The organism is Roseovarius arcticus (genome assembly GCF_006125015.1).
GTDB lineage: Bacteria > Pseudomonadota > Alphaproteobacteria > Rhodobacterales > Rhodobacteraceae > Roseovarius > Roseovarius arcticus.
Genome location: NZ_SZZN01000001.1, coordinates 2846033 through 2903161 on the forward strand (window position 1 = coordinate 2846033; position 57129 = coordinate 2903161).

51 protein-coding genes, 2 tRNA genes and 4 pseudogenes are annotated in these 57129 nt (G+C 59.1%); 29 read left to right on the top strand and 28 right to left on the bottom strand.

Translation table 11 applies throughout. The features are described 5' to 3' along the window. Positions 1–21 precede the first annotated feature (21 nt). Together ribD and nrdR are read right to left on the bottom strand one after the other, a co-directional pair. Positions 22–1119: a bifunctional diaminohydroxyphosphoribosylaminopyrimidine deaminase/5-amino-6-(5-phosphoribosylamino)uracil reductase RibD gene (gene ribD, locus MK6180000_RS13635; RefSeq protein WP_342777723.1), complete on the bottom strand. Its 1098-nt coding sequence runs from the start codon at positions 1117–1119 to the stop codon at positions 22–24. Continuing rightward, positions 1116–1598, bottom strand: a complete 483-nt coding sequence (gene nrdR, locus MK6180000_RS13640) for a transcriptional regulator NrdR (protein WP_138935228.1) — start codon at positions 1596–1598, stop codon at positions 1116–1118. Before nrdR ends, ribD begins: the two co-directional genes overlap by 4 nt. 186 nt (positions 1599–1784) lie before the next feature. Here nrdR and MK6180000_RS13645 point away from each other — a divergent pair, with 186 nt between their 5' ends. Beyond that, complete coding sequence (locus MK6180000_RS13645; protein ID WP_138935229.1) at positions 1785–2459, top strand: SDR family oxidoreductase; 675 nt, start codon at positions 1785–1787, stop codon at positions 2457–2459. A gap of 198 nt (positions 2460–2657) precedes the next feature. Here the strand turns inward: MK6180000_RS13645 and MK6180000_RS13650 are convergent, their stop codons facing one another. The 5 genes from MK6180000_RS13650 to MK6180000_RS13670 all read right to left on the bottom strand — a co-directional run bounded on the left by MK6180000_RS13650 (position 2658) and on the right by MK6180000_RS13670 (position 9065). Next, positions 2658–2906 (bottom strand): hypothetical protein, encoded by a 249-nt coding sequence (locus tag MK6180000_RS13650; protein ID WP_138935230.1) that lies wholly within the window; start codon positions 2904–2906, stop codon positions 2658–2660. A 115-nt stretch (positions 2907–3021) separates the two neighbouring features. After that, positions 3022–5004 carry an RNA polymerase sigma factor RpoD gene (rpoD, locus tag MK6180000_RS13655; protein WP_138935231.1) on the bottom strand — a complete coding sequence of 661 codons (1983 nt, stop codon included), beginning with the start codon at positions 5002–5004 and terminating at the stop codon, positions 3022–3024. Positions 5005–5129: 125 nt separating this feature from the next. Next, entirely contained in the window at positions 5130–7097 is a 1968-nt protein-coding gene (dnaG, locus tag MK6180000_RS13660) for a DNA primase (protein ID WP_138935232.1), read from the bottom strand. A gap of 101 nt (positions 7098–7198) precedes the next feature. Continuing rightward, positions 7199–7498 (bottom strand): hypothetical protein, encoded by a 300-nt coding sequence (locus tag MK6180000_RS13665; protein ID WP_138935233.1) that lies wholly within the window; start codon positions 7496–7498, stop codon positions 7199–7201. 136 nt (positions 7499–7634) lie between these two features. Then, complete coding sequence (locus MK6180000_RS13670) at positions 7635–9065, bottom strand: Glu/Leu/Phe/Val family dehydrogenase (RefSeq protein WP_138935234.1); 1431 nt, start codon at positions 9063–9065, stop codon at positions 7635–7637. 323 nt (positions 9066–9388) lie between these two features. Here MK6180000_RS13670 and MK6180000_RS13675 point away from each other — a divergent pair, with 323 nt between their 5' ends. The 3 genes from MK6180000_RS13675 to MK6180000_RS13685 are packed head-to-tail and all read left to right on the top strand — an operon-like array spanning position 9389 to position 12244. Then, positions 9389–11137, top strand: a complete 1749-nt coding sequence (locus tag MK6180000_RS13675; protein WP_246040525.1) for a TadE/TadG family type IV pilus assembly protein — start codon at positions 9389–9391, stop codon at positions 11135–11137. Beyond that, the gene (locus tag MK6180000_RS13680) at positions 11134–11679 is read left to right on the top strand and encodes a TadE/TadG family type IV pilus assembly protein (RefSeq protein WP_246040526.1); all 546 of its coding nucleotides are present in this window, start codon (positions 11134–11136) and stop codon (positions 11677–11679) included. The genes MK6180000_RS13675 and MK6180000_RS13680 overlap by 4 nt, the downstream gene beginning before the upstream one ends. 1 nt (position 11680) lies before the next feature. Then, entirely contained in the window at positions 11681–12244 is a 564-nt protein-coding gene (locus MK6180000_RS13685) for a TadE/TadG family type IV pilus assembly protein (RefSeq protein WP_138935235.1), read from the top strand. A gap of 83 nt (positions 12245–12327) precedes the next feature. Here the strand turns inward: MK6180000_RS13685 and MK6180000_RS13690 are convergent, their stop codons facing one another. After that, the gene (locus MK6180000_RS13690) at positions 12328–13272 is read right to left on the bottom strand and encodes an NAD(P)-dependent oxidoreductase (RefSeq protein WP_138935236.1); all 945 of its coding nucleotides are present in this window, start codon (positions 13270–13272) and stop codon (positions 12328–12330) included. Between the two features lie 175 nt (positions 13273–13447). Between MK6180000_RS13690 and MK6180000_RS13695 the strand changes: the two genes are divergently transcribed. The 6 genes from MK6180000_RS13695 (at position 13448) to MK6180000_RS13720 (ending at position 19615) form a co-directional block, all read left to right on the top strand. Next, the gene (locus MK6180000_RS13695) at positions 13448–13744 is read left to right on the top strand and encodes a hypothetical protein (RefSeq protein WP_138935237.1); all 297 of its coding nucleotides are present in this window, start codon (positions 13448–13450) and stop codon (positions 13742–13744) included. Positions 13745–13835: 91 nt separating this feature from the next. After that, the gene (locus tag MK6180000_RS13700) at positions 13836–15122 is read left to right on the top strand and encodes a homoserine dehydrogenase (RefSeq protein ID WP_138935238.1); all 1287 of its coding nucleotides are present in this window, start codon (positions 13836–13838) and stop codon (positions 15120–15122) included. A 79-nt stretch (positions 15123–15201) separates the two neighbouring features. Next, complete coding sequence (glpX, locus tag MK6180000_RS13705; RefSeq protein WP_138935239.1) at positions 15202–16167, top strand: class II fructose-bisphosphatase; 966 nt, start codon at positions 15202–15204, stop codon at positions 16165–16167. Positions 16168–16311: 144 nt separating this feature from the next. Continuing rightward, positions 16312–17586, top strand: coding sequence for a flavin-containing monooxygenase (locus MK6180000_RS13710; protein ID WP_138935240.1), 1275 nt, complete (start codon positions 16312–16314; stop codon positions 17584–17586). Positions 17587–17681: 95 nt separating this feature from the next. Further along, complete coding sequence (gene recJ, locus MK6180000_RS13715) at positions 17682–19424, top strand: single-stranded-DNA-specific exonuclease RecJ (RefSeq protein WP_246040527.1); 1743 nt, start codon at positions 17682–17684, stop codon at positions 19422–19424. Positions 19425–19540: 116 nt separating this feature from the next. After that, positions 19541–19615, top strand: a tRNA-Glu gene (locus tag MK6180000_RS13720). A gap of 613 nt (positions 19616–20228) precedes the next feature. On the opposite strand, the gene MK6180000_RS13725 is transcribed toward MK6180000_RS13720, so the two are convergent. After that, entirely contained in the window at positions 20229–20708 is a 480-nt protein-coding gene (locus MK6180000_RS13725) for a universal stress protein (RefSeq protein WP_138935241.1), read from the bottom strand. A gap of 782 nt (positions 20709–21490) precedes the next feature. Between MK6180000_RS13725 and MK6180000_RS13730 the strand changes: the two genes are divergently transcribed. After that, positions 21491–22672 (top strand): NAD(P)/FAD-dependent oxidoreductase, encoded by a 1182-nt coding sequence (locus tag MK6180000_RS13730; protein ID WP_246040528.1) that lies wholly within the window; start codon positions 21491–21493, stop codon positions 22670–22672. Between the two features lie 110 nt (positions 22673–22782). Here the strand turns inward: MK6180000_RS13730 and MK6180000_RS13735 are convergent, their stop codons facing one another. Next, positions 22783–23583 carry an IclR family transcriptional regulator gene (locus MK6180000_RS13735; protein ID WP_138935243.1) on the bottom strand — a complete coding sequence of 267 codons (801 nt, stop codon included), beginning with the start codon at positions 23581–23583 and terminating at the stop codon, positions 22783–22785. Between the two features lie 87 nt (positions 23584–23670). On the opposite strand from MK6180000_RS13735, the gene MK6180000_RS13740 reads away from it, so the two are divergent. After that, a complete protein-coding gene (locus tag MK6180000_RS13740) occupies positions 23671–25806 on the top strand; it encodes a malate synthase G (RefSeq protein WP_138936514.1) in 2136 nt (711 codons plus the stop codon). A 48-nt stretch (positions 25807–25854) separates the two neighbouring features. Further along, a complete protein-coding gene (locus MK6180000_RS13745; RefSeq protein WP_138935244.1) occupies positions 25855–26277 on the top strand; it encodes a GlcG/HbpS family heme-binding protein in 423 nt (140 codons plus the stop codon). Positions 26278–27095: 818 nt separating this feature from the next. Here MK6180000_RS13745 and MK6180000_RS13750 read toward each other — a convergent pair. Further along, positions 27096–27848 (bottom strand): annotated as a pseudogene (locus tag MK6180000_RS13750) (IS110 family RNA-guided transposase); the annotation flags it as partial. 64 nt (positions 27849–27912) lie between these two features. On the opposite strand from MK6180000_RS13750, the pseudogene MK6180000_RS13755 reads away from it, so the two are divergent. The 3 pseudogenes from MK6180000_RS13755 to MK6180000_RS21105 all read left to right on the top strand — a co-directional run. Next, positions 27913–28845, top strand: a pseudogene (locus MK6180000_RS13755) (IS5 family transposase). 53 nt (positions 28846–28898) lie between these two features. Continuing rightward, positions 28899–29258: pseudogene (locus MK6180000_RS13760) on the top strand (integrase core domain-containing protein); the annotation flags it as partial. A 168-nt stretch (positions 29259–29426) separates the two neighbouring features. Beyond that, positions 29427–29618, top strand: a pseudogene (locus tag MK6180000_RS21105) (IS3 family transposase); the annotation flags it as partial. A 73-nt stretch (positions 29619–29691) separates the two neighbouring features. On the opposite strand, the gene MK6180000_RS13770 reads toward MK6180000_RS21105, so the two are convergent. After that, positions 29692–29776 (bottom strand) — tRNA-Leu (locus MK6180000_RS13770). Positions 29777–29954: 178 nt separating this feature from the next. Between MK6180000_RS13770 and MK6180000_RS13775 the strand changes: the two genes are divergently transcribed. Further along, positions 29955–30452: a Hint domain-containing protein gene (locus tag MK6180000_RS13775; RefSeq protein WP_138935246.1), complete on the top strand. Its 498-nt coding sequence runs from the start codon at positions 29955–29957 to the stop codon at positions 30450–30452. A 29-nt stretch (positions 30453–30481) separates the two neighbouring features. On the opposite strand, the gene MK6180000_RS13780 is transcribed toward MK6180000_RS13775, so the two are convergent. Further along, the gene (locus MK6180000_RS13780) at positions 30482–31354 is read right to left on the bottom strand and encodes an NAD(P)H-hydrate dehydratase (RefSeq protein ID WP_342777726.1); all 873 of its coding nucleotides are present in this window, start codon (positions 31352–31354) and stop codon (positions 30482–30484) included. Between the two features lie 238 nt (positions 31355–31592). Between MK6180000_RS13780 and MK6180000_RS13785 the strand changes: the two genes are divergently transcribed. The 4 genes from MK6180000_RS13785 to dddP all read left to right on the top strand — a co-directional run bounded on the left by MK6180000_RS13785 (position 31593) and on the right by dddP (position 35708). Next, a complete protein-coding gene (locus MK6180000_RS13785; protein ID WP_138935248.1) occupies positions 31593–31931 on the top strand; it encodes a P-II family nitrogen regulator in 339 nt (112 codons plus the stop codon). Positions 31932–31969: 38 nt separating this feature from the next. After that, positions 31970–33376 carry a type I glutamate--ammonia ligase gene (gene glnA / locus MK6180000_RS13790; RefSeq protein WP_138935249.1) on the top strand — a complete coding sequence of 469 codons (1407 nt, stop codon included), beginning with the start codon at positions 31970–31972 and terminating at the stop codon, positions 33374–33376. A 286-nt stretch (positions 33377–33662) separates the two neighbouring features. After that, positions 33663–34271, top strand: coding sequence for a hypothetical protein (locus MK6180000_RS13795; protein WP_138935250.1), 609 nt, complete (start codon positions 33663–33665; stop codon positions 34269–34271). Between the two features lie 96 nt (positions 34272–34367). Further along, a complete protein-coding gene (gene dddP / locus MK6180000_RS13800; protein WP_138935251.1) occupies positions 34368–35708 on the top strand; it encodes a dimethylsulfonioproprionate lyase DddP in 1341 nt (446 codons plus the stop codon). 38 nt (positions 35709–35746) lie between these two features. On the opposite strand, the gene MK6180000_RS13805 is transcribed toward dddP, so the two are convergent. Then, on the bottom strand, positions 35747–35965 hold the full coding sequence (locus MK6180000_RS13805) for a hypothetical protein (protein WP_138935252.1): 219 nt from the start codon (positions 35963–35965) through the stop codon (positions 35747–35749). Positions 35966–36200: 235 nt separating this feature from the next. On the opposite strand from MK6180000_RS13805, the gene MK6180000_RS13810 reads away from it, so the two are divergent. The 6 genes from MK6180000_RS13810 to MK6180000_RS13830 all read left to right on the top strand — a co-directional run bounded on the left by MK6180000_RS13810 (position 36201) and on the right by MK6180000_RS13830 (position 41923). Then, positions 36201–37412, top strand: a complete 1212-nt coding sequence (locus MK6180000_RS13810) for a bifunctional alpha/beta hydrolase/OsmC family protein (protein WP_138935253.1) — start codon at positions 36201–36203, stop codon at positions 37410–37412. Between the two features lie 74 nt (positions 37413–37486). Continuing rightward, on the top strand, positions 37487–38791 hold the full coding sequence (gene purB, locus MK6180000_RS13815) for an adenylosuccinate lyase (protein WP_138935254.1): 1305 nt from the start codon (positions 37487–37489) through the stop codon (positions 38789–38791). 75 nt (positions 38792–38866) lie between these two features. Continuing rightward, positions 38867–39022 carry a hypothetical protein gene (locus tag MK6180000_RS20370; RefSeq protein ID WP_171054630.1) on the top strand — a complete coding sequence of 52 codons (156 nt, stop codon included), beginning with the start codon at positions 38867–38869 and terminating at the stop codon, positions 39020–39022. Between the two features lie 76 nt (positions 39023–39098). Continuing rightward, entirely contained in the window at positions 39099–39632 is a 534-nt protein-coding gene (locus tag MK6180000_RS13820; protein ID WP_138935255.1) for a hypothetical protein, read from the top strand. 137 nt (positions 39633–39769) lie between these two features. Next, positions 39770–40846, top strand: a complete 1077-nt coding sequence (locus MK6180000_RS13825) for a flagellar motor switch protein FliG (RefSeq protein ID WP_138935256.1) — start codon at positions 39770–39772, stop codon at positions 40844–40846. A gap of 111 nt (positions 40847–40957) precedes the next feature. Beyond that, positions 40958–41923 (top strand): lysophospholipid acyltransferase family protein, encoded by a 966-nt coding sequence (locus tag MK6180000_RS13830; protein ID WP_138935257.1) that lies wholly within the window; start codon positions 40958–40960, stop codon positions 41921–41923. On the opposite strand, the gene MK6180000_RS13835 is transcribed toward MK6180000_RS13830, so the two are convergent. After that, the gene (locus MK6180000_RS13835; protein ID WP_138935258.1) at positions 41912–42613 is read right to left on the bottom strand and encodes a DUF1223 domain-containing protein; all 702 of its coding nucleotides are present in this window, start codon (positions 42611–42613) and stop codon (positions 41912–41914) included. The genes MK6180000_RS13830 and MK6180000_RS13835 overlap by 12 nt on opposite strands. 374 nt (positions 42614–42987) lie before the next feature. Here MK6180000_RS13835 and acnA point away from each other — a divergent pair, with 374 nt between their 5' ends. Next, positions 42988–45759 carry an aconitate hydratase AcnA gene (gene acnA, locus MK6180000_RS13840; RefSeq protein ID WP_138935259.1) on the top strand — a complete coding sequence of 924 codons (2772 nt, stop codon included), beginning with the start codon at positions 42988–42990 and terminating at the stop codon, positions 45757–45759. Positions 45760–45815: 56 nt separating this feature from the next. Here the strand turns inward: acnA and MK6180000_RS13845 are convergent, their stop codons facing one another. The 11 genes from MK6180000_RS13845 to MK6180000_RS13895 all read right to left on the bottom strand — a co-directional run bounded on the left by MK6180000_RS13845 (position 45816) and on the right by MK6180000_RS13895 (position 54237). Next, entirely contained in the window at positions 45816–46367 is a 552-nt protein-coding gene (locus MK6180000_RS13845) for a DsbE family thiol:disulfide interchange protein (RefSeq protein ID WP_138935260.1), read from the bottom strand. Then, positions 46360–46515 carry a heme exporter protein CcmD gene (gene ccmD, locus MK6180000_RS13850; RefSeq protein ID WP_138935261.1) on the bottom strand — a complete coding sequence of 52 codons (156 nt, stop codon included), beginning with the start codon at positions 46513–46515 and terminating at the stop codon, positions 46360–46362. Before ccmD ends, MK6180000_RS13845 begins: the two co-directional genes overlap by 8 nt. Further along, positions 46515–47246, bottom strand: coding sequence for a heme ABC transporter permease (locus tag MK6180000_RS13855; RefSeq protein ID WP_138935262.1), 732 nt, complete (start codon positions 47244–47246; stop codon positions 46515–46517). Before MK6180000_RS13855 ends, ccmD begins: the two co-directional genes overlap by 1 nt. Before the next feature lie 20 nt (positions 47247–47266). Continuing rightward, positions 47267–47923 (bottom strand): heme exporter protein CcmB, encoded by a 657-nt coding sequence (gene ccmB, locus MK6180000_RS13860; RefSeq protein ID WP_138935263.1) that lies wholly within the window; start codon positions 47921–47923, stop codon positions 47267–47269. Further along, positions 47920–48537: a heme ABC exporter ATP-binding protein CcmA gene (gene ccmA, locus MK6180000_RS13865; protein WP_138935264.1), complete on the bottom strand. Its 618-nt coding sequence runs from the start codon at positions 48535–48537 to the stop codon at positions 47920–47922. The genes ccmB and ccmA overlap by 4 nt, the downstream gene beginning before the upstream one ends. A 37-nt stretch (positions 48538–48574) precedes the next feature. Next, positions 48575–48928, bottom strand: a complete 354-nt coding sequence (locus MK6180000_RS13870) for an Mth938-like domain-containing protein (RefSeq protein WP_138935265.1) — start codon at positions 48926–48928, stop codon at positions 48575–48577. An 11-nt stretch (positions 48929–48939) separates the two neighbouring features. Continuing rightward, positions 48940–49692: a sulfite exporter TauE/SafE family protein gene (locus tag MK6180000_RS13875; protein ID WP_138935266.1), complete on the bottom strand. Its 753-nt coding sequence runs from the start codon at positions 49690–49692 to the stop codon at positions 48940–48942. Further along, positions 49685–52318 (bottom strand): protein translocase subunit SecD, encoded by a 2634-nt coding sequence (secD, locus tag MK6180000_RS13880; RefSeq protein WP_138935267.1) that lies wholly within the window; start codon positions 52316–52318, stop codon positions 49685–49687. The genes MK6180000_RS13875 and secD overlap by 8 nt, the downstream gene beginning before the upstream one ends. A 65-nt stretch (positions 52319–52383) precedes the next feature. Further along, positions 52384–52683, bottom strand: a complete 300-nt coding sequence (yajC, locus tag MK6180000_RS13885; RefSeq protein ID WP_138935268.1) for a preprotein translocase subunit YajC — start codon at positions 52681–52683, stop codon at positions 52384–52386. Between the two features lie 121 nt (positions 52684–52804). After that, positions 52805–53164 (bottom strand): cupin domain-containing protein, encoded by a 360-nt coding sequence (locus MK6180000_RS13890; protein WP_138935269.1) that lies wholly within the window; start codon positions 53162–53164, stop codon positions 52805–52807. Between the two features lie 32 nt (positions 53165–53196). Then, positions 53197–54237, bottom strand: a complete 1041-nt coding sequence (locus tag MK6180000_RS13895) for an alcohol dehydrogenase catalytic domain-containing protein (RefSeq protein WP_171054631.1) — start codon at positions 54235–54237, stop codon at positions 53197–53199. A 210-nt stretch (positions 54238–54447) separates the two neighbouring features. On the opposite strand from MK6180000_RS13895, the gene speB reads away from it, so the two are divergent. Beyond that, the gene (gene speB, locus MK6180000_RS13900) at positions 54448–55401 is read left to right on the top strand and encodes an agmatinase (RefSeq protein WP_138935271.1); all 954 of its coding nucleotides are present in this window, start codon (positions 54448–54450) and stop codon (positions 55399–55401) included. A 278-nt stretch (positions 55402–55679) separates the two neighbouring features. On the opposite strand, the gene MK6180000_RS13905 is transcribed toward speB, so the two are convergent. Together MK6180000_RS13905 and MK6180000_RS13910 are read right to left on the bottom strand one after the other, a co-directional pair. Continuing rightward, the gene (locus tag MK6180000_RS13905) at positions 55680–56201 is read right to left on the bottom strand and encodes a DUF305 domain-containing protein (RefSeq protein WP_138935272.1); all 522 of its coding nucleotides are present in this window, start codon (positions 56199–56201) and stop codon (positions 55680–55682) included. A 199-nt stretch (positions 56202–56400) separates the two neighbouring features. Next, positions 56401–56910: a cupredoxin domain-containing protein gene (locus MK6180000_RS13910; protein ID WP_138935273.1), complete on the bottom strand. Its 510-nt coding sequence runs from the start codon at positions 56908–56910 to the stop codon at positions 56401–56403. Positions 56911–57129: the final 219 nt, after the last annotated feature.

Here is a 57129-nt window from a genome sequence, read left to right on the forward strand (position 1 = left end):
TTTGATGCAGTGCGGCTTTGCTTAGGCGCGGCGCCAAAGCGACAGCACGTCGCCGCCGACTGGGCGCACTTCGTCCAAGGCAAAGCGCGGCGCTGCCCTTAGCATATCGATGCCAAGCGCGCCGATGCCCGATGTTGCATCCCCACCCAGCGCCAACCCGGCGGTAAAAACTGCCAGCTGGTCGACCAATCTCGCGCGCAGAAGTGAGGCAGCCAGCGCACCCCCTCCCTCGCAAAAAATGCGCGTCAGGCCGGCTTTGCCCAGCGCTTGCAGTGCAGCGGCCATGTCCAGCCCGCCTGCATCCTCAGGGCAATTGATCGTCCGCGCCCCAAGCTCCTGCCATGTCTTGATGGTCGCCTCTTCGGCGGTCGGGCCATGGATCAGCCAAAGGGGGACCTCGGCGGCGCTCGTCGCGAGGCGCGAGGCTAGCGGCACATCCAGTCCGCGCGAGACGACCACACGAACCGGCTGGTTGACCGCCCCCATCCCGCGCACGTCTAACATTGGATCGTCTGCGCGCGCGGTGCCTGCGCCGATCATCACCGCATCATGGCGCGCGCGCATCGCATGGACGGCGCGCCGTGCATCAGGGCCGGTGATCCAGCGCGACTGGCCGCTGGCCGTTGCAATCCGCCCGTCAAACGACGTGGCGAGCTTTAGCAGTAGCTCCGGACGGCCCTGGGTGATGCGGCTGAAAAAGCCAGCCAGATCGCGCGCGCCCTCGGCCTGCATCACGCCCGTCTGCACGTCGATGCCTGCCGCCTGCAAAATCGCGACACCCCGCCCGGCCACGCGGGTATCGGGGTCACCGCAGGCAATAACGACGCGGGCAATCTGCGCCTCCACCAAAGCGGTGGCGCAGGGCGGTGTTTGGCCGTGATGCGCACAAGGCTCCAGCGTGACGTACGCGGTGGCGCCGCGCGCCGCTGCGCCTGCTTGCGCAAGCGCCTGCGCCTCGGCGTGTGGCCGCCCGCCCGGCTGTGTCCAGCCACGCCCGACGACCCGATCACCCGCGACAATGACGCAGCCGACCGCCGGATTGGGCCATGTGTTGCCCTGCCCCCGGCGGCCCAGAACCAATGCTGCGCGCATGTGGCGCGTATCGGTGGCCTCTGTCACGTTTCGGGCTTCTCGGCTCCGGTCATGGTCTCGGGCCGCAGTTCGCTGACAAACTTGTCAAAATCGTCCGCCGCCTGAAAGTTCTTGTAAACACTAGCGAAACGCACATATGCGACCGTGTCGATACGCGCGAGGCTTTCCATCACAATTTCGCCTACAGTCTTTGAGGGGATGTCGGTGTCGCCCATGCTCTCCAACCTGCGCACGATGCCCGAGATCATTTGCTCAATGCGTTCCGGCTCAACCGGGCGTTTCTGCAAGGCGATACGGATCGACCGTTCCAGCTTGTCCCGGTCAAAATCCTCGCGGCGCCCATTGGTTTTGACCACAACCAGATCACGCAGTTGAACGCGCTCATAAGTGGTAAAGCGGCCACCGCAGCCCGGACAGAACCGGCGCCGCCGGATCGACACGTGCTCCTCGGCGGGGCGTGAATCTTTGACCTGAGTTTCTATATTTCCGCAAAACGGGCAGCGCATTGGCGTGTCCCTTTCTCTGTCTCTGCCTCTTGGGATTGGGTCTGACGCCCACTTATCCACAGGCACTATAGGTCAGCCGCAAGGTTTTGGGTAGAGGCGAAATCACGACCCCACATACAGACGACGGACCTTTTTGCACCAGGCACGCGTTGGCCTTTAGAATTACTAAAAAATGGAGTTTAAGACATGCAGAGCAAGGTATTGTTTATCACGGGCGCATCATCGGGCATTGGCGCACAGACTGCACGGGACGCGGCGCAGGCCGGTTGGAAAGTGGCCCTATTCGCCCGCAGCGAGGATAAACTGGTCGCCCTTGCAGAAGAGATTGGAAGCAACGCGTTCGCCGTGCCTGGGGACGTCACGGATTTAGCCGCACTTCAGGAAGCGATTGCCAAGACGGTGCAACAGTTCGGTTCGGTTGATGCTGTTTTCGCTAATGCTGGTACGGGATTGGACACGCCCGGTATCGAGAACGGCGACCCTGACGAATGGCGCAAACTGGTAGACATCAACATCATGGGCGTTTTGCTGACGATCAAAGCGGCCTATGCGGAGCTAAAGAAAGCCAAGGGCCACCTTGTTTTGACCGGATCGGTTGCAGGACGCGTGCACATTCCTGCTTCGATTTATGGCGCCTCGAAATGGTTTGTCCACGGCCTTGCAGGAAATATGACGCCGGATATGCGCGAATGGGGAGGGCGCTGCACCGTCATCGCGCCGGGCATGGTCGATACTCCATTCTTTGAAGAAGCAAAGCCTGACAAGCTGAAGCCCGAAAACATCGCGAACGCAGTGGTCTATGCTTTGGACCAGCCTCAGCATGCGAATGTGCAGGAAATAGTGATTATGCCGACTGGCTGAACTACCGCATAAATAAGGCTGGCGGGCTGTTATGCGCGCCAGTCAACTCCGATGTTCTAGCTGCTACTACGCCAGCGCGTTTTTAGGCAGGAAGGATAAGGATGCAAGTGAATCAGGAGTTTCGCCGATGTAATTCACCACGTCGATTTAGTGGAGACACAAGCTACTCTAGCTCTCAATGCGGAAATTTCAGTACTCTTATATCGAAACGACGCAAACTGAGGTCGGCAGATCATCATCAGCCATGAAAAATGGCAAGTGCCACCCGTTGTCAGTAACCACAGGCTCTTGCCGCAGTTCGCGGAGTGTCTGCTGGCAATCGTCTAGTTCGTCCTGAGACACGCGGATCTCAAACGTATTCGCAGCGGTCCGATCTAATGCATCAAACGCTGTAGCAAGACCCGCGACCGGGACGCATAAGGCAGTGATGACGATAAGGCGTTTCATAACGTTTTCCTTCCAGCTGAAAGGACAACGTACTAGCGCAGGAAAAGTTCAACAAAAGTGAAGAGTGACGCGAAAAATATCTAAGTTTCGCGTCACTTCTTCGATCTATGTCCCTTTATTGATCAAGGAACGAACGCAGCTTGCGCGAGCGGCTGGGATGCTTGAGCTTGCGCAGGGCTTTCGCCTCGATCTGGCGGATACGCTCGCGCGTGACCGAAAACTGCTGGCCCACCTCCTCCAGTGTGTGATCGGTATTCATGCCGATGCCAAACCGCATCCGCAGTACCCGTTCCTCGCGCGGGGTGAGCGACGAAAGAACACGCGTCGTCGTCTCCTTGAGATTGTCTTGGATGGCCGAATCCAGCGGCAGGACGGCGTTTTTGTCCTCGATGAAGTCGCCCAGCTGGCTGTCTTCCTCGTCGCCAATTGGCGTCTCAAGGCTGATAGGCTCCTTGGCGATTTTCATCACCTTGCGGACCTTCTCCAGCGGCATCTGTAGCTTTTCAGCCAGCTCTTCTGGCGTCGGCTCGCGGCCGATCTCGTGCAGCATCTGGCGGCCGGTGCGTACCAGTTTGTTGATCGTCTCAATCATATGCACTGGGATACGGATAGTGCGGGCCTGATCGGCGATGCTGCGAGTGATCGCCTGACGGATCCACCACGTCGCATAGGTGCTGAATTTATAACCCCGACGATACTCGAACTTATCGACGGCTTTCATCAGGCCGATGTTGCCCTCTTGGATCAAGTCCAGGAACTGCAGGCCGCGATTAGTGTATTTCTTGGCGATGGAAATCACGAGACGCAGGTTCGCCTCGACCATTTCCTTCTTGGCAAGGCGTGCTTCCTGCTCGCCTTTTTGAACCTGACCAACGATGCGGCGGAATTCGCTGATATCAAGACCAACATATTGGCCGACTTGCGCCATATCGGCGCGCAGCTCAGTCACTTTGTCGTTTGAACGTTCGATCAGCATTTGCCAGCCGCGCCCAGACTTCTGCGCCATATCGTCCAGCCAAGTCGGGTCCAACTCGCGACCGCGATATTCATCAATAAATTCACGGCGGTTAATACGCGCTTGATCGGCCAGCTTTACCATGGCGCCGTCGATCATCATGATGCGCTGGTTGATGCCATAAAGCTGATCGATCAGCGCTTCGATCCGGTTGTTGTGCAGGTGCAGCGAATTGACCAGCACGACGATCTCGCTGCGCAGTTTTTGATAGACGTCCTCCTGCTTGGACGAAAACGTGCCGTCCTCGTTCAAGGTGGCAGAGATGCGGCTGTCCTGCATTTCAGCCAGCTTCAAGTAGTCGTCGGCGATATGGTCCAGAGTTTCCAAGACGGACGGCTTGAGCGCTGCCTCCATCGCGGCGAGACTCATATTGGCCTGCTCGTCTTCGTCCTCGTCATCATCGTCTGCGGCGGCGATAGGATTGCCGTCGGCGTCCAGCTCTGCGGGACCTTCTTTGGTTGCAGATGGCGCGCCGGTTACATTGGCGGCGTCGACGACGCTTTCGCCGTCACCTTCCAGCTGATTGCCGAACGTCGTCTCAAGATCAATGACATCGCGCAGCAAAATATCTTCGGTGACCAGTTCGTCACGCCAAATTGTGATCGCTTGAAAGGTCAGCGGGCTTTCGCAAAGACCTGCGATCATCGTGTTGCGGCCAGCCTCGATCCGCTTTGCGATGGCGATCTCGCCCTCGCGGGACAAAAGCTCGACGCTGCCCATCTCGCGCAGGTACATACGAACCGGATCGTCGGTGCGATCCAGCTTTTGCTCGTTACCCGAGCCAAGCGTGATCTCGCCCCTGCGCCCCACCTCGGCCACAGCGGTGCCGCGCAGTTCCTCGTCCTCGGCTTCGTCATTTTCGATGATATTGATGCCCATTTCGGACAGCATCGACATCACATCTTCGATCTGCTCCGAGCTGACCTGATCAGGCGGCAGCACCTTGTTGAGCTCGTCGTAGGTGATAAAACCCTTCTCGCGCGCCTCGCTGATCATCTTCTTGATCGCGGCTTGGCTCATGTCGAGGGACATGTCAGCGTCCTGATTGTCCGGCTTTTGGTCGTCGGTATCTTTGGCGGCCATGTAGGTCTCCTCAGTGGCGGGCGTACGCATCGCGCGGCTCGAAGCGATTCGCGAATCACCCTGCGCACAAGTGATTCGCAATCTGTTTACCCTGTTTTAATTACCCAAACCTCACCAAAATCCAATCATCGGCGCGGTTTCGAAAATGTAATGTTATCCAGCCGCGCCTGAAACTCCTCACGTTCGCCGCGATTGAGCTTTGCGCCATTATCTGCCAGATCGTATTCAGCGCGATCTTCATACTCGCTACGAACAGCGCGGTTTCGCGCCTCCGCAGCCTGCCCAAGACGCCAAGTCACCGCCTCGTCGGCGACACCAACCATATCCTCCTTGGCGTCCACGATCTCCGCCTGAAGGCCGCGTGTTGCGGCAATCTTGGCCAATTCTTCGGCCACCGTCATCTGCGCTAGACCGGCATTTCCGGGATTACGAACTGGCGGTGTAAGTGCGACATGGGGCAGTGACAGTAGCTTTTCAAGGGCATCATTGCCCAGCGCCGCAGCAATCGCACTCGCCAATGGCCCGGTGCCCTTACTTCCGTGATCTACGATCAAGTCGCGCAATTGCGCGTGCAACGGATCAAAACAGTCCAGCCGTTCCAGAGCTGCCTCAAATTCGTCCAAAATCGCTGGCGTCGATATGAATGCAGCCAGTATGACCGTCTCGCGCATATGGTCGTGCTGCCGCGGATCGGACCGGGCAAGCGGCGAGGATTTCGTGCTTGCGCGCGCCGCGAGGTCAGGCTTGGACCAGCGGCCCTCGCGTTTCTGCCCGCCTTGCTGGCCGCCAGATTGGCGCGGCGCAGCGCGGTTTGAAAACAGCTGCCAGCGCAGATCCTTGATCGCCTGCCCGTAGTGGCCGCGCACCGACGGATCGCGGATCAGGCTGATAGCAGTGCGCAGTGATTTATCCAGCGCCGCGCGTCGCTCGGGGCTGTCAAAATCGCGCCCTTCGGTTTCGCGTTGCCATAGCAGGCTCACCATTGGCTGCGCAGCCTCTAGCAGGGCCCGAACTGCGCCGACGCCCTGCGCGCGCAAAATATCATCGGGGTCCTGCCCCTCTGGCATCAGCGCGAAACGCAGGCTTTTGCCGGCCTCCAGCAAAGGCAAGGCCAAGTCGATCACGCGCCGCGCCGCCGCCAGTCCTGCACGATCGCCGTCCAGCGCCATGATCGGCTCGTCCGCTGCGCGCCACATCAGGGCCAACTGCGCTTCGGTTACGGCGGTTCCCAGCGGCGCGACTGCCGCGCCGAAACCGGCCTGCGCCAGCGCGATCACGTCCATATAGCCCTCGGCCACGATCAGTGGCTGCCCCTTGCCGGCCGCCTCGCGCGCGGGTGCGTAATTATAGAGTGTGCGGGATTTATCGAACAATTCGGTCTCGGGCGAGTTGAGGTATTTGGCATTGTCGTTCGGGTCCATCGCCCGCCCGCCAAAGGCGATCACTTGGCCGCGCGCATCATGGATCGGAAACATAATCCTGCCCCGAAAGACGTCGTATGGCGTGCCGCCCTTTTGCGAGGGGCGGGCCAGACCGCAGCCCATGATCAGGTCCGCGTCAACACTCTTACCGGTCAGATGATCCCATAGGCCCTGCCACGCCTGCGGGGCAAAGCCGACGCCGAAACGTTCCTGCGTCGCTTCATCGAGGCCGCGACGCTCAAGATAGGCACGTGCTTCTGCCCCGGCGGCGGTCTTCAACATCAGGCGGAAATGTTGCTGCGCCTGCTCCATGACGCCCGATAGCTGCGTGCGGCGGTCGGCTTTTACTTGCGCTTGAGGGTCGCGTTCTGGAATCTGCATTCCGGCCTCACCAGCCAGAATGCGGATCGCTTCCATAAACTCTACATTCTCGGTCTCGCGGACAAAGCTGATGGCGTCGCCTTTGGCGTGGCAGCCAAAGCAATAATAGAATCCTTTGCGATCATCGACGTGAAAGCTGGCAGATTTTTCCTGATGAAAGGGGCATGGCGCCCACATGTCGCCCTTGCCCTGATTGGACTTGCGCGTGTCCCACATGACCTTGCGGCCGACCACTTGGGACAGCGACGTGCGCGTGCGCAGTTCATCTAAGAAACCGGGAGGTAAAGACATGGGTGCAATATGGGCCAATGCGCGCCAAGCGCCAAGGTGTTCCGCTCACGATTATAAAGAGAGTGCGAAATTGGGTGCCGCAGGCCAGTCTCAAAGGCGACTTAACCAAGCTGTGCGAGACAGGCCTGCTTATACGCGGTCACAGCCTCGTCCGTTAGCTGGTCTTTCGGCAGGGTGTAGACCCAGTCCAGCAGCGGAGGCACCGTTGCGGCATATTTTGCATCCGGCACCTTGGCCTTAACCGCCGCAAGCGCGCTAGGCTGGTCAGCACCCTTAGCACGCAAGGCTACTGCATCCGCAACGATGGCAGACGTGGCGGCGCACCCACGGTCATGCGCCTTGTCGGCAAGCGTGGGTGATGCAGCGAGAACAAATACGGCAAGATATGAGAGGCGGATCATGTCGCTCCTTAATTTCATCGTTAGTTGATTGAATTGTGAGTTAGACCCACGGGACGAACGGGCCATCAGGCCCCGGCAGCGCGTGGGTGCACAACCGGAGCTGTTCGAGCGCCCACGCGCCGCGCTGGCAAGCGCCTTAAAGGCCCAGAGCGCGATAGCTGGCCGCCACTTTGCCGATGGACACCAGATATGCAGCTGTGCGCAGATCAGTTACGTCACTACGGCCGTGCCATACCTCGCGCATCGACTGATAGGCCGCGCGCATCGTATCGTCGAGGCCGGAGCGGACCAACTCCAGCTCGCCCGCGCCGCGAAGGTAGCGCTGCTTAAAATCTGGGCTTAGCGTCCAGCCAAGTTCCTTATCGCCGCTCAGGCGCTCCAACTCGTCTACGACCAGTTGGTGACGCGATTCCTCTTGCCTGCGCCCCATCCGGCCAAAGCGGATATGGCTCAGGTTCTTGACCCACTCGAAGTAGCTGACCGTGACGCCGCCCGCGTTGGCGAACATGTCGGGAATGATAACGCAGCCCTTTTCGCGCAGTATCTGGTCGGCGCCCGCAGTAACAGGGCCGTTCGCAGCCTCAATGATTAGCGGTGCGCTGACGTTCCCGGCGTTCGAAATATTGATGACACCCTCCATTGCGGCGGGGATCAGGATGTCGCAGTCCTTTTCCAGGACTTTAGGACCTTCCTTGACGTACTCAGCGTCGGGGAAGCCCTTGACGCCGCCGTGCTTTGCGATCCAAGTGCGCACTTCTTCGACGTTGAGGCCCTTGTCATTGATCAGGGCACCATCATGTTCGATGATCGCAGTGATAAGGCAGCCATCCTCTTCGGATAAAAACTTCGCCGCATGGTAACCCACGTTGCCGAGGCCCTGCACGATGACTCGCTTGCCATCCAGCTTGCCAGAGAGGTTTGCCGCCTTGATATCTTCGGGATGGCGGAAGAACTCTTTCAACGCGTACTGTACGCCACGCCCCGTTGCCTCCGTCCGGCCTTGGATGCCGCCGGCATTGATCGGCTTGCCCGTCACGCAAGCGCGGGCGTTAATGTCGGTGGTGTGCATGCGGTGATACTGGTCTGCGATCCACGCCATCTCGCGCTCGCCGGTGCCCATGTCGGGGGCCGGGACGTTCTGGCTTGGATGGATCAGGTCGCGTTTGATCAGCTCATAGGCAAACCGGCGCGTGATGCGTTCCAACTCGTTCTCGTCCCATTCGCGTGGATCAATGCGCAAACCGCCTTTGGAGCCGCCAAATGGCGCCTCAACCAGTGCGCATTTATAGGTCATCAGGGCTGCTAGCGCCTCAACCTCGTCCTGATTGACCCCCATGGCGTAACGGATGCCGCCCTTGACCGGCTCCATATGTTCGGAATGGACACTGCGATATCCGGTAAACGTTTGGATCTGGCCGCGCAGACGCACGCCAAAGCGCACAGTGTAGGTCGCGTTGCACACGCGAATCTTTTCTTCGAGGCCGGGCTCAAGATCCATCAGCGCGACCGCGCGGTTGAACATCAAGTCTACTGAGTCGCGGAAACTTGTCTCTTTTGCGGCTGTCATCGCAGTCCTCCCTGACGCGCCGGATAACGCCCGGACGCCTTCTGTTTAATATGCGGTTTGCAAAGGTATCGTTAAGGACTGTGAGTTTTTTGTCCAGCCAAGCCTTTGCGTCAGGCCGATGAGCCTCTCGATGACGCCCGGTTAGCGCCATGCAGGAAACACTGAGACAACAAACCACTTATTGTTCGCAAATAGCCCGACTTACAGCTTATTTTCAACATTTTCGGCCCTAATTCGGCCACACTGATAGGCGATCACTCTCGCAACGCATTCCGTTCAGACAACGCCGTTCCACGGCAACGCGAGGTACCACAGTGACACATATGAGTTCCAAAACCCGCAAGTTCATAGCCATGGCAACAGGTCAGGCAGACCGCCGCGCCGGCCAGTTCCGGCAGGATGAGGATGGCGCGGTCGTTGCGTTCACCCTGTTCTTTCTGGTCATGATGCTGATCGCGGGCGGTGTTGCCGTCGACGTGATGCGCCACGAGATGCAGCGGGCGCGCCTTCAGAATACTCTGGACACCGCGGTGCTTGCCGCCGCCGGCGCTCCGTATGGCTCCAAACCCAAAGAGATCGTCGAGGACTACTTCGCCAAGGCGGAAATGTCGTCCTATCTGAATGAGATCGACGACGATGGCGAGGGTGGCGACGACGACATCGTGCAAACTGTGAACACTAGTAAGGTCAGCGCAAGCGCCGATATGACCTTGCAAACCTACTTGATGAAGCTGGCAGGCGTGAACCAACTGACCGCCTTCACAGCCTCCAGCGCCGAGCGCCGCGTGCCGAAGCTGGAAGTGTCGATGGTGCTGGACGTGTCCGGTTCAATGGACAGCAACAGCAAGCTGGTCAACCTTAAGAAGGCCGGCAAGAAGTTTGTTACAACGATCCTCGACAGTTCGACCTTGGGCGATGCGGTTATCTCAATCGTGCCGTTTAGCTGGGACGTTTCGCCGGGCGAGAATATCATTGTGTCGCTCGACGTAGACGTTCGCCACGATTACTCGACCTGCTTGCAATTCACGAACGACGACTTCAATAGCGCGGCGATCAACCCCGAAGAAGAGCAGGTACAGCTGATCTATACGTCCGAATATGACTACGGTTTCGACAACCTTAACGATGTATATCGCACCTGCTATAATGAGCCGAACGCGGAAATCCTGCCCTATTCAATCAGCGAAAGCGATCTGCATACCAAGATCGAATCGCTGGAAGCAAAGGGCAATACGTCCGGCAACATGGGAATGAAGTGGGGCGCGGCGCTGCTGGACCCCAAGTTCGAGGTTATTAAAACGGCCCTTAATGGCAAGACCGACGCCGACGGCACTAAGCTGGTGGATGACCGCGTCGGCGACGTGCCCTCCCCCTACAATGAGGCCGAGACGCTGAAGGTCATCGTTATGATGGGCGACGGTCAGAACACATATTCAAACCAATTCCCCCTGAACAGCAGCTTTCGGGGTCCGAACTCCTACCTACACTACGTCGAATGGGATGAGCTTGAGTTCGAGTATGCCTACAACAAATACAAATCGAACAAACGCAAGGACGACGAGTCTTATTGCACCAAGAAAGACTGGGAATGCGTATACTCGGCGGTCAGTCACTCCTCGTATTTCCTCTACGATCCCGACGACAATAAATACAAGAACCTCGATACAGGCGAACGTCTGGAGACCTGGGAGTTCAACGAGCTGCTCACTTCCGACGGGTTCCAGTCGCACGACCAAAAGACTTGGGAACAGGCGTGGGGCAAGATGAGCCCAGACTTCATGGACAAGGAAAATGGCTACGGAGTCGCAGAGGACGAATTCGAGAGTTACTCGAACCGGGTCCAAGGCTCGGAGAAGGACGCGCAGATGAGCAATATCTGCACCGCCATCAAAAATCAGGGCGTGGTCGTCTATACCATCGGCTTTGAGGTGCCTAGTGACGGCACCGCAGAGAGAGAGCTAAAGAAATGCGCGACATCGGACGCGCACTACTACCGCGCCAATGGGATCGACATCACGGATGCCTTCAGCTCGATCGCATCGAACGTGGTCAACCTGAGGCTAACACAATGATGCGCCCCATCCATGGCATCACCGGGCGCTTAAAGCGCCTGGTGAACCGCGAGGACGGGAACGCGTCGGTCGAGTTTATGATCATCGTGCCGATCTATCTGGCACTGATGGTTATGTCGCTGGAGCTAAGCTTTATCACGCTGCGGCAAACCATGCTGGAGCGGGGACTGGACATCGCCGTGCGCGACATCCGCCTTGGCACCGGCACCGCGCCGACACATGACGCAATCAAAAAACGCATTTGCGACGAGGCCATCATCATCCCAAACTGCGAAAGCAGCGTGCGCCTTGAAATGGTGCCGACGGACATGCGCAATCTGACCACCCTCGGTGGTGAGGCGATGTGCACCGACAAGGAAGAAGAGGGCGCACCAGTGCTGTCTTTTACCCCCGGCCAGCAAAACCAGCTGATGTTCCTGCGGGCCTGCGCCAAATACGACCCCATTTTCCCGACGTGGCATCTGGCACGTGCCATGAACCAGGATAGCAGTGGACAGATCGCAATCGTGACGATGTCCGCCTTCGTTCAGGAGCCTTTGTAAGATGGTCCGAATTGATATGAAATCCTGGCTCTCCAGGTTCCGCAATGACGAGCGTGGCTCTGTCATGGTCGAGGCGGTCATCACCCTTCCCATACTGATCTGGGGGATTGGCGCGACATACGAATTCTTTGAGGTGCACCGCTATCACAGCGCCCGCGACAAGGCGAGCTACACCATCGCAGACATGATCTCGCGAGAGATGCTGCCGATCACGCCTACCTACCTCAACAACGCCAAATCGGTGTTTGACACGATAGCCAACGACAATGGCGAAAACGCCCTGCGCGTGTCAGTGATCAAGTACGATTCGGACGAGGATGAGTATTCCGTAAAGTGGAGCGAGGTGCGCGGCACGACCTCGTTGAACGCGCTGACGACTGCGGACGTCAAGACCGCGCATGCCACGCTGCCGATGATGCGTGACGGCGAGGAATTGATCATCGTCGACAGCCTTTCGGAATATCCGCCTATGTTCGACGTGTGGTTCGGCGATGAGATGGATGTCGCGACTCACGTGGTCACCAGCCCGCGCTTTGCGCCACAAATAAACTGGGATAACAGCTAATCGGCGCCACTGCTGTTCTTGATTGGTACCACCAAGGCCAGACGCTGAACTGATTCAGCGCCTGGCCTGCCTCTTTGTACCCTCTAGCGGCGCGGCACAATTTCCTCGCCGCGCGCCTCGGGCTCGTCGTCGATCAACTCAGCGGGAAAACCGGGCGCCGTCACATCCAGCCCCGTCGCCTCCTCCAGCCGGGCGATCATCATGTCTGATTGCGCACGCGTTCCATAGCGGCGCTGGCCGTCCGTCATCATGTCGATTACGAGGGGCGAAATTTCCAGCGGCACGTTATGCGCATCTGCCAGCGCTTGAAAAAGTCCAATATCCTTTTGCACGAGATCCATCGTGAAATTAACGTCGCGCGACCCCGACAGAATCAACTGGCTTTCCGTCTCGTGCACAAACGACGTGCCGGACGATATCGCGATCGCCTCATATGTCGTGGCCATATCAGCGCCGGCCGCCTTCATCACAGTCAGCGCCTCGCACAGCGTCAGCAGGTTGGCGGTAGCTAAATAGTTCGTCATCACCTTCAGCACCGATGCAGCGCCCAGATCGCCGGTATGCAGCACCCTGCGGCCCATGATCGTCAGCAGCGGCAGGATTCGGTCAAACGTAGCGCGGTCGCAGCCCGCGAATATACTGATATTGCCGGTATCGGCGCGGTGACAACCGCCCGACACTGGGCAATCGGCGGCTGACGCCCCAGCAGCGATCATCAGCGCCCCCAGGCGCCGCACTTCGGAGGGATCGGTGGTCGACATTTCGATCCATGTCTTGCCCGGCCCGGTATGGGGTAGCATCAGGCGCATCACAGCATCGCTGGCGGCAGGGCTGGGCAGGCAGGTGATGATCGTATCGCAATCCTGCATCATCGCCGCCGGGTCGCCGCCCGGCGCCGCACCGCGCCGGGCGAACCCGTCGACCAGCGCAGGGTCAAGATCATGCACAATCAACTCAATGCCGTTTCTCAGCAGACTGCCCGCCAGTTTGCCGCCGGCATTGCCCAGCCCTATGAATCCAGTCTTCATCGCGTGCTCCATCTATGGTTACATCGGCTAACGTATCGCTTGGGCCGACAACGTCGCAGCCATTTGCGACGCTGCGCGCGCCGTTTCCCGCGTCCGCAGCGTCAACACCATCTTGCCCCGCATGCCCCAAGAGTGGCAAGAAGGGCGCGACCCGAATGGACGACAGATGGCCCCGATGCGAAAACCTCTTGCCCTGATTGCCGCGCTTGGCCTTGTCGGCGCCCTGTCCAGCTGCACGCAGTTTCCCGAGTTGGACGCCTCGGTCACCAATGCCGCACGCGCTGCGCCCTACCCTGATCTGGTCCCGCTGGGGGGGCTTCAGGCACGGTTGAACACCAGCAACATCGCCCCCGATACCGTGTCCACGATCGAGGCGCGCATTGCCCGACTAGAGGCGCGTGCAGACCGTTTGCGCGGCAGCGTGATCGACGATGCGACACGCGCACGAATGCAGGCAGGCGTGCGCCAATAGCGAAACCCGCGTTGCACGCCTTCGCCTTTGCCTGTAGGTCGCGCGGCAGACCTTGTAACTCGCAAACACCATAAAATTCGGAGACTACGCCATGACAGATCCCCTGCGCCTCGGTATCGCCGGATTGGGCACTGTCGGCACCGGTGTTGTGCGCATCATCCGCCAAAAGGCCGACCTACTGACCGCCCGCGCCGGACGGCCCATTGCGATCGGCGCCGTTTCGGCCCGTACGCGCGGCAAGGATCGCGGTGTGAATCTGTCGGGCTACGCATGGGAGGATGATCCCGTCGCCCTCGCCCAACGCGACGACGTTGACGTGTTCGTAGAGCTGATCGGCGGCGATAACGGACCTGCCAAGGATGCTGTTGAGGCTGCAATAGCGGCCGGTAAGGACGTCGTCACCGCGAACAAGGCGCTTTTGGCCCATCACGGTCACGCACTGGCGCTGACCGCCGAGGCCGCAGGCCGCGTTATCCGCTTTGAGGCGGCTGTCGCGGGCGGCATCCCGGTGGTCAAGGCGCTGACCGAGGGGCTGGCCGGCAATGACATGACCCGCGTGATGGGCGTGATGAACGGCACCTGCAATTACATCCTGACACGGATGCAATCTGCAGGCTTGGCCTACGACGAGGTGTTTCAGGAGGCGTCCGATCTGGGCTATCTAGAAGCGGACCCGCAGCTGGACGTGGGCGGTATCGACGCCGCGCACAAGCTGGCGCTGTTGGCGGCCATCGCATTTGGCACGCAGGTCGACTTCGGATCGGTTGAGATGGAGGGCATCGGCGCGATTACTATCGAGGATATCAATCACGCCGCCGACATGGGTTTTCGGATTAAGCTACTCGGCGTCGCCCAGATGACTGGCCGCGGCTTGGAGCAGCGCATGACGCCCTGCCTCGTCCCTGCAAGCAGTCCGCTGGGCCAGCTAGAGGGCGGCACGAATATGGTCGTGCTTGAGGGCGACAACGTCGAGCAGGTCGTACTGCGCGGCCCCGGCGCGGGCATGGGCCCCACCGCCAGCGCCGTTATGGGCGACGTCATGGACATCGCGCGCGGCTTTCGCATGCCAGTATTTGGTCGCCCTGCTGCCAGCCTTGAACGTGCGCAGCCCGCCGCAGCAGGCACGCCCGCGCCTTACTATCTGCGCATGTCACTGGCGGACCGCCCCGGCGCGCTGGCCAAGGTAGCGACCGCACTGGGCGAGGCCGGAATTTCCATCGACCGGATGCGCCAGTACGATCATGCCGGCCCTGATGCGCCCGTGCTGATCGTCACGCACAAGGCTGGACGCGACGATCTGGCCCGCGCGCTAGAGGCGATTCCGCACCTTGGCGTTGTCACCGGCACGCCCATCGCGCTGAGGATCGAAAACGTCTGACCCTGCCTGCCACTTGTGCAGCGCCAAAGCCGCCGATACACCTGAACACCTGCCTACTTTTCCCGCAAAGGACCTTGCCATGACCGACACCGCTGATTTCAACGACCGCATGTTGTCGCTCGGGCTGGCCCGCGTGTCCGAGGCCGCGGCCCTCGCCTGCGCCGATCTGATCGGGCGCGGTGATGAAAAGGCCGCCGACCAGATGGCCGTCAACGCGATGCGCGAACAGCTGAACAAGCTGGCCATCAAAGGCGTGGTCGTTATCGGCGAGGGCGAGCGTGACGAGGCGCCGATGCTGTTCATTGGCGAAGAGGTCGGCACAGGCGACGGCCCCGGCGTCGATATCGCGCTGGACCCGCTAGAGGGCACCACCCTCACCGCCAAGGCAATGCCGAACGCGCTGACCGTGATTTCCATGGCTCAGCGCGGCAGCCTACTGCACGCGCCTGACGTCTACATGGACAAGCTGGCGATCGGTCCGGGCTACGCGAAGGACGTGGTCTCGCTGGACATGACCCCGCGCGAGCGGGTCGAGGCGTTGGCCCGTGCCAAGGGTTGCAAGCCGTCCGAAGTGACCGTCTGCATCCTTGAGCGGCCTCGCCATCAGGAAATGATCGACGAAGTGCGCGCCACGGGCGCCGCAGTCTATCTGATCCCCGACGGTGACGTTGCAGGGGTAATTCACTGCGCCGAGGCCGAGATGACGGGCATCGACATGTATATGGGCTCTGGCGGCGCGCCCGAGGGCGTTCTGGCCGCATCGGCGCTGAAATGCATGGGTGGCCAGATCTGGGGCAGGCTCCTCTTTCGCAACGATGACGAGCGTGGCCGCGCGGCCAAAGCCGGCATTACCGATCTGAACCGGGTCTATGCCCGCGACGATATGGTCACCGGCGACGTGATCTTTGCCGCGACCGGCGTCACGGACGGCTCGCTGGTGCGCGGCGTCAAGCGGCGCCCTGGCTATGTCGAGACAGAGACGGTGCTTATGCGCTCCAAAACCGGATCGGTCCGGCGCATGACGTATCGCAATCCGGTGAAATAAAGCCTCCGCTTCGCCCTCACCCAAGGGCGAAGCCCGCCGGCCGGATGGTCCATCGGAAAAACTCAAGCCTTGGTTCGACAAAACGTATTTCGCCCCGGCGCGCGCTTCACCTAAGGTCTGCCTGATCAAGCGAAAGGGCATGACATGGCAACGGAACAGGTGGACACAGTCGTCGTCGGCGGTGGCCAGGCAGGCATCGCGATGAGCGAGCATCTGAGCAACCTTGGCATTGACCATGTCGTGCTGGAACGTGCCCGCATCGCCGAGCGCTGGCGCTCGGAGCGGTGGGATTCTCTGGTTGCGAATGGCCCGGCGTGGCACGACCGCTTTCCTGGTCTGAAATTTGACGATACCGATCCAAACGCCTTCGCCCCCAAGGAGCGGGTGGCAGATTATTTCGTGGAATACGCAGACAAGATCGGCGCGCCCGTCCGCACCGGCGTTGAGGTGAAACGCGTCACCGCGCGTCAAGGCATGCCCGGTTTTTTGGTGGAGACGTCTCAAGGCGATATCATCGCGCAAAATGTCGTCGCGGCCACTGGCCCATTTCAGAAGCCCGTCATGCCAAATGTCGTGCCCGACGACGCGCCGGTGATGCAGATCCACTCCAACAAGTACCGCAACCCGGCCCAGATGCCCGAAGGGGCCGTTCTGGTCGTGGGCGCGGGCGCGTCCGGTGCCCAGATCGCCGCCGAGATTATGCGCGCGGGACGCCGTGTATATCTGTCCGCCGGCCCTCATGACCGCCCTCCGCGCAGCTATCGTGGGCGCGATTTCTGCTGGTGGCTGGGCGTCCTGGGCAAATGGGACATCGCCGCACCGACCCCTGGCACCGAACATGTCGCCATCGCAGTCAGCGGCGCCAACGGGGGCGAGACGGTCGATTTTCGCCGCATGGCCGCCGAGGGGCTGACGCTGGTCGGGCGCACCGAAGAGTATGAGAACGGCAAGCTGCATTTCGCCCCCGGCCTCGCCGAGGCGATCCGGCATGGCGACGCTAATTTTCTGTCCGTTCTGGACGAGGCCGACGCCTATGCCGAGCGGAACGGCCTGAACCTGCCGGACGAGCCGGAGGCACGCCGATTTGCCCCGGACCCAGACAGCATCAACGCACCGATCCGCAGTCTGAATCTGGCAGAGGCCGACATCACCTCGATAATTTGGGCCACGGGATACGCGCTGGATTACAGCTGGCTGCAGGTAAATGCCTTCGACGCGGCGGGCAAGCCCGCGCACCAGCGCGGCGTGTCGACAGAGCCGGGCGTATATTTCCTCGGGCTGCCTTGGCTGTCTCGGCGCGGATCGTCCTTTATCTGGGGCGTGTGGCACGACGCCAAACATGTCGCCGACTCGATCAACACGCAGCGAAATTATCGCGCCTACGATGTCGACGCTCAAGCGTACGCTGCCGCCGAATAGACGCCGACTGCGGCGCAATTCTTCGGGACATTTCCCTGCGTCTTGGATAAGGCGCAGGACATGAGTATTTCAATAGAACTGAAAGACGCGCAAACGTGACGGCCTTTCTAGACGTTGAGGTGTCGCTGACCGGGCGGCGCTGGAGTGGCCCCACACAGTTGCTGGACCGCGCTGCCGAGGCGATGGCGCAGGCTGCCGGGCTACCCCTGCCCGTCTCGATGGCGCTGGCCCGTCGCGGCGTCGCGCCTGAGGATGCGGCGGCCTATCTGGCGCCGCAGTTGCGCGACCTGCTCCCCGATCCCCGCTCGCTACTGGATATGGAAAAAGCAGCCGCCCGCTTTCTCGAAGCGGTCAATGCACGCCAGCGTATCGCGATCTTTGCCGACTACGATGTGGATGGCGGCACCAGCGCCGCTCTGCTGATCGACTGGCTGCGCCAGATGGGGCGCGAAGCGACGCTTTATGTACCCGACCGCATTGATGAGGGGTACGGCCCAAATGACGAGGCTATGTCTGCGCTGGCTGGCGATCACGATCTGATTGTTTGCGTAGACTGCGGCACGCTAAGCCATGGGCCAGTCGCCGCTGCCAAGGGCGCCGACGTCGTCATCCTCGACCATCACCTAGGGGGCGAAACGCTGCCCGAAGCGCTAGCCGTGGTAAACCCCAACCGGCAGGACGAAAGCGGCGATCTGGCACACTTGTGCGCTGCCGCTGTTGTGTTCCTGATGCTGGTCGAGGCGGGTCGCCAATTGCGCGAGGCGGGCCGCAAAGGTCCGGATCTAATGGCGATGCTGGATCTGGTCGCGCTGGCGACCGTCGCTGACGTGGCGCCTCTGATCGGGGTTAATCGGGCCTTCGTGCGGCAGGGCCTGCGCGTCATGGCCCGGCGCGAACGGCCCGGTCTGGTGGCGCTGGCCGATGTCGGGAGGATGGACAGCGCGCCAGCCGCCTATCACCTCGGCTTTATCATGGGGCCGCGCGTCAACGCGGGCGGGCGCGTGGGGCGCGCTGATCTGGGTGCGCGTCTGCTGGCCTGTAGCGTGCCGCACGAGGCGCAAGCGATGGCCGAGCGTCTCGACCAGCTAAACGCCGAGCGCCGCGAAATTGAGGCAGGCGTGCAGGCCGCCGCCATGGCGCAGGCAGAGGCGCGCGGGCTGGACGAACCGCTTGTCTGGGCCGCCAGCGAGGGCTGGCATCCCGGCGTGGTCGGCATCGTCGCCAGCCGCCTCAAGGAGGCGGCCAACCGCCCCGCCATCGTCATCGGCTTTGACGGCGATATCGGCAAGGGGTCAGGCCGCTCGATCAGCGGCGTCGATCTGGGCGCCGCAATACAGCGCCTTACCGCGGAGGGCCTGCTGATAAAAGGCGGCGGGCACAAAATGGCCGCCGGGCTGACCGTGGCACGAGATCAGTTAGAGCCTGCCATGAACCGCCTCGCTGAATTGCTAGCCAAGCAAGGCGCAGGCACAGGCGGCGTGGCAGATTTGACGCTGGACGGCCTGTTGATGCCCGGCGCAGCAACGCCTGAGTTAATCGCGCAGCTCGCTGCCGCTGGCCCCTTTGGTGCCGGATCGCCTGCGCCGCGTCACGTCTTTGCTCAGATGCAGATCACATTCGCCAAGCGCGTCGGCGAACGTCACCTCAAAATCCGCTTTGGCGACGGTACCGGACCGCAACTGGAGGCGATCGCTTTTGGCGCCTTCGACGGCCCGCTAGGCACCGCACTTGAGGATCATGGGGGCGCACGTTTTCATTTGGCTGGCCGGCTAGAGCTAAATGTCTGGCGCGGCCGCCAAACCGCACAGTTGCGCCTAGAGGACGCCGCCCGCGCCTGATCTCCGGCCCAGGTTTAGGCGCGCCGGGCACATTTCGGTCCGCAGTCACGATAAGATGCATAAACCCCCTTGCGCAGGGGCGCGGTTTTCCCTACGAACCGCCTCACACAGCGCGTGGCCCGTTCGTCTATCGGTTAGGACGCCAGGTTTTCAACCTGGAAAGAGGGGTTCGATTCCCCTACGGGCTGCCACCTGCTGTCGAAATCATTGACTAATCTAGCGATTTCAAACATCTACCCCACAACATACCCCACATAGAAAAAATGCTTGGGAAGCGCTCAGACCGCTTTCAACTTTTCTTCTCTGATATGCCCGCGCGTAAAATTCGCTAATCCGCCCCGTCCAGATCAGGACGCGATAGAGATTTCGTCCCCTCCTGTCAGGTCGAATTTTCGGAATTGTGGATGCGCGCAAAGTGTAGCCCAATCCCACTTCAGAAATGAAAGCGACCAAGTTTTGCTCGGCTCTTTGGCCATTGCTTTGCACGGCTCTAGCCTTGGATTCCTTATCGATACTGGCACTACATTCACAGCATAGAGGAAGCGACGGTGCTTGTGCGAGACGGCAACGGTTCCAGCAAACAGATTTTTTCAAGTACGACTGCGCTACCGCCCTCCCTGAGTGGCGCGGCTTTCTTACAGGCTAACGGATACCCAAGGTTGAACAACTGAGGCGAGTTCGCATTAGTCTGACAGCACCGCCCAATAGCGAAGTGGTGCCAACTTCAACGAATGCGTCGACGAACAGGCCAGAGCCCTGATCTTCGACACCTGGAAGCTGTAATCGCTGGCTGTCGAAGCAAACTCATTGATCTGGCGAAACAGCCGCAGTCGCTTTGAACAGGTCGTCGTCGGATATTTCAAGACGTGCGACTAGTAGGCTGCAAGTCAGGTTGTCGCTCAGGAGTTTTGTGACTGACCCACGCAGCCATCTTTCCAGCACTCCCAGTTTGTGATGCCCGACGACGACTAGATCAGCCATAGTTTCTTGCGCTACGACGGCGATCCACTCTGCGGGTCGACCCGTTTCCAGACGCGCCTCGGCACTCAGGCCCATACGGGCCAGACGTTCCAAGCCTTCGTCGAGGATCTTCTGAATGTCGTCAGTCTTGTCTGGCGGGATGTAGACCGCACCTTCACCACCATAGAAATGATCAGGCACGGGCTCCACGACAGCCAGGAGCACCAACCGAGCTCCACAAATCTGCGCTAGGCGCGCGCCTTCGCGCAGGGCAAGTCGTCCCTCAATGGTCCCATCATAAGCCAGCAGAATAGTGCGATACATGACGGCCTCCGACTTGAAGCAGTGGCTGAGGAATATACCAATATTACATCACGGTTGCTCAACCAACAATTGTTAAATTGTTATTCTGAAAGCAGATTTTACTTTTCAAATGTCCAAGGTTGGACGGGTTGCCGGAACGTGGTGTTGTCATGACTTCGAGACGAAGATCTATTCTATCGAGACTGTATTGATGGCTCCGGGATTTGCTAACATATCCAACATTATGAAACCGAAAACCGCCGCATTTCAGCGGCGGTTCTTCGAAGAATCTCATGGACGCTTGAGTAAAAGGGTATGCCTAGAATTGAAGCGACTCAGACTGTCTTCGATGAGAAGTCGTAACATAAAATGGCGTCATTTCCTACGAAAATCAATTATAGCCCAACGCAGTTGCTTCGGTGTTACCCGCCGCCTGCGCCATGCATCCAGCACACTTTCCAGCCCCTCCGTGCCGGGGCCTTGCACTTATTACCCGTTGTCTTTGCCTTTGCTGCGCATCTGAGGGCGCTGTGAGCCTTGTGCATGGGGTTGGCGTTACTTTCTGTTGCCACCCCTCCCCCCTTGCGCCACAGCCCCGACAATGGCCTGCCCTCCCGAGTTCACCGTCACATGCTCCACCGTAACCTTCTGCTGGCCGAGTGAGCGGGTTAAAAGCGGGTTGGCAGTAAGCTGGACAAACTGGCAGACCAAGGTCTGCACTGCGGGACTAAGCAGACGTTAGATTCAGGTGAATGTACCCCCGCCAAGGCACGAGAAGATTGTGGAGTGCTGCTCTGCGTGGAATGCCCACACTGAAGTGGTCCACCTTTTGCGACAGAAATTCTCCCGGTTCAGGCACCACTGCAGGGTCAGCCTGCACAATTGCAACATATGCAAGCGCGCCAATCAACAGTCCGTCGAACTTTGCTTCACTTCCAAGCCTTCTAAGCAGTTCGGATAGCCCTTTAAGTTTTAGTTGGAAGTATGCGCTGCAGAATCCGCGTTGGATGCTTTCGTTTTTGTCGAATTGCCGGACGTCCCGGGTGCAGAAGATTAGTGCAACCCTTGGCGCGCTCCTCGCACACACTGATGAGAGCTTGGATATTTTGGTATCGGAGTGTCAGGCCGAAGACCTGCTTATTCAAAATGATTGTCTTTACATTTGGTCCACAAAATCAGGATTTGATGCTGCCTGTGATGGAAATTCCATGAGAAAACGAAATGGTGTAGAGTTTGATTCGTTAAGTGCTGTCAATGGCCGGAACATTGAGCCTGCCATCCAGGGGGCAATCCACCAAGGCCTTAGATTTCGGGGCGCCCGCCATGTCCTTGACCCTCAAGAACTCGTAATGAGAATGCACTGGCGATACTTGGATCTAGGTGGTGATTGGAAACAGACACATATTCATGAAGTAAGCACAGATGATGATGGCGTCACGATTGAACTTGGAGATGGGACAGACGTTCGTGGTGGGCATTTTGCTTTGACGGCAGGGGCCTTTTCTACTCAAATTCGAGGAACAGGCGCTGAGAAGCTACCACTCGGTGTCGAGCGTGGGTACAATATCGTTTACCCTAAACATGGAGGGCTAATTTCACGGCCCGTTGGCTGGGCGGAGGCAGGGCTTTATGCGACTCCGATGGCGCAGGGTTTGCGATTTGCCGGAACTGTGGAAATAGCGGCGCTGGATGCGCCGTTTAACTACAAGAATACCTCTTTATTGCAACGAAAATCCGTCGAGATGTTCGGGTCTCTTGGCGCTCCTGAGAATCCATGGCTCGGCTATCGTCCAACATTTCCGGACTCATTGCCGGTAATTGGCCCTTCGCCAAGTTCTAATCGAGTGATATTCGCGTTCGGGCATCAGCATATCGGGTTGACCCTCGGTGCCGTCGCTGGGCGAATTGTTACTGAGCTGGTGCAGGGCAAGCCAGCATGTATTGATATTTCGGGCTTCAGTCCGCTACGTTTCGGGAGGTTTTAGTGCCGGATTAACAAGGGTGCCGATCGCCTTTGCATTGCGCCAGTTTCGTGCGGAATGAGTAGAGCGGATCAAAAAAGCAAGCGGCAATTCAAGTCATGAAAGGCATCCATTTAGATTTTACGCATTGTCGAATTATTTTTGCTTGGACTGCCAGTCAGGCAGGTTGTTAGGGCGTCTGCAACAATGCGAAGCTTGCTTCCTACGATCTCGACATGCTTCGAACTCATTCGCGCGGAGTGCGCCGATACGGAGATTGCGCAAATCGCATCGCCGGTTCGAGACCACACTACGGACGCCACGCAGCGTAACCCCGTTGCATGCTCCTCGTTGTCCACGGCGAAACCCTCATCTCGGATACGCATTATGTCGTCCATTAAAGTCTCAAGCTGGCGATGAGATCGGGGCGTCATAGGGTGAAAACCGGTGCGCTCTGTGAAATCAGCAATTTGCGCATCGTTCCACGTGGCGAGAATGGCCTTGCCCATGCCGGAACAAGAGGCCGGAACGCGTCCTCCAGCAGGCGAAATTGCGCGAACAATTTCCCGACTTTCCACCTGCAAAATCGTGACCAGCTCATCATTGTCTAACACCCCAAGGTTCACCGTCTCGCGAGTATCGTCCCGCAACTTTCGCAGGAAGGGTAAGGCCGGAGCGATGAAATTGTACTTCTGGATGTACGCTGAGCCAACTGAGTAGGCTTCGCGCCCGACATGCCAGAGGGACCGACCTACATCAAACTGTGCATAGCACTCTATTTCCAGCGTCGTCAGCAGACGATGCGTCGTCGAAACCGCGAGGCCGGCGTCTCTCGCCAGGTCGCTGACACGGTGGCCTTCGTCAGAACGTGCCAACAGCTTCATCAGCTTGATAGCGCGCTGAACAGATTGAACGTTTTTACCAGTGGGTTTCATTTGGATTTTCCGCATTGTGAAAAATATCTAACCGCTAGTTACTTTTTTCGCGTTCGGAGGTCTAGAGTTTCGAAAAAAGGCTCAAAGATGATGATCTACGTTAAACGCTCCGATCTTGAAGTTTCCGCCGACCTTGCCGCGCTGATCGAGGACGAGGTGCTTTTTAACATTGATGCGCCGACCTTTTGGAACGGCTATGCTAAGCTGCTGAAGGATTTGATGCCCGGAAACCGCGCGTTGCTGAAAAAACGTGAGACGCTTCAGGAGCAAATTAACCGCTGGCACAGTTCGCGTCGCGCTCAGGACTTTGACATCGATACCTATAGCGCGTTCCTAGGCGAAATCGGCTACTTGCTGCCAGATCCGGAGCCTTTCAGTATCCAAGTCGACAACGTTGATCCCGAAATAGCACGGATCGCTGGTCCTCAGCTTGTCGTGCCTGTGATAAACGCCCGATTTGCCCTGAACGCGGCAAATGCACGGTGGGGTTCGCTTTATGATGCGCTCTACGGCACGGATGCCATTCCCGGCACAACCACACGCGAGGACTACGATCCGGAACGCGGCGCGGCCGTCGTTGCATGGGCGCGGAACCATCTGGACGAAGTTGCCCCCCTAGCGAGCGGTTCTTGGAAGGATGTGGAAGCGGTGAAGGCAGCAGAGACTTTGATCGTAGTCGTCAACGGCACGACAACAAGACTGGCAACGCCGGAGCAATACGCAGGCTATCGTGCCTCAGGCGACGTTCTACTGTGTGTGAAAGGGTTGCTTGTCGAGATCAAGCTAGACCGCGAAAGCGCGATCGGCGCGACTGACCCTGCCGGCATATCCGACATCCGACTGGAAAGCGCTCTCACGGTCATACAAGATTGCGAAGATTCCGTTGCTGCAGTCGACGCTGAAGACAAATGCACGGTTTACTCCAACTGGTTGGGGCTGATGAAGGGCACGCTCAAGGAGACCCTTGAGAAGAACGGCAAAATAGTGACCCGTCGCTTGCTCGACGACGTCACCTATACTGCACCCGGTGGCAGTTCCCTCACCCATCCGGGCCGTGCCTTAATGCTAGTGCGCAATGTCGGGCATCTGATGACCAACAATGCGATCTTATTTAACGGAGAGGAAACACCTGAGGGCATCATGGATGCGGTGATCACGGTCGCCTGCGCGATGCATGATCTTTCGAAGACAGACGGCTTGCGTAACTCGCGCTCCGGCTCGGTCTATGTGGTGAAGCCAAAAATGCACGGCCCCGAAGAGGTCGCCTTTTCACACACGCTATTCTCTCGTGTTGAAGATTTGCTCGGCTTGCCGCGCAACACCGTCAAACTTGGGATTATGGACGAAGAGCGCCGGACGTCGGCCAACCTTGCTGCGTGTATTGCGGAGGTTAAATCACGCTGCGTGTTCATCAATACAGGTTTCCTCGACCGCACCGGCGACGAGATTCACACGACGATGAAGGCCGGCCCTGTCATCCCGCGCGACGAAATGGCGACGAGCGCGTGGATCGGTGCCTATGAACAAGGAAACGTCGATACCGGTCTTGCCGCCGGCTTGGCGGGTCAAGCGCAGATCGGAAAGGGCATGTGGGCCAAACCAGACAACATGGCCGAAATGCTGCGCGTCAAGATCAATCATCCGAAATCTGGTGCCAACACCGCATGGGTTCCCTCACCGGCGGCCGCCACGCTTCACGCGACGCACTATCATCACGTTAATGTCGCCGATGTGCAGGAGGCGCTGAAGACCCGCGAACACGCAGAATGGGAAAGCCTCCTCACACCTCCGGTGATGATCGGGCGCACGCTAAGCGAAGATGTGGTGACGCGCGAACTCGACAACGCATGCCAGTCGATCCTCGGCTATGTGGTGCGCTGGGTTGATCAGGGAATCGGCTGTTCCAAGGTGCCCGACATCGACGACGTCGCCTTGATGGAAGACCGCGCCACCCTCCGGATTTCCTCGCAATATCTGGCGAACTGGATTGAGCATGGCATCTGCACTGCCGAGCAGGTTGAGCAGGCGTTCCGCCGTATGGCATCAAAGGTCGACGCCCAGAATGCAGGTGATCTGGCCTACAAGGCAATAGCCCCCGCGTTCGACGGCGAAGCATTTAGCACCGCACGCAAACTCGTATTCGAAGGGGTGTCCCAACCCTCCGGCTACACAGAACCCTTACTCTATGCGGCCCGTCTACGGGTCAAATCCTGCACCGCCTGACATAAACGGCCGACGCTCGCCTCAAGCGCGGGCAATGAGGAGATCAGAATGCAATTCATTAGAAGACTGGATATCGCCGACACACGCGTGCTAATGGCGGGCGCCCGCGCCAAAGCAGAAGAAATCGGCGTGCAAATGTGCATCGCCATTACCGACGAAAGCGGCAATCTCGTTGCATTCGAGCGCATGGATGGCGGTAAAGTCACCTCCATCACCATCGCGATTGACAAAAGCTACACCGCATCTGCGGCCAAGAAAGCGACCCACGAGTATGGCGATGCCAGCCAACCTGGCTCACCTGCATACGGCATTGCCTCTGCGATTGGCGGGCGCCTCATGGTAGTTGGTGGCGGTCTTCCGGTCGTGGTTGACGGCGACGTCGTTGGAGCGATTGGCGTCTCTTCTGGCACACCCGCACAGGACCGCGAAGTGGCACAGGCAGGCATCGACGCCTTTATCGTGTCGCTATAATTCAAACCATAGCTGGTTCACGGCATTCGGTAGGATGCGTGACCCGCACCATAGATCTCGCCATATTTTATGGATGGCTAGCCACGTCTAGGGTAAGCAACCCGAGGTCACAGGCGAAACCGCGTCTTTGAAGCGCTCTTTGGGCTAGTCGCTTAATCAACACGCCAATCTGTTGCTTTCCACTTAGAAGTGATGGGGTGGATAAAAATTCTGATTTCTTTCCGCAATTCCCAAAGTCAGAACTGTGACCATTCGACAGCCACGTTTTCTAACAAGAAAGGACGTGGCACCGTGATCAAGCATGTCGGCGACAATCCCAACAAAATAATATAGGCCGCGCAAGTTCGTGCGCTATGCGGCGACGCCAGCGACATGATACTGTGGCGGTGGTTGGATTATCCTGATCTGGGCTTTCCGCGCCCGATCTATATTGGGCGCCGCCGACTCTGGCGCGAAGTTGACATCGCCGCTTTTTTGAAAGCTCGGGAGGCGCCGGTATGATCTACATGCTAGTAAAGATGAGTACTCAGGTGCTGAAAGGGTGCTGTCATGTGTGGACGACTCCGTTTACGCAAGGGTTGATTTGAGCTGATTTTGATCGTTGCAGGTTGCGGTCATGTGTCCGGCCTTTGTGCGCGGTGCATATAACCGCTGGCCCTGATGAAGTCCGCATGCCGGGTCCCAATCAGACTAACGAGCTTGTGGGCCCTGACAGCACCTCGGGGTGTCCCGGTAGCGGTCCCGTTTGATCATCATCATTCACTTCTGCCCTTGCATCTCTTTGCAGCGATGTGATGCGCCGCATATCCTTACTTCGTTCAGGTGGCCGGTCTGGCCTTGTAGCTTTCTCCCTTCGCGAGCAGTGCCCATGCGGTACGGGCGGTCTTGTTGGCGACGGCGACGGTGACAACCCGGGTCGGCTTGCGCTCCAGGAGCGATCGGACCCAAGCGCCCGTTCGGGTGTCGGTGGTTGGTGCCCGCCGTGTGACGGAGGTGGCACCGACAACCAGCAACCGACGCAGGTAGCGGTTCCCCATCTTCGATATATGCCCGAGCCGATCCTTGCCCCCCGAAGAGTTCTGTCTGGGCACAAGGCCGAGGTAGGCTGCAAACTGTCGGCCGGATTTGAAGGCAGTTGGGTCGGGCACGCTGGCAGCCAGCGCAGTCGCCGTGATTAGGCCGACACCCGGGATCGTCTCGAGCCGTTGGCTTGCGGCGTTCTGCCGATGCCACGCCAGAAGTTGGCGCTCAATCTTACGGACTTCTTGTTCCAAGCCGTTGAGTTGTGCCGCCAAAGCCTGAAGGGCAGACCGGACGGTCTCTGGCAAACCCAGATCACCTTCGTCTGCCAGGCCGACGACAAGCCCTGCCACCTTCCGCGGCCCCTGCGCGGCGATAATCCCAAATTCGGCGAAGTGCCCACGGATAGTATTCAGGATCATCGTACGCTGTCGCATCAGCAGGTCACGAGACCGGTGCAGCACAAGAACACCTTGCTGCTCCTCCGTCTTCACGGGCACGAACCGCATGTTCGGCCGTGTGACAGCCTCGCAGATGGCTTCCGCATCTGCGGGGCTCTGTTGCACAAATCCAGCGGGGATTCATGTCGTGAATCCAGTGTGGTAGCTGGCTTGCATGAGAAAACCTACACCTCCGACCTACAAGACGACGAACTGGGCTGCCTATAATGAGGCGCTGAAGCACCGCGGGTCGCTGACGATCTGGTTCGATCCGGAGATGAACTGGGGTGCCGAACCTTCCGGAAAGAGAGGCAGGTCACGGACGTTCAGTGACGCCGCGATCCAAACTTGCCTGACCATGAAGGTGCTGTTCGGCATGGCGCTTCGCCAGACGACGGGCTTCGTCGAAAGCCTGCTTCGGCTGACGGGGTTGGACTGGGACGTGCCTGATTTCAGCACCATCTGCCGACGCCAAAGGACGCTTGCGGTCAACATCCCGTATTGCGGCTCAAAGGGTGCACTACATCTCCTGATCGACAGCACTGGCATCAAGGTCGAGGGTGAAGGCGAGTAGAATGCGCGTAAGAATGGTGGCCCGAAACGACGTGTCTGGCGTAAGATCCACATCGGTATCGACGAACATACGTTGGAAGTTAGAGCGGTCGAGATCACCGGCAGCAACACCGGGGATGCACCGATGTTACCTCATCTACTCAACCAAATCCCGCGCGATCAGCACATCGGCAGCGTGACCGCGGATGGAGCATACGACACGCGCAGATGCCACAACGCTATCGCTGACCGCGGAGCTGCTGCGGTCATCCCGCCACGCAGAAACGCCCAGCCACGGAAGCCAAGCAACGACGGTGCCATCGCCAGAAACGACGCGCTCCGCGCGTCAAAATATCTGGGTCGGGCACTTTGGCGGAACTGGAGCGGCTATCACCGCAGAAGCCGCGTCGAGACAAAGATGCATTGCATGAAATTGCTTGGTCAGCGGCTGATGGCACGGGACTTTGACCGACAGGTCGCCGAAGTTCAGGTGCGCATCGCGGTCCTGAACGGTTACACCGCACTTGGCATTCCTGTCACGAAAGCCGCGGGATAAATCCGTCTGGGGAAAGGGGAGAACCGTCCGTCAGCTGATTTGCGCAACAGAGTCAGGCGCTTTACAAAAGGCAGCCTTCAGAAAACCTGATTCATCACAATGACCGAGGGAGCCAATATCTATCGATCAAATACACAGAACGGCTGGCTGGCGCAGGCTTGGAACCTTCTGTTGGAACAGTAGGTGACAGCTATGATAACGCGCTGGCCGAGACGATGATTGGCTTGTTCAAAGCCGAAGTCATCCACAGATTGGGGCCGTGGAAATCCGCTGACGCAGTCGAGTGGGACACGCTCAAATGGGTCGATTGGTTCAACCACCGCAGACTGCTCGAGCCCATCGGATACATCACGCCAACTGAAGCAGAGGAGGCATTCTATGCAATCGTGAACGCACTCGGTAAAGTCGCTTGAGAAGAACTAAACAGTCTCCGGTAAAACCGGGGCGGTTCACATGGCGGCCCTAAACGCCGTCTTTGGCGCAAGATCCACATGGGTATCGATGAGCAAACACTGGAGAAGCGCGCCTACATCCGTGATCACCGGCCCGCCGACCTCTCGATCAGACGGGGGCGCAAACTGATGGATCTGCCCCGTTCCAGCTTCTATGCCGCTCACGATCCGACGGCGGAAGATCCGATCATTGGTGTGAACAGGTCGATTACGGAAACCTGCCGCAATTATGGATATCGTCGTGTCACCGCCGAGTTTCGGCACCGCGGCCTTGTCGTAGATTCGAAGAAAGTGCGGCGCATCATGCCACCAATGCACTTTCGGGGAATATATGGGGGAGCAAAATTCATCGCTCGTCGTAAGAGACTTATAAATAACAAATTTTATATAAGGTTGGTGCGGGTGAAGGGACTCGAACCCCCACGCCTTGCGGCGCCAGAACCTAAATCTGGTGCGTCTACCAGTTCCGCCACACCCGCACTTGGCCGCGCGTCAAAATGGCCCGCAGCACCAGCCCCTCCTAGCGCAGCGCGCGCGTCTATGCGAGAGGGAAAATCGCATTGCATCTGACCAACCTCGAAAACCTGGCGACATTTACCAAATCTTGCGGTAAGCAGAACATAATAAACGAGCAGAAATAAGAAACGGATTTACGCCATGAAGCCGAAAACGGCCGGGCGCGATCACGGGCAAATGACCCTTGAGGCCCCTTTGGAGCCTGCCGGAGTGCTATCCGGCAGTATCATTTTAACTCTCGACGGTGAAATGCCAGTTGAGCATCTTTTGCCGGGGGACCGGATCGTGACGCGCGATAGCGGCACGGCAGTTCTGGTATCGGTGCATCGCCATATCACCCGCGTGCGCGCGATCCGAATTCTGGCTGGAACGCTGGGCGACACGCGCCCTGATCGCGACGTTGTCCTGCCGGAGTGCCAGCAGGTGCTGGTCCGTGATTGGCGTGCGACGGCACTCTTCGGCATGCGGCAGACAACAGCGCCTGCACATGCGCTGATCGACGGTGAGTTCGTCGTGTCCGAGGGCTTGCAAACCATGACGTTGCACGAGCTACGCTTTGACAACAGCCATGTGATCTATGCGGACGGGCTTGAACTGCTGACACCTGCTATGCCCGCGTGGCAAGTGGCTGCGGCTTAACCCCGCGCAAGGTAGGTGCCAACGGTTGATTACAGTCCGATAGCGGCAAAAACTTGGGGCAAGGCATCCGGAAGATCCTCGGCGATCAGGCCGGGTCCATGCTGGCGGGCCGCCTCGGCATGCAGCCAAACTGCGGTCTCCGCTGCGTCAAGCGGTGCGAAATTCCGCGCGAGCAGCCCGGTTATAAACCCGGCCAAGACATCTCCGGCCCCTGCGGTAGCAAGCCATGGCGCTGCGCGCCCTGCGCCAGCGGCGTGCAGGCTACATCGCCCATCCGGCGCGGCAATGACCGTATCAGCGCCCTTCAGCAATATCGTTGCACCTGTACGCATCGCAGCCTTGCAGGTGGCATCAATACGCCGCTCCAGATCACCCGCACCGCCACGGAGTTCGTCCATAAGATCGGGAAACAGGCGGCGAAATTCGCCCTCATGCGGCGTCAGCACGCAGCGATCATGCAATAGAGCGAACAAGGCTCCATCCTGCGCCAGCGCTGTCAGCGCGTCTGCGTCAAGTACCGTGGCATGGCCCGATGTGGTCAGCGCCTTTGCCAATAAATCCTCTGCGCGTGCCACGCCCATTCCGGGCCCGAGGCAGAGCGCATTAAAGCGCTTGTCCTCCAGCAAACTGTCCAGCGCGGCCGCGTCCATGACACGCGCGAGCATGACGGCGGTGCTGTGTATCGCTACCTCCAGCTGAGCGGCGGGCGGCACGCCCAGCGTGACCAGCCCCGCGCCGACCCGCAGCGCGCCACGTGCCGCCAAGCGCGCCGCACCAGTGGACCCTGGTCCGCCAGACAGCACTAGTGCGTGTCCGTAATCGTACTTATGGGCGTGCCCCGTCTTGCGAAGGGTTTGAATGCGCCGGGCGGTCATCTCGATTGCGCGGGGTGTTCGGTGCATTCTTGCCTCCTGATACCGATATTGCGATCTAAGGATGCCGCCGGTCTGCCGCATGATCAAGCGGCGCAGTATGGTGACACAATTCATGTCTGCCTAAATTTGATGCATGTCGCATAATTTTTAAGCATCCTGCAATAGATTTGGCTTCTCCTCGCTCGTGATGCCAAGGCGTCATTGAGGCCGCACGCGACGCATGATTTGTCGTGCGCGAAGACTGGTTTTCCAAGGAGCCCGCCCCGTGAAAAAGATCGAAGCGATCATCAAGCCATTCAAGCTGGATGAGGTCAAGGAAGCGCTGCAAGACGCCGGTATTCAGGGCCTCAGCGTGATTGAGGTCAAAGGATTTGGCCGTCAGAAAGGTCATACAGAGCTGTATCGCGGCGCTGAGTATGTCGTCGATTTCCTGCCCAAGGTCAAAATAGATGTCGTCCTTGACGATGATCAGGTTGACGCCGCCATTGAGGCTATCGTCGAGGCCGCCAAGACTGACAAGATCGGCGACGGCAAAATATTCGTCAGCCCTGTAGAACAGGCTATCCGCATCCGTACCGGCGAAACCGGTTCGGACGCACTGTAGAAACACACCCCAAAAATATCCAAGTGGAGGAATGCCCCATGAGCGCATCCGATTTTCTTAAGACAATCAAAGACGAAGGCGTTGAATACGTAGACATCCGCTTCACCGACACGCGCGGCAGACTACAGCACGTGACCATTGTGGCCGATCTGGTCGATGAAGACTTCATCGAAGAAGGCTTCATGTTCGACGGGTCCAGCATCGCTGGCTGGAAGTCGATTGAGGCATCAGACATGAAGCTGATGCTAGACACTGAGACAGCCTATATCGATCCCTTCTATGCCGAAAAGACGATTTGCGTGCATTGCTCAATCGTAGAGCCGGACACCGGCGAGCCCTATGAGCGCGACCCGCGCGGCACCGCTGAGAAGGCCGAGGCGTATCTGAAATCTTCGGGCATCGGCGATACTGCATTCATGGGCCCCGAGGCTGAATTTTTCCTGTTCGACAACGTCCGCTACGCCAACACCGTCAACAAGGTGTCGTACGAGGTAGACGCGCAGGACGGCTCGTGGAACACGGACACCGAATATGAGATGGGCAACATGGGCCACCGCCCCGGCCTGAAGGGCGGGTATTTTCCGACCAATCCGACCGATGACGCGCACGATATTCGCGCCGAAATGCTGTCAACGATGAAGCGCCTTGGCATGAAGGTGGACAAGCATCACCACGAGGTAGGATCGTGCCAGCACGAGCTGGGCCTGATTTTCGGCACGCTGACCAAGCAAGCTGACGAGATCCAGAAATACAAGTACGTCATCCACAACGTCGCGCAGGCCTACGGCAAGTCGGCGACATTTATGCCCAAGCCGATCTATGGCGATAACGGGTCCGGAATGCACGTCAACATGTCGATCTGGAAAGACGGCAAGCCGCTGTTCGCAGGCGACAAATACGCCGACCTTAGCCAAGAGGCCCTGTGGTTCATTGGCGGCATTCTTACGCATGCCAAGTCGCTGAACGCGTTCACGAACCCCACGACAAACAGCTACAAGCGTCTGGTACCCGGTTTTGAGGCGCCTGTTCTGCGGGCCTATTCGGCGCGCAACCGGTCAGGCTGCGTCCGTATCCCATGGACAGAATCGCCCAAGGCCAAGCGTGTCGAGGCGCGCTTTCCTGATCCGGCGGCGAACCCCTATCTGGCGTTTGCGGCACTCTTGATGGCCGGCCTTGACGGTATCAAGAACAAGATCGATCCCGGCGAGGCGATGGACAAGAACCTGTACGACCTGCCCGCCGAAGAGCTGGAAGGTATCCCCACAGTCTGCGGCAGCCTGCGCGAAGCGATCACCGAATTGCAGAGCGACATGGATTATCTGCTGGCAGGTGATGTGTTCACCCGCGATCAGGTGCAGGGCTATATCGACCTGAAGATGGAAGAAGTCATGAAGTACGACATGACCCCGCATCCGGTAGAGTTCGGAATGTACTACAGCTGCTAATTTCTCGCAGCGACCTATCATCGGCAGCGGCGCAGCAATGCATCGCTGCCGAACTCGCCTCTAAGGGGTGCTACACATAGTCAACACAATCTTACCGAAATGTGATCAAGATTGCAGCGCTAACTGATTCTGCGGACAATTTTCAGGATCAGGTAGAATCATGTCATTGCAATATTTCGGAACCGCTGCTGCTTTGCAGTTTTCCAATCGACCAACGCTAAGCTTCGAAGCCATCGTTGGTGAGTTTGATGCGAAACTGCGCGGCCGAGGCGATGGCCAAAGGCACATGACACGGGACTGCGACGACATCGCCATACTTGATCGCGGGCCGATCCGCGTGGCACTGGCGTGGGTGCGCCCGAGCCAGCGCAAAAGCCATTGGTATCTCATCATCGCCGTCGGTCCATCGCCCGCCTTCAAAGGTGTTGGTCCAGATGTCACAAAAATGGCGGCTCTGGCGGACAAGATCATCCAACAAGCCGACGCGCGTCTTACAGCGGACAGTGTCCTGCGCTGCGAGGTCGTCCGCCCAATAAATTCCGACTATATCGACTTGGTAACGGATCTCGTCCTCAGCGCCGACGACACAGGCACCGACGGGCCAGTCGCGAAGCCGATCCTGCATTGCGACGCGCGCCCGACAAAGGCTCGGCCGTGCCGACCGCTACAGATGCCGCAGACACCCCACGCCGACAAGGTGATGCCCGACGATCATACCCGCATTCAAACGCTGCGCCAGATCCTGTCCGAAGTAGACCCTGAAGAGGCCATCAGTTTGCCTATGCATCTGACAGTTTACACTTTTAGCCTGTCGATGGCATTGCAGGTACCCCCCGTCGGAATTGCGATGCTCGTCTACGCTATTCTGCGCGAGGACGCCCTGAGTTTCCTATAATAGCGGCCCATATGCGGCGGTAGCGTGTCGGAAACGGAGATGACGCGTCAGTTTAGATGCGTCACGCTGGATCTAGCAACTGCCGGAGCCAGTGCCATGAACCAGCATTTTTGCGACACCCGCAAGATTGATCCGACCCGCGGTGCGACCTTGGGCGACAATACTCCGAATGTTGCCGACCGGATCGAGATCGGTCCGACACGGCTGGCTTATGGGGAATGGACGGCAGCAGGGCTGGATCTGCCTGATTTGCAGGCAATGCGCCGCTTTCGCTGGGGGCGGCTGACGCGCCACATTGCGGAGCGAGGCTATGCCGGCCTTCTGATCTTTGACCCGCTGAACATCCGCTATGCGACTGACAGCACCAATATGCAGTTGTGGAATACGCACAATCCGTTTCGTGCCGTGCTGCTGTGCGCCGACGGCTACATGGTGATCTGGGATTACAAGAACTCGCCGTTCCTAAGTGAGTTTAATCCGCTCGTGCGCGAGCAGCGCAGCGGCGCAGACCTGTTCTATTTCGACCGGGGCGATAAGGTGGACGTGGCCGCCGACGTATTTTCTAACGAGGTGCGCCTTCTGTTGGCCGAACATGCCCCGGGAAACATCCGCCTCGCCGTGGACAAGATCATGCTGCATGGCCTGCGCGCGCTAGAGGCACAAGGTTTGGACATTATCCCCGGCGAGGAACTAACCGAGAAATGTCGCGCCGTCAAAGGCCCGGACGAGATTAAGGCAATGCGATGCGCGTCCCACGCCTGCGAGGTGGCCGTAAAATTGATGGAGGACGCAGCCCGCGCCGGTGTGCCTGGCGGCGATATGTCCGAAGATGATATCTGGGCCGTCCTGCACGCCGAGAACATCCGCCGAGGTGGCGAGTGGATCGAGACGCGCCTGCTGACATCTGGCCCGCGCACGAACCCATGGTTTCAGGAGTGTGGTGGGCGGATCGTCCAGAATAATGAGATTGTCGCCTTCGACACCGACCTGATCGGCAGCTACGGTATTTGCGTCGATATCAGCCGCACATGGTGGATCGGTGACGCCAAACCGCGCGCTGACATGATCTACGCCATGCAGCACGGAGTTGAGCATATCCGCGCTAACATGGATCTGCTGCGCCCCGGCATCACCATCCCCGAACTGACCGAGCAGTCGCACAAGCTGGACGCTCAGTATATGCGCGGGAAATATGGCTGCCTCATGCACGGCGTCGGTCTTTGCGATGAATGGCCGCTGGTCGCTTATCCGGATCAGGCGGTGCCGGGTGCGTTCGACTATCCGCTGGAGGCAGAAATGACGCTGTGCGTAGAGGCGCTGGTCAGTCCTGAGGGGGGCGATTTTTCGATCAAGCTAGAGGATCAGGTGCTGATTACAGAGGATGGGTATGAGAACCTGACTAAATACCCGCATGATGTGGCCCTGATGGGGGGCTGACCCGCTGGGCCGGCCCCGCCTATTCAAGTCGGATCAGATCACTTTGGCTGATGCGAGCGCATGACGTTGCCGTGCCAGTCAGGCAATGCCGAGGCACCCGCCTTTAGGTCGCCGCCGCCCGGTGAAACTGCGGCGTTGCTGGAAGCGATTAGCCACATGGCAAGCGCGCCCGCGAGCAGACCTATAAACATGCCTCTCAGTACACCGCGCGGGCACGCCTCGTGAGCCGCGGGAAGGGTTGTTGTCATAACGGTCATCGTGATCTCCTTTGCATTATGATCGGTATGCGGATCACTTTAGGCTCAATCCAATCATGATTAAAACGAATACTTATTGGGTATACCATCACATCCTGTGATATTTCCGCGCGGTGCGGCTAAGCCAAATTCCGTACTGGCTGAAATACTCACCTTGTCGTGAAAACCTTTGCAAACGGATGCAACCGGCCAGCCGCTGGCCTACCTTGTGGCCAGCAGCCAAAAGGATCACGCCATGCCCACCGAACGCCTGACATTCACTGGACATGACGGGGCCGAATTGGCCGCGCGGTTAGATTTGCCCGAAGGTCCACATTTGGCCACCGCGCTTTTTGCGCATTGCTTTACCTGTTCCAAGGATATTCCAGCAGCGCGGCGTATCTCGGCCAGGTTGGCTGGGGCGGGCATCGCGGTGCTGCGCTTTGACTTTACCGGGCTGGGCCATTCGGAGGGGGAGTTTGAGAACACGACCTTTACCTCCAACGTCGATGATCTGTTGCTGGCCGCTGCCGCGCTAGAGGCGCGCGGGATGGCCCCTGCCCTGCTAATCGGTCATTCTCTGGGCGGCGCCGCCGTGTTGCGCGCGGCGCGCCGGTTGCCGTCTGTTCGTGCTGTTGTGACTATCGGCGCGCCCTTTGATCCAAGCCACGTCACGCATAATTTTTCCGGTGCGCTGGACACGATCACAGCCGATGGCGCGGCCGAGGTCACGCTGGGCGGGCGATCCATCCGTATCGGCCGCGACTTTGTCGAGGATGTCAGCGCCGCTGCGCTCGCGCCGGATATTGCCAAGCTCGGCCGCGCCTTGCTGGTCATGCACGCCCCGCGCGATAAGGTGGTCGGCATCGACAATGCCGCCGAGATTTTTCGCGCGGCAAAGCATCCAAAAAGCTTTGTCACACTAGGAGAGGCTGACCACCTGATCACGCGGCCCGGTGATGCCGAATACGCCGCCGAGGTGATCGCCGCGTGGAGCGCACGATACTTAGACCTGCGCCCACCCGCACCGCCCCCCGGTGCACCCGAGGGTATCGTACGCGTCAGCGAGGCCGATCCGGGCGGCTTCTTGCAAGATATCAACTCCGGCCCCCGCCACCACACCGTTGCGGACGAGCCGCTGGCCTATGGCGGAACGGACCGGGGCATGTCGCCCTACGGATTTCTGTCGGCTGGACTGGGGGCGTGCACGTCAATGACGATCCGCATGTATGCGCGCCGCAAGGAATGGCCGCTAACTCATGTGCGCGTCGATGTTTGCCATGACAAGGTCCATGCGCAAGACGCAAGCGGAGCCAGTCCCGAGAAGATAGATCGCTTCATCCGCACCTTATTCATCGAAGGGGATCTGGATGAGAGCCAGCGCGCGCGCCTCTTGGAAATAGCAGACCGCTGCCCGGTGCATCGCACGCTTGAGGCAACGTCAGAGATTGTCACGCGCGCGGGATAGCCAGCGCGCGCCTTGGCATCAGGCGGTGGGCGGGCTAAACCCCGCGTAACCGCCCTAAACCTGAGGCTACGCACATGATTCCCCGTTATTCCCGCCCCGAAATGGTCGCCATCTGGTCGGCTCAGACGAAATTTCGCATTTGGTACGAAATCGAGGCACATGCCTGCGACGCCATGGCCGATTTGGGCGTAATCCCGCGCGCCAATGCCGAGGCCGTGTGGAAGGCCAAAGACGTGGAATTTGACGTGGCACGCATTGACGAGATTGAGGCCGTGACCAAACACGACGTCATCGCCTTCCTAACTCATTTGGCCGAACATGTCGGCAGCGACGAGGCGCGTTTCGTGCATCAGGGAATGACGTCTTCGGATGTTCTGGACACCTGCTTTAACGTGCAACTGGTTCGTGCCAGCGACATCCTGATCGCCGATATGAAGGCGCTGCTGGAGGCATTGAAACGCCGCGCGTACGAGCACAAAGACACTGTCCGCATTGGCCGCAGCCACGGCATCCACGCAGAGCCAACGACCATGGGCCTAACCTTTGCCCGCTTTTACGCGGAAATGGACCGCAACCTGAACCGCTTGGAAAAGGCCCGTTACGAGATTTGCACCGGCGCGATTTCGGGCGCAGTCGGCACGTTCGCCAATATCGACCCCCGCGTCGAAGAACACGTTTGCAAACAGATGGGGCTGGAGCCCGAACCGATCAGCACACAGGTCATCCCCCGTGATCGCCATGCGGCCTTTTTTGCCGCGCTCGGCGTGGTGGGCAGCAGCATCGAAAACATCTCGATAGAGATCCGGCATATGCAGCGCACCGAAGTGCTGGAGGCCGAGGAATTCTTTAGCGCCGGTCAAAAAGGGTCGTCGGCAATGCCGCACAAGCGGAATCCTGTGCTAAGCGAAAACCTGACCGGTCTTGCCCGCCTCGTCCGCATGGCCGTCGTCCCTGCGATGGAGAATGTCGCCCTCTGGCACGAACGCGATATCTCGCACTCCTCGGTCGAGCGCAACATCGGCCCCGATACCACCATCACGCTGGATTTTGCGCTGGCCCGCCTGACGGGTCTGGTCGACAAACTAGTGATATATCCCGACAACATGCTGGCCAACATGAATAAATTCCGCGGCCTAGTGATGAGCCAACGTGTTTTGCTCGCCTTGACGCAGGCCGGTGTCAGCCGCGAGGATGCCTATAAGTTGGTGCAGCGCAATGCGATGAAGGTCTGGGAAGAAGGCAAGGATTTCAAGACCGAGTTGCTTGCCGATCCCGACGTTCTGAAGGCATTGAGCGCAGAGGAGATCGAGGATAAATTCGACCTTGGCTATCACACGAAGCATGTTGACACGATCTTTGCCCGCGTCTTTGACAAGTAAGCCTGCGAAAATGTGATTAGGTGCGGGAGCGCTCTGAGGGTACCCTTGCGTCACCCAATCACAGGAGGCCTGCAAATGAAGACCTTTATGATCGCCGTGATTTGCGCGCTCTTGCCAACGATGTCGTTGGCAGAGGGCTGTAATCACGGCAAGAGTACGCAAGTTATATCCTGCGCTGCCGGAACCAGCTATGATGCGGACGCCAAGTCATGCGTGCCGGTAAGCAGCTGATCCGGGTGGCAAAAAAGACGGCTCGCCGTATCGGCGGGCCGTGCTAGATATCATGGTGCAACCGACAGGAGCCGCCATGTTTAAACCTATCTTTCTCGCTGCGCTTCTTGCGCCGGGCATTGCTTTTGCGGCCGGCGGTGGCGCCACGACTCCTCCCAAACCGACCGAAACGACGCAGAAGTGTAAGGGCGGTCAGATTTGGGACAATGCCGCAAAGAAATGTAAAAGCCCCGAACACAGCCAGCTATCACCAGACACCCTGTTCGCCGCCGCGCGGGAATTCGCTTATGCTGAACAGTACGTTAATGCGCAGCGCGCACTGGCCGCTATGCCAGATCAAGATGAAGCCCGCGTACAAACCTACATGGGTTTCACGACGCGTAAGATGGGCGACGTTGCCGCCGGAATGGCGTATTACAAGGCCGCCCTCGCGCGCGATCCCGGCGATATCCTTGCACGCTCTTACATAGGTCAGGCGCTGGTCGAGGGGGGCGACACCGTCGGCGCGTATCGCCAGCTAATGGCGATTCGCGATTATGGCGGTGCAGGCACTTGGGCAGAGGCATCGCTGCGCAGCGCAATAGAAACAGGCCAGACCTACAGCTACTGATCGACGCCCCGGCAGCTTTTGTGACGAACCGGACGTTAAATGCGTGCGGTGGGTTCGTGTTTTAGACATTTATTCACCTCTCGCAGCCTACCTTCGTGGCTAACGCCCCCGAAACCGGGGCAATCACGAGGATCGACATGAGCCTACCGACCCCGCTTGCCCGCATCTCGCCCCCAGCACCGCCTGGTGCATCCACCGCGACGCGCCTGACGCGGCGGCAAAAGGCAGCAATCATTGTACGCTTTTTGCTGAATGAGGGGGCAGATGTGCCTCTGTCGGATCTGCCTGACGCGTTGCAGGGAACGTTGACGGCGCAAATGGGCTCTATGCGCTATGTCGACCGGGCTACGTTATTATCGGTAGTGACTGAGTTCGCGGCCGAGCTTGAGGCAATGGGCCTGACCTTTCCGCATGGTATGGCAGGCGCGCTGATTGCGCTGGATGGGCGCATCAGCCCTCAGACCGCTGCGCGCCTGCGCAAAGAGGCTGGCGTGCGCCAATTCGGCGACCCGTGGGAACAGGTGCGCGCCGCTGATCTGGCGGATCTTATCCCCATAATCCAAGCTGAAAGTACAGAGGTGGCTGCGGTTATGCTCTCCAAGCTGGATGTGACCCGCGCCGCGGACCTGCTGAGCCGGTTGCCAGGCGATACGGCGCGCCGCGTCACATTTGCTGTGTCGCACACTGGGGGTGTCACGCCCGGCGCGGTCGACCGCATCGGCCTATCGCTGGCCGCGCAGCTGAACGACATGCCGGAGGTGGCATTCGATGACGGTCCGGCGAACCGGATCGGCGCAATCTTAAATTCCACGTCATCGGCGCTGCGCGACGACGTGCTGAGCGGCCTTGAGACCGAGGACCAAGCCTTTGCCCAGCAAGTGCGCCGCGCGATCTTTACCTTCGTGAATATCCCCGAGCGGGTTGGCCCGGTCGACGTGCCAAAGTTCGCTCGCGCAGTAGATCAGACAGTACTTGTCACGGCAATCGGCGCCGCGTCTGCGGGGAATTTGGCGCACGTGGCGGACTTTATCCTAGACAACATGTCACGCCGCCTCGCCGATGCAGTGCGCGAAGAGATTGAGGAGCAGGGGAGCGTCAAGCCAAAGGAGGGCGAGGAGGCAATGACACAGGTCGTCAACGCCATTCGCCGCTTGCAAGCCGCAGGCGAAATCACACTGATCGATCCGGCCGATACCAATGAGGTCGATGGCTAGGTGCATGTTGCCTTGCCGGACCGTCCGTCGGCACTAGCCTATGGTGCGCCTTGTGATAAATGACGTACCGTTTTATGTCTGCCCCACCCGAGCAGCGGGAGGAGGCGATCCATGACCGACGAAAGCGATACCTGGTTTCAACGAGCCCGCGAATATCTGGTCAACCTTGCGCTAGTCACGCTGATCACGCTCGCGGCCCTTCTGCCTTATCGCTTGCGAATTCCTTTGCTGGGCTGGCTGACGTCACGAATCGTCGCTCCGCTCGCGGGTTACTCTGCCCGGGTGCGCGAAAATCTCGCGCTGGCAGTGCCTGATCTGCCCGAGACCGAGGTCCGCCGCTTGATGCAAGCAGTGCCGGATAACGCCGGGCGAAACTTGATGGAGCTATACTCGGCCAAGGAATTTTCTGCTCGCGCACGACATTCGACCGTATATGGACCCGGCCTGCCATTCATCGACCGCGCACGCGCCGAGGGGAAACCGGTGATTTTTGTCACCGGCCATATGGGCAGCTTCAACGCAGCGCGCGTCGCCATGGTCGAGCAAGGGTTCGAGATGGGCGTTTTCTATCGCCCGATGAAGAATCGCTATTTCAATGCGCATTATGCCGAAGCAATGGGATCGCTTAGCCAGCCGATGTTCGAACAGGGCAGACGCGGCATGCTACAAATGGCCAAGCATTTGCGCTCAGGCGGCGTGTTGGCAATCTTGAATGATCTGAATGCGCATGGCGGCGTGCCTCTCGATTTCTTTGGCGAACCTGCTCTTACGTCGCTGGTCACTGCGGAACTATCCCTGAAATTTGAGGCGCCGCTCGTCCCGGTCTGGGGCATCCGCCGCGAAAACGGTCTAGACTTCGACATCTACGTCGAGGCGCCGATCCCGCCGGGCGATCCAATCGAAATGACGCGCGAGTTTAACGCGCGGCTGGAGGTGCAGGTCCGCGCCCACATGGACCAATGGTTCTGGATTCACCGCCGCTGGAAGGATGGAACCGGCGAAATGGCAGAGCGCGGCGCCGCGAGACTTGCCGAAACGGCTGAAACCGCAGACGCCCCCACTGAGCTACCGAAGTAGGGCCGCTGCCTCAACCTTGCCGTAGCTGGGACGCTGCAAAATAATAACGACGGGCGCGTCATCCTTGGCACGCACTTTCATCGCTAATGGGTCGGCTGGATCCCATTGGCCCAACTCGACCAGATCAGTAACGATGTTCACGTAGGAATAGGTATGTCCGGCATTCTCGCCATGGTCGATCGCGACAGTCTGCTGCGGGATATATCGCGCGAGTTGAACAATTATCGGCCCCCTAGTCCCTTTTTTTGCGGTGGCAGAAATACTAAGATTGCCGCCCTCACGCGCCGCCGTCAGCACAACGGAGTGTGGCGCGGCTAAGTGACGGTCGATAAGTGCATTCACATCCTTGGGACGATTTCCGACGACATGATCACTTCCATCAATGATGATTTGCGGCGTATAGACCATGTCGCGCCCGCCCGCTCCAGCATAACCATACTGCCGTTTGGTATGGGCCGCCTTGCCGAAAACATCGTCAAAGATGTAGTCCCAATAATCCACATGCAGCGCCAGTGCGATTACGTCGTCACGCGCCGCCAACTTGTGCAGAAATGCGTCCGCAGGCGGGCAGGACGAACACCCTTGAGAGGTGTATAGCTCAACCAAAACGGGCGCGCGTTCCTCGGCTGTGGCGAGGGTGGGCATCGCCAACACGGCAGCGGTCAGAAAAATGGATATAACGATGCGCATAAATGGCCCCCGGTAAATGAATATATTAAGGCCTCCGACGCTATTGGCAGACCACATGAAACACCAATCAAGGTTTCGTCAGTACCCCCCACGAATGGCCTAAGATAGCTGGTTTCTGTGTGCAATTGTATACCGAAAGGCGCGATGACCACTTGATCGTTGATTTCAAATGCTCCAAAACCGTGCATGATAGTGGTTGCGCGGAACACGCCCTACACGCTGTAAGCGAAGTGATGCAACGAAACGTCCTGCTGCGGCGTTTTTGAAAGACACGCAGCGCTTTGTCGCACACGGCCGCGACGCCCGCCAGTCCACGCACGCCGCCCTTCGGGGCCGTGCTTCCGAAATTTTAATGACCCGAAAAGGATAGCCCAATGCCAATCAATGTGGGACATGACGCGGCCAAGACGCGCAAGACGCTAAAATCCGGCGATCAAAAGGTTGCTTATTACTCAATCAAAGCTGCTGAAGAGGCCGGTCTTGGTGATTTCAGCCGCCTGCCCGCCGCTCTGAAGGTCGTGCTTGAAAATATGCTGCGATTTGAGGACGGCAAAACCGTCACTCTGGATGATATCAAAGCGTTCTCGGAATGGGCCGAAAAGGGCGGCAAGAATCCGCGGGAGATCGCGTATCGCCCTGCACGCGTACTGATGCAGGATTTCACCGGCGTCCCCGCCGTCGTCGATTTGGCCGCGATGCGCGACGGAATCGTCGCGCTGGGTGGCAAGGCCGAGCAGATTAATCCGCTGAACCCCGTCGATCTGGTGATCGATCACTCGGTGATGATCGATGAGTTCGGCACTCCCCGCGCATTCCAGATGAACGTAGACCGAGAGTATGAGCGCAACATGGAGCGCTACCAGTTTCTGAAATGGGGACAGGGAGCGTTTAACAATTTCCGCGTCGTGCCCCCCGGCACCGGTATCTGCCACCAGGTGAACCTTGAATATTTGGCCCAAACTGTCTGGACCGACACTGACCAGAACGGCGAAGAAGTGGCATATCCCGACACGCTCGTCGGTACCGACAGCCACACAACGATGATCAATGGCGTCGCCGTCCTCGGCTGGGGCGTCGGCGGGATCGAAGCGGAGGCGGCGATGCTTGGCCAGCCCATTTCGATGCTGATACCCGAAGTCATTGGCTTTGAGCTGACCGGCAAGATGATGGAAGGCACCACTGGCACCGATCTGGTGCTGAAAGTCGTCGAGATGCTGCGTGAGAAGGGCGTTGTTAGCAAATTCGTCGAATTTTACGGCAAAGGTTTGGACCACCTGCCACTGGCAGACCGTGCGACCATCGCCAATATGGCACCGGAATATGGCGCGACCTGTGGCTTTTTCCCCATCGACGACGAGACGCTGCGCTACCTGACCAACACCGGCCGAGACAAGGATCGGATTGCGCTGGTCGAAGCGTATGCCAAGGAAAACGGCTTTTGGCGCGGTGCGGACTATGCACCGATCTATACGGACACCCTGCATCTGGACATGGGCGAGATTGTCCCTGCCATTTCCGGCCCCAAGCGCCCGCAGGATTACATCGCGCTCGATAGGGCAGCGGTGACTTTTCACAAGTATATCGAAGGCCAGCGGGACGCCAAGGACGGCAGCGAAAACGCCGAAGGCCGGTGGGAGGCCGAGGGCGGCCAGCCCGAACCGCAGGATATTCCGGGCGACGAGGGCAACCACAAGCACGGTTATGTCCAGACCGACGAGCCATACCAGCTGCACGACGGCTCAATCGTGATCGCGTCGATCACGTCCTGCACTAACACGTCGAACCCTTATGTGATGATCGGTGCGGGCCTCGTCGCGCGCAAGGCCGCCGCGAAGGGACTGAACCGCAAGCCGTGGGTCAAGACGTCACTCGCGCCCGGCTCTCAGGTCGTTTCGCACTATCTGGAGGCGGCTGGCCTGCAAGAGGATCTGGACAAGATTGGCTTCAACCTAGTCGGCTATGGCTGCACGACTTGCATCGGCAACTCTGGCCCCTTGGCGCCAGAGATTAGCAAATGTATCAACGACAATGACTTGATCGGGGTCAGTGTCCTTTCGGGCAACCGTAACTTTGAGGGCCGGATTTCTCCTGATGTGCGCGCCAACTATCTGGCGTCACCTCCTCTGGTCGTGGCCTATGCACTGGTCGGCGATATGAATATCGACATCACCACCGCGCCCTTGGGTCAGGACCAAGACGGCAAGGACGTCTATCTCAAGGACATCTGGCCGACTCAGGCCGAGATCGCCGAGCTGGTCGAGGCGACGGTGACGCGCGAGGCATTTCAGTCGAAATATGCCGACGTCTTCAAGGGCGACGACAAGTGGCAGGCCGTCGAAACCTCCGAGGGCGAGACATATGACTGGCCGCCGGAATCGACCTACGTCCAAAACCCGCCCTACTTCCAAAATATGTCCAAGGACCCCGGCACGATTGAAGATATCGAAGGCGCGCGTATCCTTGCCCTTTTGGGTGACATGGTGACGACCGATCACATCAGCCCGGCCGGCAGCTTCAAAGAAAGCACCCCTGCGGGCCAGTATTTGCGCGACCGCCAGGTTCCGGTGCGCGAATTCAATTCCTACGGTTCGCGGCGCGGCAACCATGAAGTGATGATGCGTGGCACCTTTGCCAATATCCGCATTCGCAACGAGATGCTGGACGATGTCGAGGGCGGTTACACGGTCGGCCCTGATGGCGAACAGATGTCGATCTTTGACGCGGCCATGGCCTATGAAAAGAACGGCACGCCTCTGGTCATCTTTGCGGGCGTACAATACGGCGCCGGCTCCTCGCGCGACTGGGCGGCCAAAGGTACGGCCCTCTTGGGCGTGCGCGCGGTCATTGCCGAGGATTTCGAGCGTATCCACCGTTCGAACCTTGTCGGAATGGGTGTCGTTCCGTTTGAGTTTACAGGCGGCGACACGCGCAAATCATTGGGTTTGACAGGCAAGGAAAGCGTGACGATCAAGGGCCTTGGTCAGATCAAACCGCAAGCCGAAATGGCCTGCACAATCGCGATGGAAGATGGCACTACGAAGGAAATCACCCTTAAATGCCGGATCGATACCGCGATCGAGATCGAATATGTCGAGAATGGCGGCGTGCTGAACTACGTGCTGCGGAACTTGGCAAAATCCGCCTAACACACGCATCGCGCTGAAATTGGGAACGCCCGCAGCCTTTAGGCTTGCGGGCGTTTTTATTGGTCTTGCGCGTCTTGCAGCGCCTTGTTCAGCGCAGGGCGAAACCGCTGCTCGTAGTCGCTACCGATCAATGGGCCGGCATAACGGAACAGCACAGTACCATCGCCGCCCACGATGAACGTCTCTGGCGGCGCGGTAACGCCCCAGTCGATTGCCGTGACCCCCTTGGGGTCAAAGCCGAGGGCAAAGAAGGGATCGCCATCATCTTCCAGATACCCCTGGGCCTGCGGCGCGGTATCTTTAAAGTTGATGCCGGCGACGCGGAGGCCTTCTGCATTCAGCGCCTTGAGCTTGGGGTGTTCGGCGCGGCAGGGCGGGCACCAGCTTGCCCAGAAATTTACGATAGTGATATCGCCACTGCGCAGGTCTGCATCGGTTAGCAGCACCCGTCCGTCCAGCCCCTCGGCTGCGACCGGCGGTGCGGGTTGGCCGATGAACACCGATGGCAGCGCATCAGGATCGCCGCGCTGCATCCCGACAAAGAACAGCCCCGCGAGGCAGGCGAAAAGGACCGGCGGTGCGATCATCAGGGGCGAGATTTTAGCCATTGCCGCGCACCCGCCTCTCAAGCGTCTCAAGCTGCTGGCGCATCCGGCGCGCCCGCATCAGGCTAAACGCACCCAGCGCCCCCAACAGCGCCAGCGACACACCGTAGGACGCCAGTACAGCAACAGCATATTTTCCCAGTTCAGGCATCACAGCATCCTCTCGCGAGCCAGCAGCGCGCGCATCCGGCGCGCCCGAATTTCGGTTTGGGTACGCATCAGAACGAGCGCGACGAACAGCAGGCTAAATCCCGCGATGCACACCAGCAGCGGCAGATAGAACACATCTGCTACGTTCTCTTCCTTGTCCAGGCTAAGAGACGCGCCCTGATGCAGGCCCTGATTCCAGAACAGTACCGCGTAACGGCTAAGAAGCGCGAACACCGATCCGACGAGGCACAGGACCGAGGTGAGGTCGGCGGCGGTATCGCCGTCCTCGATAGCTGACCACAGCGCGATGTAGCCCAGATAAAACAGAAACAGGATCAGGAAAGACGTCAGGCGCGGGTCCCACACCCACCACGTCCCCCAGATCGGCTGGCCCCATAACGCTCCGGTGACCAGCGCGATCACCGTCATCACCGCGCCCACTGGCGCGGCGGCGCGGGCGGCCAGCGCGCTGACATGATGGCGCCGCACAATCCAAATGAGCGACGCGACCAGCATCATCAGCCACGCATTGATCGCCATGAGGGCGGCGGGAACGTGCAGATAGATGATCTTGACGCTCGCGCCTTGGCGGTAATCCTCGGGGGTGAAGAAAAAGCCCCAGATCAGACCAGTCGCCAACGACACCAGCGCAGCCGCACCGACCCATGGCAGCACGCGGTCCGAGGTCGCGATGAATTTTCGCGGGTTCGCGTATTCCCAAAGCGAGGCCATGATATTCCTTTCCCCAGCAACTAGCGCAGGTTGACCCTTACTACCGCAGCCGAGGCGAAGGGCAAGAGGGCGATGGTGCCGCAGGTGATCCCGGCCAGCATTATCAGCGGCGTAGTGTAGGGTAGCCCCTCTGCGCCGCGCCGCGCGGCCTCGGCGCCAAAGATCAATGTAGGTACGTAGAGTGGCAGCACCAAGAGGGACATCAGCAGGCCGCCCCTGCGCACGCCCACGGTCAGGGCGGCGCCGAATGTGCCAATGACGCTAAGGGCTGGCGTGCCCAGCGCAAGCGACAGGATCAGCGGCACATATCCGGGCGCTGGCAGGTTCATCAGCACGCCAAGAACGGGTGCGGCCAGCACCAGAGGCAGGCCGGTCGTCAGCCAATGGGCCAGCGCCTTGATACAGGTCAGCGCCTCCAGCGGCAGCGGAGCGGTGGCAAGCAGATCCAGAGATCCATCCTCGTGATCCAGCGCGAATATCCGGTCGAGCGACAAAAGGCAGGCAAGCAGCGCGCCCAGCCATAAAACGCCCGGCGCGATCACGCGGTGCAAATCGGCCCTTGGGCCTACTGCAAAAGGCACCAGCACCACGACGATCAAAAAGAACGCGAGGCCAAGGCCGAAGCCGCCGCCCGACCGCACCGCAAGACGTAAATCGCGGATCAGCAGCGCTATCACAGGAATGCCTCGTCGAAATCATCCAGCGCGGTGAAGCGCGCCTTGCAGGAGCTAACGTCAAACACTGCGGCCTCATTCAGGCCCAGCTCGATGTGGGTGGCGACGATTGCCGCGCCGCCCCCGCTCAGATGCGCGCGGACGGCGGTCACAAAGATTTCCGTCGCGGCGGCATCCAGCGAGACCGTCGGCTCGTCCAGTAGCCAGACAGCGCGGCGCGCAACAATCAGGCGGGCAAGGCCGAGACGGCGTTTCTGGCCCGCCGACAGCGCCGCCGCCGGGCGATCCGCAAGCGAGCCCAGCGCGTAGGTATTGAGGGCCGCAGGCACATCCCCGCCACCAAATATCGCAGCCCAAAAAGCGAGGTTTTCATGCACGGTCAGCGCACCCTTGATGCCGTCCGCATGGCCAGCATATACCAGCGCGCCCTCTTCGGCATGCACGCTGCCTTTCAGTGGCGGTTGCAGCCCGGCCAGCGTGCGCAACAGCGTCGTCTTGCCTGCACCATTGGGGCCACGCAGGACCAGCGCCTGCCCGGGCGCCAGCGACAGCGTCACGCCCTCCAGTACGGCGATACCGCCGCGCGAGACGCTTAGATTTTTGGCAGTTAGCAACATGCCGCTACGAGTAGCGCAATCCGCGCGAGGGGGGAAGCTAGACCGGAAGAACAGCCGCCGCGACACGGCGACCCTCGGACAATAGCACGTTGTAGGTGCGGCAGGCAGCGGGCGAACTCATCGTTTCAACGCCAATCCCCGCTCCCTCCAGCGCGTCGCGCAAATCATTGGGAATATGCGCAATTTCGGGGCCAGTGCCGAGAAAGATCACGTCGATAGCTCCGACCAGATCCAGCAACGGCTGTGCATCATTCAGCCCGCCCCAGCCGCGCGCGCCTGTCTCAGTCACGAGGACCGCACCTTTGAAAATGGTGCCGCCCACACGGAAAAAGCCGGGTCCATAGCCGTCGATCGGCGTCGCCTCGGAAAATGTGATCTCATTCAACTGCATATCGTCACTCCCTATTCCCAGATTGGCAGGCCAGTGGTGACTGCCAACGCTATAACGGCCAGCGCAGCGCGGCGGTATAGCCGCTCGCGCGAGGGGTGAAACAGTGCCTGGCCGATCACTGTGGTAAACAAGTAGGGCACAGCCAGCAATCCGGCCAGATATACGGTTTGAATAGTCGTGATACCACCCAACAGCAGATTGCCCACGATCACAACGTCCAGCGCGGCAAGGAAGAGGATCGTGTTAGCCCGCACTGATTGCGCCACGCCCTGCCCCGCGAGGTAGAACAGGATAACGACCGGCCCGGTCAGGCCCGTCATGCCGCCCAGCAGCCCTGCGGCCGCGCCAATGGCCAGCAACATCGGCGGGCGCACTGCGCCCACGTAGCGCCACCCAGACACGAGCGCGCCCAGCGTCGCCGTGCCGATGGCCGCGACAATCCATCGCACAGTGGTACTGTCCAAATGCGCCATCACCATCAGCCCCAGCGGGACAGTCGGCAATGCGGCCAGTATTAACAGGCCTACCTCGCCCCTGTTGCCCTGCCGCCATGCACGCGGAAGTAGCGCGGCGGTGCTGGCAAAGCCAAGCATTGTGATCGTTGCGACCACCTGCGCCGCTGGTAGAAAAAGGCCCGCCACCGGCACAAAGATCAGCGCCGTTCCGAAGCCGGTAAAGCCACGCACGATGCCCGCCACCGCAATGGTCGCCGCCAGCCACCAAAAGCCGGGCAGCGCCAGCGCGGCAAGGGCCGCGTCAGGCATCTACGTTGGCAAATTGATTCCCGGAATTGGCGTCAGGCTTGGTCCAGTCACGCTTGACCCCCATCCACAGCAGCAGCGTCGAGGCAACAAAGATCGAACTGTACGTACCCACCACGATCCCCCACATCATCGCAAAGACAAAGCCCCGAATAACGTCGCCGCCAAGGAAATAGAGCGCAAGGAGCGCCAGCATCGTGGTGAACGAGGTCACAATCGTCCGGCTCAGCGTCTCATTGATCGAAAGGTTCAGCACCTCGATCAGCGGCTTTGTCTTGTACTTGCGCAGATTCTCGCGGACCCGGTCAAATACGATCACTGTATCGTTCAGCGAATAGCCCACAATCGTCAGCAGAGCCGCAATAGTCGCCAGATCGAATTGCAACTGGATCTCGGAGAATACGCCGATAGTGAGGATCACGTCATGCACCAACGCCACGACTGCGCCGACGGCAAACTGCCATTCGAAACGCAGCCAGATGTAGACCAACACAGCCCCGATGGCGAGCAGCACTGCAATAGCTGCGGTCATGATCAACTCGCCAGACACCTTCGGCCCGACGCTTTCGACGGAGGTAAAGGTGATGTCTGGCACTGCTGCTTGCAATGCGGCCTCAACGGCGGCGATGGTTTCGGGCGTCACCGCCTCAACCTCATCCTGCGCCTGAATACGGACCATTGCCACGTTCTGATCGGCGCCAAAGCTGGGATCAAACACCTCGGTAATGCTGATATCACCCAGATCGAGTGTCTGCATCGCTGCGCGGTATTGCGCAATATCGACGCTTTGCTCGCTTTGGGTACGGATCGTGGTACCGCCGCGGAAATCGATGCCAAAGTTCAGGCCCTGAAGCATGAAGGACCCTGACGCCAGCACGATCAGCACGACCGACAGGCCAATCGACAACTTCCAGCGGCGAAAGAAATTAACGCTGGTCTGGTCGCGGACCATGCGCAGGGACCGGCCCTGAAGCACGGTTTTGGGGCGCTTACGCTCAAACCACATGATGGTGATCAGGCGCGTGACGAAGATGGCGGTAAAGACCGACGTGATGATGCCAAGCCCAAGGGTAATGGCAAAGCCGCGGACCGGGCCGCTACCCATTGCAAAGAGGATGATGGCCGTGATGAGCGTGGTGATGTTTGCATCAACGATAGCGCTCAGCGCCTTCTCATAGCCCAGTTCAATGGCGCGGGCGGCGCCCTTGGCCGACTTCATTTCCTCGCGAATACGCTCAAAAATCAGTACGTTAGCGTCTACCGCCATACCGATGGTAAGCACGATGCCCGCGATGCCCGGCAGTGTCAGCGTAGCGCCGATAAGGCTGAGTAGGCCGAACATCAGCCCGACGTTTATGATCAGCGCGATATTGGCAAACAGACCAAAGAGGCCATAGCTTGCGAACATAAAGATTAGCACCAATCCGAAGGCAACCATGCACGCAATCTTGCCCGCGTCGATGCTATCGGCGCCCAGTTCGGGGCCGATGGTGCGCTCTTCGAGGAATTCCAGACCCGCAGGCAACGCGCCCGCACGCAAAAGAACCGCGAGGTTCGTGCTCTCTTCGACGCTGAAATTGCCGGTGATGATGCCCGATCCGCCGGCGATATGGCTCTGGATTACCGGGGCGCTGATGACCTCATTATCCAGAACGATGGCGAAGGGGCTACCGATATTGGCCGCTGTATATTCGCCAAAAGCGCGCGCGCCAGTGGGGTTAAAGCGGAAAGACACAGCGGCCCGGCCGTTCTGGTCAAAATCGGGCTGCGCATCAACCAATTCATCGCCAGTGACGACGGGCGCGCGCTCTAGCACGTAAAAAACGCCCTCCTCATTTAGCGATGGGAGCACTTCGTTGCCGGCACCTGCGCGCTCATCCGCCGAAGATGCACGGCCTACCACGGGTTGAAATGTCAGCTGAGCCGTGGTGCCGATGATTTCTTTCAGCTCTGTCGCACTGCCGATGCCGGGCACTTGGATCAAGATACGGTCGCTGCCTTGGCGCTGGATCGTCGGCTCGCGTGTACCAACCTCGTCGATACGGCGGCGAATAATCTCCAGCGCCTGCCGAACGGTGCGCTCGTCAGTGGCACTCTGTTCGGCCTCCGACAGACGCACAACGATGGCGCCTTGGCGCGTGGTCACGTCGATATCGCTGGCACCGGCGGCGGTTATGCTGGCGACGGGCGTCGCAAGGGTGCGCACCAACTCGGCGGCGCGCTGAGTCTGCTCGGGCCGCTCGTTCAGTTGCACGACCAGTTCGGGGCCGGTTGATGGCTCCAGCCGGATTGTGCCGATCTCTTCGCGGTTTTCACGCAGCAAGTCGCGCACGGCGGGCCACATACCCTCAATTCGCGATTGATAAACGTCCTGCACCTTGACCTCGGCCAGCAGATGCGCGCCGCCGCGCAGGTCGAGGCCAAGATTGACCAGACCGCTAGGCATCCAAGACGGCCAGCCATCCAGTGCGCTCTGCACTTGCGCAGGATCGCCGCCATCGGCCACGATCTTGGCCGCGTCGTTATGCGCCTCGACCCGAGAGTAGAAGCCATTCGGCACCGCCAAAAGGATGCCGAGGGCGACGAGACCCCATATGCAAATACGTTTCCATAGGTCGATCTGAAGCATTTCGGCGCCTTTTGTGCAGAGCTGGCGGTTTATTGGGCCCGCGCCCGGTAGGATAAGGCCTAGGTTTAGGCCTTGGGTGCGTCGTTCGCTGGCTCGGTCTTGGATACGACCTGCGCGATGGTCGATTTGACAACACGAACCTTGAGATTCGGGGCCAGCTCGACTTCGACCTCATCCTCGTCTTTGACCTTGGACACTTTGCCAATCAGGCCGCCCTGAGTGATGACCTGATCGCCGCGGCGCAGGTTTTCCACCATGGCGCGGTGCGTCTTCAGCTTGCGCTGCTGCGGACGGATCAGCAGGAAATACATGATCGCAAAGATCAGTATCAGAGGAATGAATTGTGCGAATGCTCCGCCTTCCATGGGGGATACTCCTTGATGAAAGCGGGGGCACACCCCGCGGATTTTCGCGGAACCTATGGCCGTGCGACCCTATTTGCAAGGCGCGAAAACGCACGGCGCGGCGCCCAGCGCGGCCAATTGCCTAGCGCGCCGGGAAATCGTCTGGCATGTCGGCGAAAACAGCGATCAGGCAACCATCCCGCGTGGTCGAGTGATGTTCAGTCCCGTCCTTTAGCCAAACAAGATCGCCGGGGCCGTATTCCGTGCCGTCATTGTCGGTCAAGTCCCCCTCGATGATCAGGAATTCCTCGTCGCCCTTATGTTTGTGGGCCACCGTGGTATGGCCAGGCGCCATGCGATAAACGTAGAATCCAGCGCCCAGCGGGCGGGCGTCATTCAGTTGCAGCACGTCGCCATCTGGCACGCCGTCGGTTTGGATTGGCGTGAATTTCGACGTAAAAATGTTCGCCACGCGGCGGTTGGATTTGTCGATCGGGTCCATCACTGGCCTCCTTGTCTGCTTTCGAAATGCCGTCAGCGTGCGAAATCAATGCAGAGCCTGCCTTTGACTTCGCCCGATTTCAACCGATTCAGCGCGGCGTCCACATCGTCAAAGCGGACAGCCTCGACATCTACCTTCAACGGATGGCTGGCGGCGAACGCCAGAAAATCGGCCGTCTCGGTCCGGCTACCTACGGACGAGCCAAATACGCGGTGCCCGCCATTCAGCAACCACATCATCGAAAGCGGCATAGGATCGTGGACCATAGCGACCGCAACGATGTCGGCCATCGGATTTACCGCCGCCTCGATGGTGTCCCAGATCGCAGGGCTGGGTGCAAAGTTCAGCACTACATCGGCGCCGCCCGCATCCTTGATCTGCTGGCCTGCGCCCTCGCCTGCCAGCACAGTGACCTCAGCGCCCAGCTTGGACGCGATCTTCAGCTTGGCCTCGTCGCGGTCTACGACCATGACCCGCGCGCCGCGCGCCAAAGCGATCAGGATCGCGTATTGGCCAAGGCCGCCTGCACCCATTATCAATACGTTCGTGCCCGCCTCAAGCCGTGTCTTGCGCAGGGCCGACCATGCGGTAAGGCCCGCACAGAGCAGCGGCGCGCCCTTGAGCGGGTCAATCGCCTCTGGAATTTCCACAGCGAAATCAACGGGGCATAACGCGTATTCAGAAAATGCGCCGTGTTTCTGCACACCGCGCGCGGTATTTTCTGCGCAAAGCACCTCATGGCCCGTCATGCAGGGCCGGCACGATAGGCAGGTGTCATAGATCCACGGCAGCCCAATGCGCGTGCCGATGGCCGGCCCCTTTTTTGCGCCCGGCCCAATAGCAACGACGCGCCCGATCCCCTCATGTCCAAGGATAAGAGGATAGTAACTATACGGAAGATTCTCTTGCCCGTCACGCAGGTGCAGGTCCGAATGGCAAATGCCGCATGTCTCCAGCTTGACCAAAACCTCGCCCGGTCCGGGGGTAGGCGTCGCAACCTCGCGCATCTCCAGTGGCGCGCCGGGCGCGGGGCAAACGGCAGCCTTCATGGTCAGAGGCAGGGCATCGGGCATGGCGGATCTCCTTTGGCGGGGCCGAGTCAGAGGAATGCTATGCGGTGCCGTGACCGAGTGGAAGGGCGAGGTTTGAGAGGGCGGTGATTGACCCATGTTTTCAAGGGATCAGATTGCACACAGCAAAAAATTGATGCGCTATGTTCTTCTCGTTCGCACCCTGCCCTAGACTGCCGCGAAACGCGTCACATCATTACGAGGGAATCACTCATGAGCGACACACCACAATTCAACCAACCGCTTGGCGGCAACGACATGCCGCGCTTTGGCGGGCATACCACAATGATGCGCCTCCCGACCCAAGACACGGCCGAGGGGCTGGACGCCTGTTTCGTGGGAATTCCGATGGATATCGGCACGTCGAACCGCGCAGGGACCCGCCACGGCCCGCGCGCAATCCGGGCCGAAAGCGGCATGATGCGCCCCTACAACATGGCCACCGGAGCCGGGCCATTTGCCAAGATGCAAGTGGCCGACATCGGCGACGTGGCGATCAACACGTTCGATCTGAAAAAGACCGTCGATATCATCACCGCCGCCTATGACGAGATTCTGAAGCACGATGTCGTTCCCCTGACGCTTGGCGGCGACCACACGCTGACCTATCCGGTGCTGCGCGCCATTGCCAAAAAACACGGCCCCGTCGCGCTGGTGCACGTTGATGCCCATGCCGATATCAACGACACCATGTTTGGCGAAAAGATCGCTCACGGGACCCCCTTTCGCCGCGCGGTCGAGGACGGCTTGCTACAAACCGACAAGGTGTTCCAGATCGGCCTTCGGGGCACCGGGTATGAGCCGGATGATTTCGACTGGGGCCGCCGCCAGGGCTTTACCGTTGTCGAGGCCGAGGCGTGCTGGCACAAGTCGATGACCCCGCTGATGGAACAGATCCGCGCACAGATCGGCGATACCCCCTGCTATCTGACCTACGATATCGACAGCCTCGATCCGTCAGTTGCGCCCGGCACCGGCACGATGGAAATTGGCGGGCTGACGACCATTCAGGCGCTGGAGATCGTGCGCGGCTGCAAGGGGCTGAATATCGTCGGCGCCGATCTGGTAGAGGTGTCTCCGCAATATGACACCACTGGGGCGACGGCGATGATTGGCGCCAACCTTCTATACGAGATGCTGTGCGTGCTACCGAAGGTATGGGCGTAACGGCAGAGAGGCGCTGATCTTGTCAAACTTAGCATGTCGCTGAGGCAAAATCCCTGCCGCTGTTCTGCGTGAAGACGAATATCGATGTTCCTGCAGGTTAGATAAACAAGCGTACATTTTCGCATAAATAGATAAAATCAATCAACCATCGCAGCTGGCTTTGCACAAAAAAGTAGCCATTAAACAAGGTGTCGCTCAACACGAGGCATTCAGCATTTTTTCAGCCATGCACGCTTAGGGCTGGCCTTAGGTGAGCGGACACACAGACTGCGATACATCTAATTCACCGTATCACGCGGCGTTCCCGCGGCGGCATCGCCGTTAGCTTCGATGTCGGCAATATATCGTTTCATTTCTGAGATTTCACCGCGTTGCGCTTCGACAATCGCGTCGGCAAGCGCGCGCACCCGTGGATCGGAAATATTTGCGCGTTCGCTCGTCAAAATGGCAATGGAATGGTGGGGGATCATCGCTTTCATCCAAGCGATGTCTTCAACCGTCTCTTGGCTACGCACCAGCCATAGCGAGACGGCGAAGGCGGCTATTGCCCCGGCAAAGATTGCGATGTTGGCCCGGCGATTGGAGTACATCCCAAGCATAAAAGCCAGCATGATTACAGCCATTGCCGCGCCCATGTAGAGCGCCATCCACATCCGCGTCTGCGAAAAGAAGACGTGATCAAGCGCGTAGGTATTCAGATACATCAGCCCAAACATCACGACCGTGGATGTAGCGATCATTGCGGCAAAGCGCCCGTATCCCGCGCTGCCACCGCCCTTAGAATTGCGTTGATCCGTCATTATTTCTAGTTCCCTCGTGCTGGTGGATTGCCCTCATGGGTATGCAACCCAGCATGACAAAAAATGGTTCCTGTCACGGCCGTTTGCCGCGTACTTTCAAACTAATGCTGCAGGATCACGCCAGCCGTCGCCGACGGCTGAAACGCGGGTTCCCAGAAACGAAAGGCGCATAGCGCGCCCTCAGTCTGTTTGGGCAAACTCAGTGACCTGAGAACGCGATCTCTCCTGCCATGCCGCCTTCGCGGTGGCCCGGTACGTTGCAGGCAAAGCCCATTTCGGTGGCCTCGGTAAAGGTCCAGACCACCTCGGCGGTTTGACCTGGCTCCAGTAGGGCGCTGTTGGGGTCGTTGTGCATCATGCCGCCCTCCATCATCTTGGCATGGTTCAGCTTCTTCATCGTCATCATGCCGGACTTCATCATGTCCTTCATTTCCTTACTGTGACCGTCCCACGTCTCTTTGGTCCCAAGGTTGAATTCGTGGACAAGGTTTCCATCGTTGCGGACGACGAACTTGATCGTCTCGCCCTTTTCGACGTTAATGGTCTTTGGGTCGTATTTCATTTCGTCCATGCTGACCTCGATGACGCGGTCGACTTTGGCGGGATCACCCGCTTGGCCGATGGACGATCCGTGTCCGGCACCTGCCATCGCGGACCCTGCAATCACTATGAGTGCAGTTGCTGCGCCGATAGATTTCGTAAATTTCATGTTGTTATCCTCAACAGTATTTGCGGTACACTGGGGCAAGTGATGCCGCACAGCGGCGAGGCAATGCCCCGTCTCTGCAAAACGAAAACACTCCAGCGCTGGAGGGTCAATCAACCCAGTGCGTCTTTAATGTAATCAAGTGTAAGCTTGCAGTTTTCGCGAGTTTAGGCGATTTCTCGATGATTGGCATATGCCGATACCGATGGAGTGATATGACAC

What these genes read in the sequence shown, in the direction of transcription:
- dddP (WP_138935251.1), top strand. Translation starts at nt 34,368, where the DNA reads ATGAACCAGCATTTTTGCGACACCCGCAAGATTGATCCGACCCGCGGT.
- MK6180000_RS13645 (WP_138935229.1), top strand. Translation starts at nt 1,785, where the DNA reads ATGCAGAGCAAGGTATTGTTTATCACGGGCGCATCATCGGGCATTGGC.
- MK6180000_RS13775 (WP_138935246.1), top strand. Translation starts at nt 29,955, where the DNA reads ATGAAGCCGAAAACGGCCGGGCGCGATCACGGGCAAATGACCCTTGAG.
- MK6180000_RS13845 (WP_138935260.1), bottom strand. Translation starts at nt 46,367, where the DNA reads ATGGCTAAAATCTCGCCCCTGATGATCGCACCGCCGGTCCTTTTCGCC.
- MK6180000_RS13810 (WP_138935253.1), top strand. Translation starts at nt 36,201, where the DNA reads ATGCCCACCGAACGCCTGACATTCACTGGACATGACGGGGCCGAATTG.
- MK6180000_RS13670 (WP_138935234.1), bottom strand. Translation starts at nt 9,065, where the DNA reads ATGACAGCCGCAAAAGAGACAAGTTTCCGCGACTCAGTAGACTTGATG.
- MK6180000_RS13685 (WP_138935235.1), top strand. Translation starts at nt 11,681, where the DNA reads ATGGTCCGAATTGATATGAAATCCTGGCTCTCCAGGTTCCGCAATGAC.
- yajC (WP_138935268.1), bottom strand. Translation starts at nt 52,683, where the DNA reads ATGGAAGGCGGAGCATTCGCACAATTCATTCCTCTGATACTGATCTTT.
- MK6180000_RS13855 (WP_138935262.1), bottom strand. Translation starts at nt 47,246, where the DNA reads ATGGCCTCGCTTTGGGAATACGCGAACCCGCGAAAATTCATCGCGACC.
- MK6180000_RS13895 (WP_171054631.1), bottom strand. Translation starts at nt 54,237, where the DNA reads ATGCCCGATGCCCTGCCTCTGACCATGAAGGCTGCCGTTTGCCCCGCG.
- MK6180000_RS13805 (WP_138935252.1), bottom strand. Translation starts at nt 35,965, where the DNA reads ATGACCGTTATGACAACAACCCTTCCCGCGGCTCACGAGGCGTGCCCG.
- MK6180000_RS13820 (WP_138935255.1), top strand. Translation starts at nt 39,099, where the DNA reads ATGTTTAAACCTATCTTTCTCGCTGCGCTTCTTGCGCCGGGCATTGCT.
- MK6180000_RS13910 (WP_138935273.1), bottom strand. Translation starts at nt 56,910, where the DNA reads ATGAAATTTACGAAATCTATCGGCGCAGCAACTGCACTCATAGTGATT.
- speB (WP_138935271.1), top strand. Translation starts at nt 54,448, where the DNA reads ATGAGCGACACACCACAATTCAACCAACCGCTTGGCGGCAACGACATG.
- MK6180000_RS13665 (WP_138935233.1), bottom strand. Translation starts at nt 7,498, where the DNA reads ATGATCCGCCTCTCATATCTTGCCGTATTTGTTCTCGCTGCATCACCC.
- MK6180000_RS13795 (WP_138935250.1), top strand. Translation starts at nt 33,663, where the DNA reads ATGACACGGGACTGCGACGACATCGCCATACTTGATCGCGGGCCGATC.
- MK6180000_RS13740 (WP_138936514.1), top strand. Translation starts at nt 23,671, where the DNA reads ATGATGATCTACGTTAAACGCTCCGATCTTGAAGTTTCCGCCGACCTT.
- MK6180000_RS13725 (WP_138935241.1), bottom strand. Translation starts at nt 20,708, where the DNA reads ATGTATCGCACTATTCTGCTGGCTTATGATGGGACCATTGAGGGACGA.
- purB (WP_138935254.1), top strand. Translation starts at nt 37,487, where the DNA reads ATGATTCCCCGTTATTCCCGCCCCGAAATGGTCGCCATCTGGTCGGCT.
- secD (WP_138935267.1), bottom strand. Translation starts at nt 52,318, where the DNA reads ATGCTTCAGATCGACCTATGGAAACGTATTTGCATATGGGGTCTCGTC.
- MK6180000_RS13825 (WP_138935256.1), top strand. Translation starts at nt 39,770, where the DNA reads ATGAGCCTACCGACCCCGCTTGCCCGCATCTCGCCCCCAGCACCGCCT.
- MK6180000_RS13695 (WP_138935237.1), top strand. Translation starts at nt 13,448, where the DNA reads ATGCGAAAACCTCTTGCCCTGATTGCCGCGCTTGGCCTTGTCGGCGCC.
- MK6180000_RS13690 (WP_138935236.1), bottom strand. Translation starts at nt 13,272, where the DNA reads ATGAAGACTGGATTCATAGGGCTGGGCAATGCCGGCGGCAAACTGGCG.
- MK6180000_RS13870 (WP_138935265.1), bottom strand. Translation starts at nt 48,928, where the DNA reads ATGCAGTTGAATGAGATCACATTTTCCGAGGCGACGCCGATCGACGGC.
- MK6180000_RS20370 (WP_171054630.1), top strand. Translation starts at nt 38,867, where the DNA reads ATGAAGACCTTTATGATCGCCGTGATTTGCGCGCTCTTGCCAACGATG.
- MK6180000_RS13905 (WP_138935272.1), bottom strand. Translation starts at nt 56,201, where the DNA reads ATGACGGATCAACGCAATTCTAAGGGCGGTGGCAGCGCGGGATACGGG.
- MK6180000_RS13745 (WP_138935244.1), top strand. Translation starts at nt 25,855, where the DNA reads ATGCAATTCATTAGAAGACTGGATATCGCCGACACACGCGTGCTAATG.
- MK6180000_RS13835 (WP_138935258.1), bottom strand. Translation starts at nt 42,613, where the DNA reads ATGCGCATCGTTATATCCATTTTTCTGACCGCTGCCGTGTTGGCGATG.
- MK6180000_RS13890 (WP_138935269.1), bottom strand. Translation starts at nt 53,164, where the DNA reads ATGGACCCGATCGACAAATCCAACCGCCGCGTGGCGAACATTTTTACG.
- rpoD (WP_138935231.1), bottom strand. Translation starts at nt 5,004, where the DNA reads ATGGCCGCCAAAGATACCGACGACCAAAAGCCGGACAATCAGGACGCT.
- MK6180000_RS13650 (WP_138935230.1), bottom strand. Translation starts at nt 2,906, where the DNA reads ATGAAACGCCTTATCGTCATCACTGCCTTATGCGTCCCGGTCGCGGGT.
- MK6180000_RS13735 (WP_138935243.1), bottom strand. Translation starts at nt 23,583, where the DNA reads ATGAAACCCACTGGTAAAAACGTTCAATCTGTTCAGCGCGCTATCAAG.
- MK6180000_RS13875 (WP_138935266.1), bottom strand. Translation starts at nt 49,692, where the DNA reads ATGCCTGACGCGGCCCTTGCCGCGCTGGCGCTGCCCGGCTTTTGGTGG.
- MK6180000_RS13730 (WP_246040528.1), top strand. Translation starts at nt 21,491, where the DNA reads ATGCCCACACTGAAGTGGTCCACCTTTTGCGACAGAAATTCTCCCGGT.
- MK6180000_RS13780 (WP_342777726.1), bottom strand. Translation starts at nt 31,354, where the DNA reads ATGCACCGAACACCCCGCGCAATCGAGATGACCGCCCGGCGCATTCAA.
- ccmD (WP_138935261.1), bottom strand. Translation starts at nt 46,515, where the DNA reads ATGCCTGAACTGGGAAAATATGCTGTTGCTGTACTGGCGTCCTACGGT.
- glpX (WP_138935239.1), top strand. Translation starts at nt 15,202, where the DNA reads ATGACCGACACCGCTGATTTCAACGACCGCATGTTGTCGCTCGGGCTG.
- nrdR (WP_138935228.1), bottom strand. Translation starts at nt 1,598, where the DNA reads ATGCGCTGCCCGTTTTGCGGAAATATAGAAACTCAGGTCAAAGATTCA.
- dnaG (WP_138935232.1), bottom strand. Translation starts at nt 7,097, where the DNA reads ATGTCTTTACCTCCCGGTTTCTTAGATGAACTGCGCACGCGCACGTCG.
- acnA (WP_138935259.1), top strand. Translation starts at nt 42,988, where the DNA reads ATGCCAATCAATGTGGGACATGACGCGGCCAAGACGCGCAAGACGCTA.
- MK6180000_RS13830 (WP_138935257.1), top strand. Translation starts at nt 40,958, where the DNA reads ATGACCGACGAAAGCGATACCTGGTTTCAACGAGCCCGCGAATATCTG.
- ccmA (WP_138935264.1), bottom strand. Translation starts at nt 48,537, where the DNA reads ATGTTGCTAACTGCCAAAAATCTAAGCGTCTCGCGCGGCGGTATCGCC.
- MK6180000_RS13700 (WP_138935238.1), top strand. Translation starts at nt 13,836, where the DNA reads ATGACAGATCCCCTGCGCCTCGGTATCGCCGGATTGGGCACTGTCGGC.
- glnA (WP_138935249.1), top strand. Translation starts at nt 31,970, where the DNA reads ATGAGCGCATCCGATTTTCTTAAGACAATCAAAGACGAAGGCGTTGAA.
- MK6180000_RS13710 (WP_138935240.1), top strand. Translation starts at nt 16,312, where the DNA reads ATGGCAACGGAACAGGTGGACACAGTCGTCGTCGGCGGTGGCCAGGCA.
- MK6180000_RS13680 (WP_246040526.1), top strand. Translation starts at nt 11,134, where the DNA reads ATGATGCGCCCCATCCATGGCATCACCGGGCGCTTAAAGCGCCTGGTG.
- MK6180000_RS13675 (WP_246040525.1), top strand. Translation starts at nt 9,389, where the DNA reads ATGAGTTCCAAAACCCGCAAGTTCATAGCCATGGCAACAGGTCAGGCA.